Source organism: Ruegeria sp. SCP11 (genome assembly GCF_040329455.1).
GTDB classification, from domain to species: domain Bacteria; phylum Pseudomonadota; class Alphaproteobacteria; order Rhodobacterales; family Rhodobacteraceae; genus Ruegeria; species Ruegeria atlantica_E.
The window spans coordinates 1-54573 of sequence record NZ_JBDZYG010000019.1 but is presented as its reverse complement, the minus strand read 5'-3'; the positions used below and the strand labels follow the sequence as shown (position 1 = coordinate 54573).

Below are 54573 nucleotides of genomic sequence, written 5' to 3'. Positions count from 1 at the left end.
GCCGAAGGCGGCACCGCACGGGTGGTGCTGGACTTGACCGGCGTAGAATTCATCGACTCGAGCGGGCTGGGTGCCATCGTCGCCTCGATGAAGCAGCTTGGCAACGACCGCAGGCTGGATTTGGCCGGTTTGCATCCCTTTGTCGAAAAGGTGTTCCGTCTGACCCGTATGGACACGGTGTTCAAACTGTATCCGACTCTGGATGATGCCCTCGCAGCAACTGCAGATTGACCCTTCTGATCATCTGAATAGGCGCAACGCCCATGAGTAACGGCAAGTGTTTGGATCTGAGCTTCGCAGCTACCGAGTCAGAAGCCAGCTTTGGGATTGCGCAACTTAGCCTGGGGCTGGCAGAGCAAGGGCTTCCGGCACACAAGGCAGCGGATGTAAAAATCGCGCTGGCCGAGGCGATCAACAACGTCGTTGAACACGCCTATGCCGATATCACGTCAGCTCAGGTTCAGGTGCGATGCCGCCTGCATAAAAACTGGCTTGAGATACTGATTTCAGACACGGGCAACCCGCTGCCCGGTTTTCGTGTGCCTGATGGTATTCCGGCAGCACTGGGATCGACCCTTGATGAGTTACCCGAAGGAGGGTTTGGCTGGTTTCTTATCCATGAATTGACCAGCGACATCCACTATGAGCGCGAAAACGGATGCAACAGGCTGTCGCTGCGCTTTGACTTCCCTGACCTGCCTGACGGCAAGAAAACGTCACAATAAGGTCCAGATCGAAACATTGTCGCGCCGCAAACTAAGGGCAATGTGATTCCTGTAGCTCAGATAGCTTCCCTCGGCGCTGCATGTCACAGCCCCCACCCAGTGAACGGCGCCGAGGAACTTCCCATTGATTTGACTGGACAACACCGGGCCGCGCGATACCTTCGGCGCGTTCAAATGGGGAAAAACACCATGCGGGATTTTCATACGCCAGGCCGGTCCGAAGTTCTATCAACAGAAGGAATGTGCGCCACGTCGCACCCATTGGCTGCAAAAGTGGCGGTGGATATTCTTGCGCAAGGCGGCAACGCAATGGACGCAGCCATAGCCGGAGCGGTCCTGCTGGGTATATGCGAACCTCAAATGACAGGGCTGGGCGGTGACTGTTTTGTCTTGTTCAACCGCGCAGGTGAGGACGATATCCGCGCCCTTAACGGATCAGGCCGCGCCCCTGCAGCAGCGGATGCCGAAACGTTGCGGGCACAAGGCCTGACGGCTGTGCCTCTGAACACGGCGGACGCAGTGACCATTCCCGGAGCAGTCGACGCGTTTTGCCATTTGGCGAAAACCGAAGGCAAACTTGGGTTGGACACCATTCTACAGCCTGCCATTCACTATGCCGAAGCTGGTGTGCCAGTTGCCCCAAGAGTTGCGTTTGACTGGGAAACCGGAGCGTCGACCCTCCAAGGCGCGGCGCGGTCGCATTACCTGATAAACGACAGAGCGCCCGAGGTTGGACAAGTGTTTCGGTGTCCGGGTCAGGCAGAGGTGTTGCGCCAAATCGCCCGATACGGACGGGACGCCTTTTATTCTGGCGAAATAGCTGAAGATATGATCTCCGCACTTAGCCAAATGGGCGGTGTCCACATGGCCGAGGACTTTCTGGCCACCAGATGCACAGAAACGCTGCCCATCAGCGGCGAGTACAATGGGCTGGAATTGGTCGAGCATCCACCGAACGGCCAAGGCGCTACCGCCATCTTGCTGTTGAACATCCTCAAGAATTTTGACCTTGCCAAAATGGACCCGTTTGGCGCAGAGCGCCTGCACATCGAGGCCGAGGCCTCCAAACTCGCTTATGACGCCCGCAACCGGTTCATCGCCGATCCGGATCACACCACAAATGCGGATCGATTTCTGGATCAGGATGTGGCCGACAAACTGGCCGCTTTGATCGACCCGAACCGCGCGATGCCTGCAGCAGCTCCGCTGACCGAAGCCGTTCACAAAGATACTGTCTATATCACCGTGGTGGATCGGGACCGCATGGCCGTTTCGCTGATCTACTCGATCTTTCACAGCTTTGGATCCGGGACCGCATCCGAGAAGTATGGCATTCTGCTTCAAAACCGCGGCGCTGGTTTTACACTGCAGGCTGGCCATCCAAATGAACTTGGCGGTGGCAAACGTCCCATGCACACGATCATTCCTGGCGTTCTAAAACAAAACGGCAGCGTGCTGATGCCATTCGGGGTGATGGGAGGCGCATATCAACCCACTGGTCACGCCCGTTTCGTATCAAACCAAATCGACCACGGGCTAGGATTGCAGGCCAGCATCGATGCACCACGCGCCTTTGCCGACAAGGGTGTTTTGAAACTGGAACGCGGATTTTCGCCCACTACAATGCAACAATTGAAGGAACTTGGGCACAATGTTGAAGTCCCGGAAACGCCGTTAGGCGGTGCCCAGGCTATCCGAATCTCTGACGACGGCGTTCTGATCGGCGCAAGCGACCCACGAAAAGATGGCTGCGCACTGGGATATTAAAGACCGAGGCCTTGTTTCGCGCGTTCAGTTCAGATGAAAGTGAAGCGGGTATGCTCCGTTCTCAAACGGACCGAACATATCTGGGATATCGGGGTGCTCAACCGGCTCACCCGATTGGTCCTCGACCAGATTTTGTTCTGAAACATAAGCAACATAGAAGGATTGATCATTCTCAGCCAGCAGGTGATAAAACGGCTGATCCTTAATTGGGCGGCTGTCCTCGGGGATAGCCTGATACCATTCCTCTGTGTTCGAAAATTCGGGGTCCACGTCAAAAATCACCCCTCGAAAGGGATGTTTTTTGTGCCGAACCACTTGGCCCAGGCCGTACTTGGCATGTGTCTTTAGCATTGTTTCAGCCCCCAAAGCATTTACTACCTCTTTCCGGGCCAAAATGCCAATCATTGATCTGTAAATAAGGGAAACAGTCTGTGAACCTCTTGCTGACAGTGTTCGAAATTGTGGCGCCGGTCTTCATTTTGGCGGGGATCGGCTTTGCCTGGGTCAAGCTTGGATTCGAGTACCGGCTAGAGTTCGTAACGCGCCTTGGCGTGACCCTCGCAGTGCCCAGTCTGATCTTTGTGGCCCTGATGCAAACCGAGATTCCGCCCGGAGAGTTGACCCGGTTCACACTGGCGGCAATAGCCGGGCATGTCGGGCTTGCCGTCGTCTTTGAGGTATTTGTGCGCCTGCGGGGCTTGGATCGCAGAACCTACCTATCACCATTGATTTTCGGGAATACGGGCAATCTGGGATTGCCTTTGTGTATCTTTGCTTTTGGCCAGGCCGGTTTGGGTTATGCGGTCATCTTTCTGGCTGTCACTGCGCTTCTGTCTTTCACCTATGGCATCTATCTGGTTGCGGGGAAAGGCGGGTTTGGCAAAGCAGCCCGAGAACCCATGGTCTGGGCTACGCTCTTGGGCGCGCTGTTCCTGTGGCGCGGCTGGCAGACGCCGCTCTTTTTGACCAATACGTTGGAGCTTTTGGGCCAGATGGCCGTGCCGATGATGCTGATCACAGTCGGTGTTGCCATCGCTCGCCTGACAACACAGAAGATCGGCCAAGCCATCTGGTTGTCCCTGATCAAGCTCGTCGTGTGCTTTGTCCTTGGGTGGGGTCTGGCTGTTTTGTTCGGCCTGGATTCTATCGGGTTTGGCGTCATGGTCTTGCAGATGTGTACTCCGGTCGCCGTGACTTCTTACTTGTTGGCAGAACGTTTCAAGGCTGACTCAGACGCGGTGGCAGGAATGGTCATGATCTCAACGATCCTGTCCGTCGGCGCGTTGCCTCTAATTCTAGCTATTGTTCTGTAACGATTGTGATTTCCTAAATGCTCAATCTGCGCTAGAATAAAGAAAAAAAGGCACGAGGCACATGAGCAGAATTCTTATCGTACTCTTCGGGGTGCTGCTTTTGGCATCCTGTGGGGGTGGCTCCAAACAGCCGCCCAGCAAGCTGAATGACGCGTGCAGCATAGCGCGCGAACGGCCCGAATACATGAAGGCCTTCAAAAGCACCGAGCGTAAATGGGGCGTCCCCGTCCACGTCCAGATGGCGACGATCTATCAGGAAAGCCGCTATAAGCATGACGCGCGCACACCGCATCAATATGTTCTGGGTGTGATCCCGATGGGGCGCCAAAGCAGCGCCTATGGCTTCAGTCAGGCGTTGGACGGCACTTGGGAAGAATACCAGAAAGAAACTGGAAAACGCCGCGCCAAGCGGGATCGTATTCGCGATGCGTCAGATTTCATCGGCTGGTACATGAACAAAAGCTACCAGCGGAACGGCATTCATCCCAGCGACACGCGCAACCAGTACCTTGCCTATCACGAAGGACACACCGGGTATGCGCGCGGTAGCCACTACAGTAAGACCTGGTTGTTGAACGTGGCCAACGATGTGGACGCACGTGCCAAGCTGTATCAGGCGCAACTGTCCGGTTGCCGCTACTGAAGGGCTAGCGGGTCAGCGATTGCCTGACCCGCTTCTGTTCGATTTTGTAAACAGGTCCCGGCTCAGGTTTTTGCCCGTGTCCAGCTGCCCCAGCAGCACGGTGGTCTGGGTCCCTGCATTGTCGTGAATGACCCATTTGCGCAGTTCGATCGGGTTGTCAGTGAACATCAGCTCGATCCGACCTGATTCAGGATTCTTGGGGTCCTGAGCGGTGACAACCGTCGCGGTGCCGTCGAAATCATGCCCAACGACCATGTTCGCCTGCCCCAGATTCACATTGCGCGCCAGCACCAGTGACAGCGGCGTACGGTTCAGCGGGTATTGCTCGGGCGGCTGGTTCGACTTGGGGTCAAAGATCTGCACGGTGCCCGTGTTGGCCAGAACAACGGCGCTGCTGGGCGGATCATACTCGAACCGCATCTTGCCCGGCCGCTGCAACCACAGCTTACCGGTGCTCAGCGAGCCGTCATCATTGACCTGAGTGAATGTCGTCTGAACGGTTTTCAAACCGTTCAGATAGCTGGAAATCTGCGACAGCGGCAGTTTTTCGGCCGCCCAAGCAGCCGGAGCGGCCAGGGTCAGGGCAAGGGCAAAAGCAATCTGTTTCATGCGTCACAGATAGGCGCTCTGCCCTTGTTATTAAATATCCTACTGTTCGGGGACGAGGATTTCCCGCTTACCAACGTGATTTGCCGCCGAAACAACGCCTTCGTCCTCCATTTGCTCAACCAACCGCGCTGCCTTGTTGTAGCCGATGGCAAGTTTCCGCTGGATATACGAGGTCGAGCATTTGCGATCCTTGATCACAATCGCCACGGCCTGATCGTAGAGCGCATCTTCACCATTGGTGTTGCCACCGGTGTTCAGACCCAGAACCGCGTCGATATTGTCGGCCTTTTCTTCGGCCGGGCCATCGACCACACCGCTCATGTAATCCGGTGGGCCGAACTGTTTCAGATGGTTGACGATTTCCTCAACCTCTTCGTCCGAGACAAAGGGTCCGTGGCAACGGGTGATCTTGGCGCCACCCGCCATATACAGCATATCGCCCTGCCCCAGCAGTTGCTCGGCGCCCATCTCACCCAGAATGGTGCGGCTGTCGACTTTCGACGTCACCTGGAACGAAATCCGTGTCGGGAAGTTCGCTTTGATCGTGCCAGTGATGACGTCAACCGACGGGCGCTGCGTGGCCATGATCAGGTGAATGCCCGAGGCCCGCGCCATCTGCGCCAGACGCTGAATGCAGGCTTCGATCTCTTTGCCTGCGACCATCATCAGGTCGGCCATCTCGTCGACGATGACAACGATATAGGGCATCGCTTCGGGTGCGAATTCCTCGGTCTCGAACACGGGCTCGCCGGTTTCGTCGTCGAACCCGGTCTGCACCGTACGGCTGAACAGCTCGCCCTTGTCCAGCGCGTCCTTCACGCGGCCGTTGTAGCCTGCGATGTTGCGGACGCCCATTTTGGACATCTTGCGATAGCGGTCCTCCATCTCACCCACGACCCATTTCAGGGCCACAACCGCCTTTTTCGGATCGGTCACAACGGGGGACAGCAGGTGCGGGATGCCGTCATAGACCGACAGTTCCAGCATCTTGGGGTCGATCATGATCAGGCGGCATTCATCCGGCGTCAGCTTGTACAGCAGCGACAGGATCATCGTGTTGATCGCCACCGACTTACCGGACCCGGTGGTTCCCGCGATCAGCAGGTGAGGCATTTTCGCAAGGTTCGCCACAACGGACTCACCACCGATATCCTTGCCCAGCGCCAGCGGCAGTGCGTGGTTGCCATCGCCGAAATCGCGGCTGGCGAGGATCTCGCGCAGCACCACCATCTCACGGTTTTCGTTCGGTAGTTCGATCCCGATCACCGAGCGGCCCGGCAGGGTCGACACCCGCGCCGACAGGGCCGACATCGAGCGCGCGATATCGTCGGCCAGACCGATCACACGGCTGGCTTTCAGGCCCGGAGCAGGCTCCAATTCGTACATGGTGACAACGGGGCCGGGACGAACGCTAACGATCTCACCCTTCACACCATAGTCATCCAGCACGTTTTCGAGCATCCGCGCGTTTTCCTCCAGCGCCTCATCGCTGAGGTGATGGCGCTGAATGCTGGCCGGGTTGGAAAGCAGGCCCAGCGGCGGCAGTTCGAAATCGGAATGCCGTTCCTCAAAGGACAACGCCGGCTGCGCTTCGGCCTGGGCCCGGCGCGAGGGCGGCGGGGCTCGACGCACGGGTTGAGCCACCACCGGCTTGCGCGGCTCGGCCACCGGGATTTTCATCGCCGGGCGCGGCTGCGGTTCGGGTTCGGGCATCGGGGTATCCTCGAACACCGCTTCGTCTTCGAAATCCGGCTCGGGCGCGAAATCCTCATGCAGCGGCTCCTGCTGCCATTCCGGCGCGGGCTCTGCAGTCAACATCGGTTCCGGCGGCAAACCGGTCGAGGTCATCGGCGGTTCGGGCGGCAATTCTTCCCCTCCTCGGGGGTTCAGGATCAGCGGGTCCGGGCCACGGCCCCGCCCCTTGGTCAGCGGCAAGTTCGGGTCATGCACGGGCGCCATCTCGCCCGCGGCGACCTTGCGGTTGCGCACGGCGGCGGAAATCTTGGACCGGATACGGTCCTCGCCCGGCATCTCGTCAAATCCTGCAACCGGCTCGCGGTCGATCAATTCCGGTTCGGGCATAGGCTCGGGTCGACGGATCAGGCTGGGCATCCGCGCCAACAGACCCGGCTTGGCAGGCTCCGGTTCTTCAAAATCCGGCTCTTCGAACACCGGATCGGAATAAGCAAGATCATCTTCGAACACGGCGTCGGCTGCTTCAGCCCGCACGGCCCTACGCTCATCCCACCGCGCGCGACGATCACGAGCAGCCTGAGCGGTCGCCGAAGCACCACGGCCCAGCATGTTCATCAGCATGTCGTAGGACATGACCAGGCCCAAAAGGAAGGCTCGGAACCCCTTGCGCACGTCCTCTTTGGTGAAGCCCAGAACAAATACACCCAGCGCCAACATTCCAGCGGCCATCGCCAGCGACATCAGCTTGACCATGAAATGCGAGGAAATCGGCAGCAGCGTCAGCAACGCCCCCATAACGGTGTCACCGAACAACCCACCCAAACCAAAGCTGTGAGTCGTGCGCCAGGCCTCACCCGGCACCAACGTCGCGGCGTAGACCGACACAACAGCGATCCAAATGGGAGCAAAGATCAAGCGAGCAATGGCGCGGTCTTCACCGAAATGCCCGGCAAAGCGCACACCCCAGCCGATCAGCACCAACGCGATGCTCCAGCTGCCCCAACCGACGATCATGAACAGGGGCGCGGCGATCGAGGCACCAATCCGCCCCATCCAGTTCTGCACCGGCGCGTCGGTCGAAACCATCCAATTCGGATCATCCGGCGTGTAGGACCAGATCATCGCAGCAGCGGCCAGCCCCAGCAGGATCAGGGCGATCCCGATCAGTTCTTTGCTGCGCCGCTCAATCGCGGCCTGAGTCGTGCTGTCCAGCAATGGATCGCGGTTTCGCGCGTTATATGATGCCATTTTGCCCTCGTACCTCACGAATAGATGCAGTCACGAAGCTTGATCAGCCCTTGCTGCAACTCTTTTTTTGGAGCCACCAGAGCGGCCCGGATAAATTGCTCGCCCGGGTTTTGCCCCGGATCGCCTTGAGAAAGATATGCGCCTGGCAGGACCCGAACCCCGGTTTCCTGCCACAGCTTCAATGCGGTTTCTTCGCCGTTTTCGACCGGCAGCCACAGGAAAAACCCGGCCTCGGGCGGCATGTAGCCCTGAACGCCGGAGAACACCTTATCAGCAATCGCGTATTTCTCCTGATAGAGCGCGCGATTCTCTGTGACATGTTCTTCGTCCGCCCAAACGCGGGCCGCGGCAGCCTGCAGCGGCAAGGGCAGAGGCGCACCGGCGTAGCTGCGCAATAGTTTGACTTGTTTGATCGTCTCAGGCCCGCCCGCAATCAGGCCTGAACGCAGACCGGCCAAATTCGACCGCTTTGACAGTGAGTTGAACAAAGTGATCCGTTCGGGATCAGCACCCAGTTCCTGCGCTACAGTCAAAACGCCAATTGGTGCTTCACCGCGGTAAATCTCAGAATAACACTCGTCCGCGAAGATACGGAAATCGTACTTCTCGGCTAGTTTGATCAACTCGGCCCAATAATCACGAGAGGCGACAGCCCCCTGCGGGTTAGCTGGTGAACAGATATAGGCCACCGCGGTACGGTTCAGCACATCATCGGGCAACCCTGCATAGTTCGGCAGATGACCGGTAGCAGCGGTCGCGGGCACAAAGACCGGCTCGGCCCCGACCGAGATCGAGGCGACCATATAGACCTGATAGAACGGGTTTGGGCACAAAACGACCGGTTTCTGGCCGTTCTTCTGCTCTGGGCACAATGCCATGGCGGCATTGTACAGACCTTCGCGCGTACCGTTCAGGGCCATTACGTTGGCGTCGGGGTCCATCGCCACACCGTAGCGACGGCTGACCCAATCTGTGATCGCACTGCGCAACTCAGGCGAGCCTTCGTTGGGCGGATAGCCCTGAAAACCTGCGGCGTTTTCCATGATGACGTCTGTCACCCATGCGGGGAAGTCGTGCATCGGCGCACCGATGGTCATGTGAACTACATCTCCGCCCGGTTGGTGATGATCCAACAGGGTGCGCAGACGTGGGAATGCATATTCCGGTAGGTTCGAAAACCGCTCGGGGAAATTCATAACTACTGCCTCAATATCGGGATCATTTACGCCCCGTTTTTTTGGCAGATTACAGGTCGTACCTCGCTTCGTCCAGACAAAGAGGTGCCGAATCAGGGGATTGTGGCATTCAGGCCAATGCTGCCTCGGCCGCTGAACCCAGACGCAAAAGCACCTCTTCCGAGCCCGGAAAACCCATCATCATCAGCCCGCAACCAGGGGTTCCTGTGGGCAGAGTCAACGCGGCCAACCCCATCAGATTGCCGATCCTTGTGTTGCGCAGGGCCAGCAGATTTTCGGTGACATAGTAGTCGTGATCGCTCATCAACCGCTCCAGATTCGGGGGCAGAATGGGGGCTGTGGGAGCCAGAACTGCGTCGAACCCCGAGGTTGCCGCATCCCATGCGGCACGGCAAGCCTTCAGCTTGGACCATGCAGCAATGTAGTCGGGGCCAGAGTTGTTCTTTCCTGAACGGAACCGTTCCAGAATTTCGGGGTACATGGCGTCTGGGTTGGCCTCGATAACGTCCCGCCAAAGACCATAGGCTTCGGTGGTGTAGAGCATACCCGACAGGCCCATCGCCTCGTTCAGTTCCGGCACTTCCAGTGGTACGATTTCGGCTCCAGCTTCCCGCAGGCGATCCAACGCATCGTCGAAGGCCTTGCGTGGCGCATCGCGCAACTCGTCCTTGGCTACGTTCTGCAGATCGGCAAAGCGGCGACCTTTCAGGCTGGCCCCGCGCAGATCAGCAGGGCTGCCGCCTTCCATCAGCGCCAGCAAATGGGCTGCATCTTCCACCGAACGTGCCAGAGGGCCAGCGGTATCAAATCGCAAACACAAAGGCACAACCCCTTCCAGACTGACCCGGCCGGCGGTGGTCTTCAGCCCGACCAGATTGTTCCATGCCGCCGGGATTCGCACCGACCCGCCCGTGTCCGAGCCGATCCCCCCGGCTGCCAATCCCCAAGCCACCGATGCCCCGGCGCCCGAGGATGAGCCACCGGGCACGGCCTCTTCATCGTCGACGCAGGGCGGCGTTCCGGTGATCGGGTTGAGGCCAAGGCCTGAAAAGGCAAGCTCGCTCATATGGGTCTTGCCCAAGCACACGGCACCCAGCGCGGTGGCGTTGCGCACAACGACCGCGTCCGCACCCGGCACCCGGTCTTTCAATAGCGCCGATCCAGCCTCGGTCGCGGTTCCTGCTGTGTCAAACAAGTCCTTCCAACTGATCGGCACGCCATCCAGCAGCGACCGGCGTAGACCCAGTTTGGAGCGTGCTTGCGCGGCTTGGGCCTCAGCTCTTGCACGGTCTTGTGTGACGCGGGCATAGATTCGGTCGCTATGGGGATGGGCGTCGATGGCGGTCAGATAGGTCTCGGTCAGCTCAACCGGGTCGATCCGCCCCATGCCGATGCCTCGCCCCAGATCACACGCCGTCATGGTCAGCCAATCCTGCATCCCTGCCCCCTTCGAAAAACTGTGTTGTTCCGGACGGTAGCGACAGGACCGCACATGGACAATCCCGTATCGGCACGCATATTGCGGGGCATGGAACACAAGTCCGATATCCTAATCGTAGGCGGCGGCCTGAATGGCCCGGCTTTGGCATTGGCGTTGGCGCAGACGGGGCATTCTGTCACCGTAATCGACGCGCTGGCCGAGACGGTGCGCAAGAATGCCGCCTTTGACGGGCGTGCCTATGCGCTGGCGCTGGCCTCGCAGCGCTTGCTGGACGCGATTGGGGTGTGGGAGAAGGTTGCGGACAACGCCCAACCGATGCTGGAAATCAAGGTGACCGATGGGCATGCGGGTGCGGGACCATCCCCGTTTTTCATGCATTTCGACCATGCCGAGATCGAAGAAGGTCCGATGGGCTACATGGTCGAGGACCGCCACCTGCGCCGCGCCTTTCTTGACGCTATGGCTGAAGAAAAAGCCATTACCCAAATCAACGGTAAAACCGTTGTCGCACAGGAGGCCGACACGACCAGTGCAACCCTGACACTGGATGATGGCAGCACCATCACAGGTGGTCTGCTGGTCGGTTGCGACGGACGCCGCAGCGGCACCGCCGCACGGGCTGGTATAAAGCGCAGCGGATGGGATTACGGACAAACTGCTCTGGTCTGCGCTATCGAGCACGAACTGCCGCATCACGGGGTGGCGCATCAGTTCTTCATGCCGCCCGGCCCGCTGGCCATCCTGCCGCTGACCGGCAATCGCAGTTCGATTGTCTGGAGCGAACGGACCGAGACGGCCAAACACATCAACGCCCTGTCCGAGGCCGACTATCTGCAGGTGCTGCGCCCCCGGTTCGGAGATTTTCTGGGCGATATTCGCCTGCAGGGCGACCGGTTCACCTATCCTCTGAACCTGACCATCGCCAATTCCTTCATCGGCGAGCGCATGGCGCTGGTCGGAGACGCCGCCCACGGCATGCACCCCATCGCCGGGCAAGGACTGAACGCTGGTCTACGTGACGTTGGCGCGTTGGCCGAAGTGCTGACACTGGCCGGACGGCGCGGCGAGGATATTGGCTCGATTTTGGTGCTGGAGCGTTATCAGGAATGGCGTCGCTTCGACACCGCCGCGTTAGCGATGGCAACGGATGTGTTCAACAAACTGTTTTCCAACGACAATCCTCTGCTACGAATCGGTCGCGATATCGGGATGGGGGTCGTCGGCTCTCTCCCCGGCCTGCGTCGAGGTTTTGTGCGTGAGGCCGCCGGGTTGACCGGAGACCTACCAAAACTGCTGCAAGGCCGACCGATTTAGTCGAGCACCCGCGCCTCATCGACCAGCATCACCGGAATACCGTTGCGGATCGGGAAAGCCAGACCGGCCGCCTTCGAAACCAATTCCTGCTTTTCGGCGTCATAGTGCAGCGTGGTATGCGTCTGCGGGCAGATCAGCGCCTCAAGCATGTGGCGGTCGAAGGAATGTTCGGTTTCGGTCATTGGAGTTTTTCCTCGTTTGATCCGCCACGCATGGCGAATTCTATCAATGTCACCAACGTCTCGCGCCGGGTGCGCAGGCTGGGGGCCTCAAGCAGCGCCTGTTTCTCTTCAGGATCGAAATCCAGCAGCATCGACAATGAGTTTACCAGCAACTCATCATCCGCGTCTTTCAGAGTGTCCCAGTCGGTCGAGAGCTGGCGCGACGAAAAGAACCGCTCGAGCAGTCCAAGGAACGTGTTGCGGTCGAAACCATCGTCCACCTCGGCCTTGCCGAGATCACGATCAAACCCATCCCACGACACGGCGCAGCGGCGGTAAGGAGTAAATGCGTCCAGTTCCGACCGAACACGGAACCGCGAGATACCCGTCAGCGTGATCAGATAGCGGCCATCCTCGGTTTCCGAAAACTGCGTTACCCGCCCCGCGCAACCGATCTGGTGCAGCTTACTGTCGTTGCTCTGGCAGGGGTTGGGCTGCACCATTCCAATCAAACGTTCTTGTGTCTTCAGCGCGTCATCCAGCATCTGAAGATAACGCGGCTCGAAAATATGCAGCGGCAGGCGCGAGCGGGGCAGCAACAGCGCCCCGGGCAATGGAAAAACGGATACCGTTTCCGGCAGATCAGCGGGATGCATCATGTATCCGAGTGTAGCTCTGATCGGAAATTAGGCAAATATCATCGAGCTAAGCTTGCGCCGCCCGTTCAGAACAATCGGATCATTGGGCTTGAGCGCATCGAAGATGGTGAAAAGCTGAGTTTTGGCGGCACCGTCATTCCATTCACGGTCACGACGGAAAAGTTCCAGCAGTTGCGCCACGGCCTCTTCGACATCGCCATTGGCGTGCAGGGCCTGCGCCAGATCGAACCGGGCCTGATGGTTGTCGGGCTCAGCCTCAACAGCTGCGGTCAACTCGGCCACCGGGCCCGCATCTGCTGCCTGTTTTGCCAGTTCCAGCTGCGCATGGGCCGCTTCGACCTCGGCCGAGGTAGAAATCTCTGCCGGAGCACCGTTCAAGATCGCCTCGGCCTGCTCCAGATCACCAGCCGCGATATGGGCACGCACCAGACCACCATAGGCGGCGGCATGGTTCGGGTCTTCTCCCAAAATGGCAGCAAAAGTCTGCGCCGCATCTGTGGCGGCTCCTTCGGTCAGCATTTCTTCGGCGGCCTGAACCGCATCATCCAATTGGCCACCGGGGCTTTCGCCACCCGCAGCCTCGATCACGCGATCAACAAAGGCCTTGATCTCAGACCCCGGCAAAGCGCCCTGAAACCCGTCGACCGGTTGGCCTTTGAAAAAGGCATAAACGGTCGGGATCGACTGAATACGCATCTGCGAGGCGATCATTTGCGCCTCGTCCACGTTGATCTTGACCATCTTCACCGCGCCCTTGGCAGCGGTCACAGCCTCTTCCAGAGCGGGGCCCAGCGTTTTGCACGGACCACACCAAGGCGCCCAGAAATCCACAATGATCGGGGTTTCCTGAGAAGCTTCGACCACATCGGCCATAAACGTGGCCTCAGATCCGTCCTTGATCAGATCGGTGGCCTCGGGGCTGGCTGCGGCGTTCAGAAGGTCCATGGCATTCACTCTCCGGTTCGAACTTGCGCTCTATATGCAACCGCTTGGCTCAGAAACCAAGGGCAGAGTTGCGCGATTACAGGTCGAAACTGGCAAAAACTGGGGCGTGGTCGCTGGGTTTTTCCCACCCGCGCGCGTCGCGCAGGATGCGGCTGGAATGGCCCGCGTTCGAGATATCTGGCGTAGCCCAGACATGATCCAGACGCCGCCCTTTATCTGCCGCATCCCAATCACGCGCACGATAGGACCACCAGCTATAAATCTGCCCCTCGGGGATATCCTTGCGAGTGATATCGACCCAACCACCTGCATCCTGAGTTTCGGCCAGCGTTTCAACCTCGATCGGCGTGTGCGAGACCACCTTGAGCAGTTGCTTATGGGACCACACGTCATCCTCACGCGGCGCAATGTTCAAATCACCCACCAGAATGGATTTCTCGGGCTTTTCCGAGCGGAACCAATCGCGCATTTCAGTGAGGTAATCCAGTTTCTGGCCGAACTTCTCGTTCACCTCGCGATCCGGCACATCACCGCCCGCAGGAACATAGAAATTGTGGATCGTCACGCCGTTCTCCAGCCGCCCAGCGATGTGGCGGGCGTGGCCGAGACTGGCAAAATCCTTGTCGCCCACCTCTTCCATCGGCAGGCGCGACAGGATAGCGACACCGTTATAGCCCTTTTGCCCACGGGCAATCATGTGGGTGTAGCCCAGTTCGGCAAACCCTTCGGTCGGAATCTTTTCAACCGGGGACTTACACTCCTGCAAACACAGAACATCCGGCGCCTCTTCCCGCAGCAATTTCAGCACGATAGGCTCGCGCAAGCGAACTGAGTTGATGTTCCAGGTGGCAATGGTGAAGGGCATGGGGCGGATTTCCTCTGTCGCGGTTGGCGCAGGTTAGCGTGGTAGGGGATGGGGTACCATCGGAAAAACCTTGCTGCGCCACATATCGGGTTGAACTGACCGAGCGCGTTTTCGTTCAGGGAATCCTTTACAAAAAACATATATCCAATACTCTGAATTTGTGAATTTTCGATAGTAAAGGGGGGGGCCACCAGTGAAGCCATTTACATCGAAGTTAGTTATTTCTGCGTGGATTTGTCTGTGTTCAATGCCCGCGCACGCCCAAATTTTTGGCCACGAATACGAAGGTGCTCAAGCCCCGATCCGGGAAGGCGAACAGCCCGTGATCCCGCTTGATACGGAGGATCCATCCTATAACGCTTGGCGCACACCACTACCGAGCTTTGACACAGGCGAGCGCGCCGATGGCCCGATTGATCTGCAAAGATTCTACGGTCAGGGCTTCATGCAAATACCCACGTTTCTGCATCAACCTGTCGCTTTGACGCCTGCCGATCTGGCCGCCGGTGAGGTCGATGTGGCCATTTTCGGTGCCTTTACGGACATGGGTGGCGGCATGCGAGGGGCGTCTCATGGACCGAATGCAGTCAGAGCGTCATCAATGTATCTTGGTTATGGGGCCAGGCAGCCGCATATGCACGTGATGGTCGATCCGCTTCAGGATATGACGGTTGTAGACTATGGAAACGCACCAAACGACATGATGAGCACCGAACGAACGATCCACGCTGTTCGATCGTTTGTTCGTCAGGTCGCCGAGGTCCAGCATGAAGATGGCACCCGTGTCATTCCGTTCATCGTCGGTGGCGATCACTCACTGATGTACTCGGACGTGGCTGGGTTGGTCGATGTTTACGGCAAGGGGAACGTGGGCGTCGTTCATTTCGATGCCCATTACGATGCTGGAAAGTACGGGATGGGTCACCTGATCAATCACGGTATGCCTGTTTATCGTCTGATCGAAGAAGGATTGGTTCCCGGCAAGAACTTCATTCAGGTGGCGCTACGCGGCTATTATCCTGACGAACGTGCATTCGATTGGATGCGTATGAACGGCTTTCGGTACCACACAATGGCTGAGATCGAAGAACGCGGCTGGAACGCAGTGATGGAAGATGCCATTGCCGAGGCGAAGGATGGCCCGGAGTACATTTTTGTATCATTCGACATCGACACACTGGACCCTGCTTTTGTGCCCGGCACAGGAACGCCTGAACCCGGAGGACTGATGCCGCGTGAGGCATTTCACATCCTGCGCCGCCTATGTGCCGAAACCAACCTGGTTGGATTTGAACTCGTTGAGCTATCGCCGCACATGGACCCGACATATGTTTCAGCACTGAACGCCAACCGATTGCTGAGAGAGTGCCTGACCGGTGTGGCCATGAACAAGCTGGGTATCACCGAGCCCGACTACCGGAGCCCTTTGACAGTTACCCATGGGCAGAACGACAATTAAACTTCGGATTGTATCGGCTGTATCGGTTGCATTACTCGGCTCGGGTTCCTTGGCTGAACCTCTCCACGTGTCATGGGCTGACCTGCGGAAAGAGCGACCTCAGGAATGCTCTGAATTGCTCGCGAATTATCTCTCGAACGCGAATTGCACAGGTACAAATGTGTCGGACCGTATGCTCTCAATGCAACTTGCCGAATGTACGCCGGGCAACGCGAAACTGGATGGAAATGTGATCCGCATTGCAGGCTACGCACACCCTGTGGAGTTTGAGTTTAGGAACGTGAAGCGCTTCCTGCTTGTTCCACCGATGCGTAAGGAGTGCCGCCATCCACTTCCACCTCTGCCGGATCAGGTTATCGCGGTGGAATATCCTGAAGGCCTTGATATTGATGCTGATCCGGTCTGGATCACAGGCCGTCTGCAAATTCGGCCAAGTGGAAACGATATTGCGCCTTCAGCCTATCGGATCAATGCCACAAAAGTTGCAACCGCAACCATTCCAGATGTTTCAGCCCCAGAGTAATCCACTAGGCCTGGTCGGATTTGGATCAGCAGGTCAAGGCACCGTGCAAAAAAAGGCCGGGCCAAAGGCCCGGCAGTCCAACAGGGAGGTGCATGTCTTAACCCGGACATGCGCGGGTTGGGAGTAATCTAATTACACATCCAGAGTATCACTTTGATCCACGTCAATCCACAACGAGTTAAGAGACCAATCGATATCCGCCCGATTCTGTGACCAAAAGGCGCGCATTCGACGGGTCGGGCTCGATCTTCTGGCGCAGACGATAGATGTGAGTCTCAAGCGTGTGGGTGGTGACGCCAGCGTTATAGCCCCAGACCTCGTGCAGCAGGACATCGCGAGCAACTACACCATCAGTCGAACGGTACAGAAACTTGAGAATGTTGGTTTCTTTCTCGGTCAGCCGGATTTTGCGATCCTCTTCGGTGATCAGCATCTTCATCGCGGGCTTGAAGGTGTACGGCCCCAGAACAAAGACCGCATCCTCGGATTGTTCGTGCTGACGCAGCTGCGCGCGAATGCGGGCCAGAAGAACCGGAAACTTGAAAGGTTTGGAGACATAATCGTTGGCCCCAGCGTCCAAACCCAAGATCGTATCTGCATCGCTGTCATGGCCAGTCAGCATAAGAATCGGGCTTTTGACGCCTTGTTTGCGCATCAGGCGGCACAGCTCGCGCCCATCAGTATCCGGCAGGCCGACGTCCAGAATGACCAGATCGTAGATCGCTTCGCGCGCGCGCTCCATCGCTGACTGACCGTCATGAGCTTCGAACACGTCGAAATCCTCGGTCATCACAAGTTGTTCGCTGAGCGCCTCGCGCAGGTCTTCGTCGTCATCCACCAGCAGGATTTTCTTGAGCTGAGCCATGTCCGGTCCTCCTAAGCCTTTTCCACCACTTGCGGGCGGAAGATGCAATCAACAAGGTTTACTGCAGTCGTTTCACGCCCTCGTGTCTGAGGCGGAGGAAATGTTTCACATTTCCGTCTGATCAGGCTAGGAGAAGGGCCAAATCGTTACAGGTTAGTACAGATGAGTCTCGTCCCGGATGTATCAGAATTGCTTGCTCGGGCCCGTGCGGATTTGCGCATGGGGGTCCCGGTAGCCCTGACCGATGACAGCGGTTTCAGCGTCCTGGCCGTCGCGACAGAAACGCTTAGCGCGCAACGTCTTGCAGATTTGCGTGGGCTAGGCGGTGAGCCGGTCGTCACCATCACCGGACGTCGGGCTGAGACGCTGAAGGCGCGAGCCTATGATGGTGATCTGGCGCGGGTAATTATCCCTGCGGATGTGGATATCGCGTGGGTTCAGGCGGTGGCAGATCCATCGGACGACCTGAACGCACCGATGAAAGGCCCCCTGATGACTGAACGTCAGGGCAACGCCAACCTGCACCGTATTGCCATTGCCCTGACCAAGTCAGCACGCCTGCTGCCTGCAGCGGTTGTTGTGCCCATTGAGGACGGTCGCGATTTTGCAGTGACACATGGCCTGACATGCATCGATCACACCCGCGCGGCCCCGCATCTGGCTGATCGCAGTGAACTGCACGAAGTTGTTGCGGCCCGTTTGCCAATGGAAGTGTCCGAAGCCGGACGACTCCATGTGTTCCGACCCGAGGACGGTGGCGAAGAGCATTACGCCGTCGAAATCGGTCGTCCTGATCGGGAAAAGCCAGTCTTGGCGCGCCTGCACTCGGCCTGTTTCACAGGTGACCTAATGGGCAGTCTGAAATGCGACTGCGGCCCCCAATTGCGCGGCGCGCTGGCGCAGATGGGCTCGGAAGGGGCCGGAATTCTGCTGTACCTGAATCAAGAGGGGCGCGGAATCGGACTGGCCAACAAGATGCGGGCCTATTTTCTGCAGGATCAGGGCTTTGACACGGTCGAGGCCAATCACCGGCTGGGATTCGAGGATGACGAGCGCGATTTCCGGCTTGGCTCGGACATTCTGAAATCTCTGGGTTTCAGCTCGGTTCGGTTGCTCACCAACAACCCTGCGAAAATCGCGATGATGGAGAATACCGGAATCGCCGTCACCGAGCGCGTCCCTTTGAAAGTTGGCGAAACTGCTCATAACCAGGGGTATCTGGCAACCAAGGCGGCTAAATCAGGGCATCTGCTGTGACGCCTGATGATCTAGTGCTGACCCCGCGCGGAGTGCGGTTTGCCGGGCGGGTCTTTCCCTGTTCTATCGGTAAAGGCGGACTGAGCAACACCAAACGCGAAGGAGATGGGGCCACACCGACAGGCACGCATCACATCGTCGGGATGCTGTATCGGCCGGACCGAATTACAAAACCTGCCGAATGGGCGATTCCCATCGGCCCTCGCGATCTATGGTCAGATGATGACCAGGACAGCCGCTACAACACCCTCGTCAGCGCGCCTTACAGTTTCAGCCATGAAAAACTGCGCCGTGCCGATCCCTTATATGATCTGGTGCTGATCACCGACTGGAACTGGCCCAACTCGGTACCAGGTCACGGGTCGGCGATTTTCATCCATCAGTGGCGGCGCCCCGGCTATCCGACCGAGGGTTGCATCGCCTTCCGCCGCGATCACCTGCGATGGATCGCGGAAAAGGTCTCCTTGGGCACGCGTCTTATTATTCCTCAGGCTTAACGCGCGCACCAAATATGGCGGAACCCACGCGCACGTGGGTGGCCCCCAAGGCGATGGCTTGCTCAAAGTCCCCACTCATCCCCATAGAGAGACCAACCAGACCGTTGCGCTCTGCAATCTTCGCCAGCAGAGCGAAATGCAGTGAGGGCTCTTCTTCAACCGGCGGGATGCACATCAGGCCCTGAACCGGCAGGTCCAGACCCCGGCACTCTGCGATGAAGGCATCGGCCTCTGCGGGCAGGATACCAGCCTTCTGTTCTTCTTCCCCGGTATTGACCTGAATGAACAGGTCCGGACATGTGCCCATGTCCTGCGCCAGCCGCGCCAGTGTTTTAGCCAGTTTAGGCCGGTCGACCGAATGGATTGTGCTGAACAACTCGATCGCCTGTCTGGCCTTGTTCGTTTGCAGCGGGCCGATCAAATGAAGATCGATATCTGAGAACTGCTCCATAAAGATTGGCCATTTCCCGGCAGCTTCCTGAACCCGGTTTTCACCGAAACACCGATGGCCCTGCTCCAGAACGGCCTGAACGCGTTCATTCGGCTGCACCTTGGAAACGGCGATCAGTTTAACTGACCCAGCAGGCTGCCCAGCAGCGGTTTCAGCTTTGGTGATGCGGGCAGTGATATCTTGCAGCGACATAGGGTTCCTCAATCTGCTTTGACCGCAGAGAAACACCAAGTCGGCACAAAAGAAAAGGGCAGGTCCGAGGACCTGCCCTTAAACCTTGCGGTTTCAGATCAACTTAGAAGTTGAACTGCGCACCGAAGTCAGCTTGGATTTGCGAGTCGCAAACGCTGCAGTCGTTCTGGCCGATACCACCGCGCAGCGATGCACCGCCGCCCAGGTCGTAGATGGCACCAATAGCGAACTGCTGGGTGTCAGCGTCAGCCGAACCGTCACCGTAGGCGAACAGCAGGGTGGTTGCGGCGCCCAGGTTGTAGGCAGCCGACAGACCCCAAGCGGTGCCGTCGGTTTCGTAGAAGCGGTTACCGATCCGCTCAGGAGCGGTGTCGTCTTCGTCAGCAACAAACAGGGTACCCGAGAAGTCGCCGAATTCAGCACCCAGGGTCAGAACCAACAGGCTTGGGTCGTCGCCCAGGTCACCCGCGTCGGTTTGACCATAGGCCAGAGCTGCGGTGACGTTGTTGAAGGTGTAGGTTGCGCTGATGTCCCAACGGTCTGCGTCGGTGGTGTTACCGGTGCCGCCGCCTTCGAAGAAGGTGCGCTGGTCATACGAAGCGCCAAACGCAAAGTCGCCAACTGCGTACTGGAAGAACACAGCGTTCGAACCCGGGTTGTCGCCCGAAACATAGCTCAGGAAGCTGTAGTCAACGCCCGAGTACTGACCTGCGAACAGTTCCAGACCAACTTCGTTACCGTAGTAGTTTGCGAGGTTGTCGAACGAACCGGCAACGTTGCCGGCGTCAACACGCAGACCACCGTAGATAACCGAGAAGCGCGCGCCGTTCAGCTTAGCATTGTTTGCTTCGCCGTTGCCGTTGTCTTCGTCGGCTTGCAGACGTACACGGCCTTCAAAGCGAACGCCACCGTCAGTTTCAGTGAAACCGTCGATGTTCAGACGGAAGCGCGATACCAGGATGGTGCTGTCGGTGTCAGCGAAGGTACTAGCATCGGTGATTACTGTGGTACCGCCGTCGACAGTGGTCGCTGTGATAGTGGTCGTATCAGTTGCGTCAGCACGGTCTTCCAGGTAGCCCAGACCAAAACGGCCGTAACCGCTGAAGTTAACGCCCGACTCGGCCGCTGCAACACCTGCTGTTGCGATCAGAGCCGTCGTTGCGAAGAGAACTTTTTTCATCTTGTTTCCCTCGGTTTCAAAAAGTTTTTCTACTCGACATATGCCTCAGCACATGTCTCAGCACGGGAACCGTTTCGCTCTTTTTGCCCCCAACACGCAAGCTTGGCATAAATGATTTGACTGCATTGACCGAAAATTGGTGCAAGGATGCCACAGTCTGTTTTCGTGGCCTTACCAGCCCCACGCCCACCCTTACGTGACAATAAGAGGGTTGTTGCTGAACAGGTCCTTGTCTAGGAGTATCCCTGACAACGTAGACCAAAGTGAACAGGACCAGTCGATAATGCGCCTGCAAACGATTTTCGGTTTGATCATAATGACCGCTGCCGTGTCGGCCTGCGGACAGAATCGGGGTGCCGATCCGAACCCGAATGTTCTTGCTACCGGCGGCAATTCTGACGAACAAGAGTTCAACGATCCGGAACGCTCGACCATCTGGGATCTGTTTAGCGGCGCCAACTCAGAACAGGTCACAAGTGTGAATCGCTATCTGTGGGCCGCTTCTTTGGATGTTCTGAATTTCCTACCGGTCCAGGAAGTTGACCCATTTACTGGTGTAATCGTAACGGGATACGGCACACCTCCGGGTGGAGGGCGACAGTATCGTGCCACAGTTCACATCAGTGATCCGGCTCTGGCAGCGCGGTCTTTGTCGGTTGCACTGCAGACAAGCGGTGGTGCTCCGGTCAGCGCAGCCACCACTCGCGCGATCGAAGATGCAATCCTGTCTCGCGCCCGTCAGTTGCGCATTGCGGACAACAAGCTCTAGCAACTCGCCGAAAATCACAATATTACCACGCCGGGTTCACGCCCGGCGTTTTTATTCACGAAGGACCGCACGATGTCTCGCTACTCGGCCAACGAAATCGAAGCAAAATGGCAAGAGGCCTGGGACAAGGCCGGAATCTTCACCGCCAAACGTACGGCGGACAAGCCGAAATACTACGTGCTTGAGATGTTCCCCTACCCGTCGGGGCGAATCCATATGGGGCACGTGCGCAACTATACGATGGGTGACGTGATCGCGCGTCATAAGCTGGCAACCGGGCATAACGTACTTCACCCGATGGGCTGGGATGCGTTCGGGATGCCTGCGGAAAACGCCGCGATGGCCATTGGCGGTCACCCCAAGGACTGGACCTATAGCAACATTGCCGACATGCGCGGCCAAATGAAGCCTTTGGGCCTGTCGATCGACTGGTCGCGTGAATTTGCCACCTGTGACCCAGAATACTACGGCCAACAGCAGGCTCTGTTTCTGGATATGCTCGAAGCCGGGCTGGTCTACCGCAAGAACGCCGTGGTGAACTGGGACCCGGTCGATATGACCGTTCTGGCCAACGAGCAGGTGGAAAACGGGCGCGGCTGGCGCTCGGGTGCGCTGGTGGAACGGCGGGAACTGACGCAGTGGTTCTTCAAGATTTCGGACTATTCCGAGGAACTGCTGGACGCGCTGGACACACTGGAGAACTGGCCCGCCAAGGTCCGCTTGATGCAGGAGAACTGGATCGGCAAGTCTCGTGGTCTGCAATTCGGCTTTGAACGCACCGATGGCGGAGAGCCGATCACCGTCTATACGACTCGCCCCGACACGCTGTTGGGCGCCTCTTTCGTTGGTATCTCGCCGGATCACCCGATTGCCAAGGCTTTGGAGACCACAAACCCCGAAGTCGCTGAATTCGTGGCCGAATGCCGCAAGGGCGGCACCACCGAAGAGGCCATCGAGACCGCCGAGAAGCTGGGCTATGACACCGGCATCCGAGTCAAGCACCCGCTGGATCCGAACTGGGAGCTGCCGGTCTGGATCGCCAACTTCATCCTCATGGACTATGGCACCGGCGCGATCTTTGCCTGCCCGGCGCATGACCAGCGAGACCTCGACTTCTGCCGCAAATACGGCCTGCCCGTGGTCGATACCTTCTTTGCGCTGGATGATGACACACCGGTCGACAAGATCGCATTTGTCCCGCCGAAAACCGAAAAAGTCCGCTGGGTGAATCATTTCGCGGGCCTGACCGAGGCCACAGGCGACGAGGCCATCAACACCACCGTCGATTTCGCCGAAAAGGCGGGCTGGGGTGAAGGAGTTACAAAATTCCGCCTGCGTGACTGGGGTCTCAGCCGCCAACGCTACTGGGGCTGTCCGATTCCCGTGGTGCATTGTGAGAAATGCGGCACGGTGTCCGAGAAGAAAGAGAACCTGCCGATCGAACTGCCCTATGACGATGGCAACGGCAAACCCATCGACTTCTCGATCCCCGGCAACCCACTGGACCGCCACCCCAATTGGCGAGACACTCCTTGCCCGTCCTGCGGCGCGCCGGCCAAGCGCGAAACCGATACGATGGACACGTTTGTCGATTCGTCCTGGTACTACGCCCGCTTCACCGCCCCGCGCGCCGAGACGCCGACCGATCTGGCCGAGGCCGAATACTGGATGAACGTCGACCAGTATATCGGCGGCATTGAGCATGCGATTCTACACCTGCTCTATTCCCGCTTCTTTGCGCGGGCGATGCAGATTACCGGGCATCTGCCGAAAAAGGCCATCGAGCCCTTCGATGCGCTGTTCACTCAAGGCATGGTCACGCACGAAATCTACCAGACCCGCGATGCCAAAGGCCGACCGATCTATCACCTGCCCGAGGATGTGACCGACGGCAAATTGACGGACGGCACCGAGGTTGAGATCATCCCCTCGGCCAAAATGTCGAAATCCAAGAAGAACGTGGTCGATCCGGTCAGCATCATTTCGGCCTTTGGCGCAGATACCGCGCGTTGGTTCGTGCTGTCCGATTCACCGCCCGAGCGGGACGTGGAATGGACCGCATCTGGGGCCGAGGCCGCATTCAAGCACCTCAGCCGTGTGCATCGCATTGCTTCCGAGATCGCGGAATCGGACATCCCGGCCAATGCCGAGGACGAAACGCTGCTGCGCGAGATGCACAAGGCCATCCACGACGTCACCGGTGGTGTGGAGTCTTTTGGCTTTAACGCCTCAATCGCCAAGCTTTATGCCTTCACCAACACTCTGGCCAAATCCAAGGCAGGCACCTCAGCCAAACGCGAGGCGGCTAAAACGCTGGCTCAACTGATGTCGCCCATGACCCCGCATTTGTCCGAGGAACTCTGGCAGCTCTTGGGCGGTGAAGGAATGGTTGCAACAGCACCATGGCCCATCGCGGACGAAGCAATGTTGGTCGATGACACGATTACCCTACCGATCCAGATTAACGGCAAGCGCCGCGCGGAAATCAGCGTGGCCAAGGATATGGCCAAGGACGAGGTTGAAAAAATCGCGCTCAGCACCGAAGCTGTGCAAAAGGCGCTGGATGGCAATGCGCCGAAGAAGGTGATTGTTGTTCCGGGCCGAATCGTAAATGTCGTTGTTTGATCGCAGAACCCTGTTGATGATGCCGCTGGCGCTCGCCGCCTGCGGCTTTGAACCTGTCTACGCACCCGGAGGGTCGGGCGCTGCACTGAACGGCCAGGTCCAGGTATCAGCCCCAAACACAACCGATAGCTACCAGTTGGTCCAGAACCTCGAGCAACGGTTGGGCCGCAGCGCAAGCTCGGGTAGCGCCTACGATTTGGACGTGAGCGTTGCCACCGTGACACGGGCTGCCGCGATCACGACGACAAACGAAACCAATCGCTATTCCATTGATGGTGAGGCGACCTACACCCTCAGATCAAATGAAACCGGGCAGGTGATTGCCTCAGGCTCTGTCGAGGACTTTGTCGGGTATTCCGCGGCCGGATCGACAGTTTCGACGCTGGCAGACGAGCGTGACGCCAAGAAACGGTTGATGGTGATTCTATCGGATCAGATCGTGAACCAGCTATATGCAGCGCCGGGTCTTGGCACATGAAGCTCAGCCCGCGCGAGGCTGAAGGGTATTTCGCCCGTCCAGACGCCGACAAGGCCGGGCTGCTGATCTACGGCGCGGATGCGATGCGCGTGGCGCTGAAACGCCAGCAGGTTCTGGCCGCGCTTCTGGGTGCCAGTGCCGAAGAGGAAATGCGGCTGACCCGGATGCCCGGAGCAGATCTGCGCAGCGATCCCGCTCTCTTGCTGGATGCGGTCAAAGCGGTAGGGTTCTTCCCCGGCCCGCGCGCCGTTTTTGTCGAAGACACCACCGACGTTGCCGCCCCTGCGATCCTCGCGGCGTTCGAGGACTGGGCCCCCGGCGATGCCCAGATCATCGTCACTGCCGGGCAGTTGAAACCCAGTTCGAAAATCCGGAAGGCATTCGAGGCTCACCCAGCAACGTACGCAGTTGGTATCTATGACGATCCACCTTCACGCGGTGAAATCGAGCGGATCCTTTCTGAGGCCGGAGTACAAAACATCCCCCGCGACTCGATGTCGGCTATCACTGAGTTGGCCACCGGAATCAGTCCCGGTGACTTCGCACAAACAATTGAAAAGCTGTCTCTTTACAAGCGCGGAGACAGCTCCGAGTTGACCATAGAAGACATCGAAGCCTGTGCCCCTCGCTCGACCGAGGCCGCGCTGGATGACGTTCTGAACGTGGTCGCCGAAGGCCGCGCTGGCGAGATCGGTCCGCTGATCCGTCGATTGCAGTCACAAGGCACCAACGCGGTCAGCTTGTGCATCGGCGCGACACGACATTTCCGGACCCTCTACGCCTGCGCATCCGATCCCGGCGGGGCGGCTCAGGGGATCGGCAAGCTGCGCCCTCCGATCTACGGCAAACGTCGCGATCGAATTTTACGACAGGCGCAGGGATGGGGCGCACCGAAATTGCAGACGGCATTGACCGTTCTCACCGACACCGACTTGTCACTTCGGTCGGCGGGTCAAACAGCGCCTGCAATGGCTTTGGTCGAACGCGCGATGATCCGTTTGGCGATGCTGGCGCGGTCTCGTTAACCCGCTTTCAGCCAGTTCGCCGCCGAGCGTCCAGCCCACCGCCCCGTCGCCAAGCAGGCCGTCAGAAGATAGCCCCCTGTCGGAGCCTCCCAATCCAGCATCTCTCCGGCGCAGAACACGCCGGGCAGCTCGGTCAGCATCAACCCGTCATTCATTGCAGGGCGCTTAACACCGCCTGCCGTCGAAATGGCTTCGTCCATCGGGCGCAAACCAGCGTGCAGGATCGGCAGGTTTTTAAGGGCGCTCGACCATTGTGCTTGTGGAAACGCGTTGCTTTTGACCATCTCATGAAACAGCGCCACTTTCTGCGGTGACATGCGCAGCGACTTTTTCAGCCATTGTGACAGGGTGGTCTTGGATTTCTTCGCCTCCAACCGAGATTGCAGCGTTGCTGTGTCCAAATCAGGCGCCAGATCAACGTATAGTGATGCGCCTTCTCGCAAGGCCGGTGTCAGGGAATACAGCCCCCCGCCTTCCAGCCCGTTCGCCGAGATCGTGGCCTCACCGCGGCTTTGCAACTCTCCGGCTGTCCAGCGCACTGATTTTAATGCCGCGCCAAAATGGGACTGCATGTGAGGGCTCCAATCGACAGACAGCGCCGAGTTGGATGGTGCAAAGGGTGCAATCTCGGCACCCTTGTCCCGCAGGATTTGCGCCCATTGGCCGTCTGAACCCAGCCTGGCCCAACTGGCCCCGCCCAGCGCAAGCACTGTGGCATCCGGGGTGAGGCTCTGCCTGCCATCCAGCGTGTCAAACAGCAGCGTATGACCTTCCCACCCTATCCAGCGCCAACGGGTTTCGATCTGAACACCCGCCCCCTCCAGCCGACCCAACCAGGCCCGCAACAGCGGCGAGGCTTTCATTGCGGTGGGAAACACTCGTCCGGTCGAACCGGTAAACATCTCCTGCCCCAACCCCTGCGCCCAGCTTTGCACCTTGGTTGCATCAAATTCGGCGATTATCGGGCACAGCCAGTCCGACGCCCCACCATATGCGAGCATCAATGTCTCGAACGGTTCGTCCTTGGTCAGATTCAGGCCTGATTTCCCAGCCATCAGGAATTTGCGCGCGACCGAGGGCTTGGCCTCGGCCACCAGCACGCTATGACCTGCGACAGCCAACTCCTCTGCCGCCATCAGGCCCGCGGGACCAGCCCCGATTACCACTGCCTGCGCCATTTTCGTCCTCTTGCCTTCTTCGCCATCCGGCGCAAATTGGTGAATGCCATGTCAAACAGTGACCCGATCTGCCCGCTTTGTGATCGCCCCATACCGGATGGGGGCGGCAGCCTGCACCATCTGATCCCAAAACTCAAAGGGGGCAAGGGCGGACCCACGGTTTTGCTGCATGTGATTTGCCACAAGGAAGTCCACGCCACACTGACCGAGGGCGAGTTGGCGCGTGAGTTCAACACGGTCGAAGCTCTGCGCGCCCACCCCCGTCTGGAAAAATTCCTGAACTGGGTACGCAAACGCCCGCCCGGATTCCGATCAAAAGTACCGGGAAAACGACGCAAGCGCTGATCAACCTGGTCGCACAGGATCACCGAAAGCATCGCGGAGAGAACCCGTCAGGCCCTGAACTTCCAACCCCCGGTAATCTGGTGCGGGCGCAAACTGCGCCCCGGCAAGATGCTGGAATTCCAGCGTGGTATAGGGGCGTTTCCACAGCCATTCACGGTTTTCAACTGACCAGAGGTCCGCATTCGGTGGGACCTCATCGGTGAACGCATAGAAATGCAGATCGAATCCGTACTGGGCCACTTCCTGAACTGAAAGCAGCCGCATGCCCAGTGCGCGGCAGAACGCGTCTTCGGCGGCAATATCCCCTGTGCGCAGGGTAATCTGGCCGATGCAGGCATTGGCAAAAGGGTCGGAGGGATCAGCGGCATTCTCGGGGCGGTTGCCTTCGAAATCATGCTGCAGAAGCTCAATCACAAATCCTTCGGGGTCTTTCAGATGGCACATGTAACCGATGTCGAGAAATTGTTTCGGGTTCGAAACCTGAGCCCCTTTCTGACGCAGATACGCGGCCGCGAGATCGACATCCGGCACGGTGATCCCGATTTTCCAGTATCGTTGCCCGCCATCGTGCGTGTATCCGCCGCCGCCCGGCATCAGCAGCAGATCCGCATCCTGTCCAGCATACCCGGCGCGCTGGTTCGGCCCCTGCGCGCGCGTCTCCATGCCCAGAACCTCCGTGTAGAACCCGGCCAAGCGATCCGGATCGGCAACACGCAGCAGCACAGCGGACAATCTCATCGGCACATCCTTGCAATTCCGGCGGCAATTCGTGGGTCGGCGGACAGGCTGTCTGCCACTAGGTCATGCGCGACAGGCATCAGTTGGTCAGGCTCGACAACACGGTCGATCAGCCCGAATTGATAGGCCTCGTTCGCGGTAATCTTCTGCCCGGCCATCAAAATCATCTTGGTGCGCGCTGATCCGATCAGGGCGGCCATGCGCACAGGGTCTGAAGGCTGCGGCAGAAAACCCAGCTTCATCACTGGGTAAAAGATCTTGGCGTGCGGCACCGCGATGCGCAGATCGCAGGCCAGCACCATGCCATTTGCTCCACCAGCCAGCGTCCCGTTCAATGCCGCAATCGTCAGGCACGGCAAGGCGGCGATGGCACCCGACAACCTCTCCCACAGGTCCGAGGTTGCAAGCCCTGCACGCGCCTCGTCCAGATCGGCCCCGGCGCTGAACACTTTGCCCACGCCGGTCAGGATCAGAGCACGGGCTTCGGTCGCGGCCTCGGCAATATCGACCAGTTCCGCCAGCATCGCTCCGGTCAGCGCGTTGGCCTTTTGCGGGTTGTTGAGCGTAACCGTCCACAACCCATCCGCTTTGGTCAGTTCAATCACGTCAGGCCAACCCTTTTGCGAATGTCCTCGCGCCGAAGCGAGATTTCAGAACCCAGAAATTCATCTGCATCCTTCGAGCACATCCACAACAGCGCCCGTGCAGGCCAGTCGGCGGGGATGTGATCGCTCCAATCCAGCTGGCTGACGGCATTTATGCCGCTGGCCTTGATGACGCGTTGCATATCCGTGGCCACAGTTCCCGGTGACAGGCCCATGGCGCGGATGCCGTGTATGGACTCCTCTAGATGCAGGCATTCGGTCAGCATCTTGGCGCCTGCCTTGGATGCACAATAATGACTCCATGCCTCAATCGCGTTCGTGGCCGCGCCCGAGGAGATCGTGATCACCGTGCCTCCACCTGCGGCGCGCATAACGGGCAGAGCGGCCCGCATCCCGTAGAAGACACCCTTGAGATTGATGTCAATTGCGCTGCTCCAAGCCGCGACATCAGCGTTGGACAGATGAAAGATTGGATCAATTACCCCTGCATTGCCGATCAGCACGTCCAACCCACCGAACCGATCGACGCAATCGGCGACAGCCTGTTCGACTTGAGCGAAATCGCTGACATCGCACTGCAACGCGATAGCATTGTCGCCCAGCGCATCCGCAAGCGCCCCGATTTGATCGCGATTGCGCGCCACCAGGGCAACATTCGCCCCCGCTGCGGCAAATACGCGCCCCGCCTCGGCCCCTATGCCGCGACTGGCCCCTGTTATCAGTACGGTTTTCCCCTGCATTTGGACCCTGTACCTCCGTTGTTTTGAGATTGTGTGAATCTGTACCGCGCCAATGGGGAAAGCGTCCAGCCCTTGCCTCTTGACGCCCGCCGCCGCAAACACGACGATGCCGGCAAAATTGATCAAGAAGGGTTCTCAGATGTCCGTTTTCCTTCGCCGCAGCAGCGGCGCAGTTCTGGCCTATGCCATTGTCACACAAGGCGCGCTCGCCGATGTTACCGCACAACAGGTCTGGGACGACTGGCAGACTTATCTGACCCAGATGGGCTATACGGTAACGGCCGAACAATCCACGTCGGGCGATGTGACCACAATCACCAATATGACTGTCGTCGCTACCGTGCCGGACGCGGATGGGTCGTTCAAGATGACCATGCCGCAGATGACCCTGACGGAAACCGGCGATGGCACGGTCAGCATCGACTTGCCCGAAAGTTTCCCCATGACCGTATCCGGCGAGGAAGAGGGCGAGGTGTTCTCGGTCGATATCGAGTACTACCACACCGGACTGGAAATGGTTGTTTCGGGCGACCCCGACGACATGACGTATGACTATTCCGCCCCCACGCTTGGCCTGAAGCTGGGCGGGCTACAGGTCGATGACGAGACCGTGCCCGATGACATTGTGGCCATGGATCTAAAGATGACCGATCTGACCGGCAGTTCGCAGATGAAAACTGGCGAGACCCGTGCACTAGATCAGAAAATGACCGCCGCCGGGCTAACCTATGATCTGGCGTTCAACGATCCCGAAGGATCAGATGACGGCAAGATAAACGGAACCCTGAACCAACTGAACTTCGAAGGCACCAGCGTGATCCCCGAGGATTTTGACGGTTCCGATCCACAGACCTTCTTCAAGGGCGGTTTCTCGTTCTCGGGCCTCTTCACCTATGCCTCAGGCCAAACCTCGATCGCGGGCACCAGCGAAGGTCAGGCATTCTCGATGGGCAGCGAATCCGAAGGCGGACGGTTCGGCGTCAGCATCGACGAACAGCGGCTGGCCTATGATGTCGAGCAAAACAGCGCCAAAATGGCGGTGACCACGGCCGACCTGCCCTTCCCGATTGAGATAGCGATGGCCAATGCCGGGCTGAAATTCGAATTTCCTGTGCACCAGTCCGAAGAAGTTCAGCCTTTTGGCTTCGCAATCAATCTGACGGATTTCACCATGTCGGACGTTCTTTGGAGCATCTTCGACCCCGCTGGCACCCTTCCGCGTGATCCTGCAACGATCGCGTTGGATACCACCGGCACCGCCAAGGTCCTGACGAACATCTTCGACCCAGCCTCAGTTGAAGCTCTGGAAACATCGGGCGAAGCGCCAGGAGAGCTGCATTCGCTAAAGATCAATGAGCTTCTGGTGTCGCTCGTGGGCGCAAAACTCACCGGTGACGGAGATTTCACCTTCGACAATTCAAATGCCTCAGAGCTCGATGGCCTGCCGACGCCATCGGGTGTAGCGAACCTTCAGCTGGTCGGGGCCAATGCCCTAATCGACAAGCTGATCAGCATGGGTCTGGTGCAGGAAAACCAAGCCGTAGGCGCGCGCATGATGATGGGCATGATGGCGGTTCCCGGCGAAGAGCCCGACACGCTGAATTCGAAAATTGAGTTCACCGAAGACGGACAGATTCTGGCCAACGGTCAGCGCATCAAGTGATAGTGACCGGGCGAAGCTATTCTGAACCGAAGCTTCGCCCGACGCCTTTATTTGGATTACATCTCTAGCTCTTGGTTTAAGGCCCGGGCTATGCACTGTCCAACCTTTCGTTCATCAAAGTACGCACGCGTTGGAGGATCTTGTGACCAGGGGCTCTTTCCATCCCAACAGTATAAAGAACTTTGTGCTCCAAGGCCGCTAGCTCAGCTTCACATGCGCGCAACCAGTCGACTTTTTGGTACTGTAAGGTGAACAGCGCGTTGTCCTGCAACACAACGTAGCTTTCGGATCGCTTGTTGACCGAGCTTGGCTCTTTGCCCTCGGCGACGACATGAGGCGCGACGTTTCGACCTGTATTGATCGCAGACCCGCAAATCGCTCGCGTACCTCAACTCGTGGAAGTTTAAACGGAAATGTAAATCCTTTGCAGATCCGACCCAAATTTGGCCAATCTGTAACAGGAACCAACGTGGGATCTATCTGCCCTCAGGCCTTGCGGGTCGAGCGGTCCAAGGCTAGGTCCAATGTAATACAACCGGAGGCCGCATGACCCGTACACCTGAAGATATCAGCCAGTCCCTGCTGGACGTAGCCCGCAAGGCCGGGGCCGACGCGGCGGATGCCATTGTGATCGACGGGTCTTCGGTATCGGTCGAAGTGCGGGGCGGGGCGCTGGAACATGCCGAGCGGTCCGAGGGTACCGATCTTGGTCTGCGGGTGTTTCTGGGAAAGCGTCAAGCCATCGTCTCAAGCTCGGACAGCCGCCCCGAAACGCTGACAGCCATGGCCGAACGAGCTGTGGCCATGGCCCGCGAGGCGCCCGAAGACCCGTTCACCGGACTGGCTGACGCGGATCAGCTGGCCAAGGACTGGGATCTGCCTGCGCTGGAACTGTTCGACCCTGCCCCGGAACCCGCCGCCGAGGATTTGCTGCGCGATGCTTTGGCCGCCGAGGCCGCAGCGCTTGCCGTTCAAGGGGTTTCGCAAGTTTCCGATGCGGCGGCGGCTTATGGTACGCACCGTGTACATCTGGCTGCGACCAACGGCTTTTCCGGAGGGTACGCCCGCAGCAGCCGCTCAACCTCTTGCGTAGCTATTTCGGGCAAAGGCACGGGGATGGAGCGCGACTATGATGGCGACAGCCGTACCTTCCAAAGCGATCTGCGCAGCCCCGAAGAGATCGGCCGCACTGCAGGTGAACGCGCCGTCGCGCTGGTTGGAGCACAAAAACCCGCGACTGGAACATTTCCGGTTCTGTTTGACGAACGCATCTCATCCTCTCTCATCGGGCATCTGCTCGCGGCCAGCAACGGCGCGGCCATCGCGCGTGGCGCGTCCTGGCTTAAGGACTGTCTGGGCGAACAGGTGTTGCCGGAACATCTGTCACTGATCGAAGACCCGCACCGTCCGCGCATCTCGGGCTCGCGCCCATTCGATGCCGAGGGGCTGGCAACGCAACGGCGCGCCATTGTCGAAAATGGCATTCTGACGGGCTGGACGCTGGACTTGTCCAGCGCGCGCAAACTGGACATGACCTCGACCGGCAATGCCGCGCGCGGTGTGTCTGGTCCACCCTCGCCCAGCAACTGGAACCTCAGCCTGACTCCGGGCAAACACAGCCGCGAAGACTTGCTGCGCGATATGGGCACCGGACTGTTGGTGACGTCGATGATCGGATCGACCATCAATCCGAACACGGGCGAATATTCGCGCGGTGCCTCGGGCTTCTGGGTCGAGAACGGAGAGATCACCCACCCGATTAACGAATGTACTATCGCGGGCAACCTGCGCGATATGCTGAAACGGATCATCCCGGCGAATGACGCGCGCCCATATCTTTCGCGGGTGGTCCCATCGGTGCTGATCGAAGGAATGACACTTGCCGGCAGCTGACCTGCACCTTCTGATCGACGCCGCGCGCGAGGCTGGAAAGATCGCCACCCGTTACTCGGGTGACACGGCGCAGCGCTGGGATAAACCGGATGGCGCGGGACCGGTGACTGAAGCCGACCTGGCGGTCAACGAAATGCTGGAACAACGCCTACCAGCCGCCCGCCCGGGCTATGGCTGGCTGAGTGAAGAGACCGAGGATTCCGATGACCGCCTGGAAAAGGAGCGCGTGTTCATCATCGACCCGATCGACGGCACGCGCAGCTTTGCCGAAGGCTCACGCACCTGGGCGCATTCTCTGGCCGTCGCTGAACGGGGCGAAGTCACGGCGGCAGTGATTTACCTTCCGCGGCGCGATCTGCTTTATGCCGCTGCCAAGGGACGGGGCGCAACGCTGAACGGTGCCAAAATCCGGGTATCCGGGGTTTCGGATCTGGGTTCGTCCGAGATTTTGGCCGCGAAACCCAATTTGGACCCGCGCCATTGGCAGCAAGGCCAAGTGCCCGAGTTCAAGCGGGTCTACCGCCCTTCTCTGGCCTATCGCATGGCCCTCGTCGGGCAAGGACGCTTTGATGGAATGCTGACGCTGCGCCCCAGCTGGGAGTGGGATATTGCGGCCGGCGACCTGATTATTCGGGAGTCAGGTGGCATTTGTTCGAACCGGTTGGGCAATCCCTTGCGCTTCAACAACACGTATCCACGCCTGGACGGCGTGGTCGCGGCGGGCGCGCCTGTCCATCGCGCTTTGCGCACGTTACTTGACCCGAACAGCGCGGGTATTCACCCATGAGCAAGCCGCGTTCCCTTAGTTTGGCGGCATATCGGGTTTTGTCTTGGGGTGTACCCGGCTCGGCCAACCAACCAAAGATAGCCCGACCCGAAGGCGAACTTTTTTGGGTTCACATCAACGCACAGGATCGCCAGCGTGCGGTAGTCGATTTCTGCCGCAGGCTGCAACAGGCCCGTCCCACGTTAAACGTGTTGCTGACAGCCCCGCCTGATTCCGATCTGCAGCGTTGGGAACAGGGGGACTATCCACTGATCCATCTGCCTCAGGAGCAGAGTGTCGCAGCACGAGCGTTTCTGGAGTATTGGCAACCGGATATCGGCCTTTGGGTCGGCGGCGGCCTGATGCCCAACGTGATCACCCGCGCCGAGGAACACAACATCCCACTGATCCTGATTGAGGCCCAGATCGACATCAACGTCGCACGCGGAGCCAAGTGGCTGCCCGATATTACCCGCTTTACGCTCGACTGTTTCCGGTCGATTCTGGCCACGACGTCCCTAACCGCCCGAGCCATCCGCCGCCTTGGGATTGCCTCGAGCAAGGTTACCGAAGCTCCACCCTTGCAGATTAGCGCGAACCCAAACCCTTGGCCCGAGGATGAACTGATCGAAACCAACCACGCCTTGGCTGGCCGTCCGGTCTGGCTGGCGGCGTATGTGATGGACAAAGAGTTCATTTCGGTCCTGAGCGCCCACCGTCAAGCAATGCGGATGCTGCCACGGTTGACGCTGGTATTGCACGTGGCGGACTCGGCCGAAGCCGGGCCATTGCACAGGCGGCTGGAGTCGATGGACCTGCGCTGCACCAACTGGGATATTGTCGGGCAGGTTGAAGATACGACGCAGGTCATTCTGACATCTGAGCCAGAGGACCTTGGTCTGTGGCTCCGGGTGTCACCGGCTACATTCATGGGCAGCTCGCTGGAACGCGGAGCGGGAGGACACGACCCGCTTGTTGCCGTGGCGCTTGGCTCCGCATTGATCCACGGCCCGTTCGTACACCGGCACCAGCAGATTTACGATCAGCTGGACCGGGCCGGGGCTGCACGGTCTGTCCGGACAGCAACCGAACTGGGCGACACCGTGGTTGAACTGCTGTCACCTGACCGGGCCGCGGATATGGCGCTGGCCGGGTGGGAGATCGTGTCTGAGGGCGCACCACAGGCGGATCAACTGATCGACATGGTGCAAGACTGTCTGGATCGACGGAGTACGGATTGATGCGAGCACCTGATTTCTGGAACACCGCACCTGACAAATTGGATTTGCGCGCGCGCCTGCTGGCACCGCTGGGACGCGCTTATGCAGCCGCGACCGCACGGCGGGTTGCATCAGGCACAGGTGTCAAATCAGGCGTCCCGGTCATCTGCATAGGCAACCTGAACGCGGGCGGCACCGGCAAAACCCCAACGGTCATCTGGATAATCGAACAACTGCGTGACGCTTGGCACAAAACGCATGTGGTCACACGCGGCCATGGCGGCTCATTGAAAGGACCGGTGCAAGTTGATCCTGGCAAACACACTGCCGCGCAAGTCGGGGATGAACCGCTTTTGCTGGCCGCCTTTGCCGAGGTTTGGGTGGCCAAGGACCGCGCCGCCGGGGCCCGTGCCGCAGCCGAGGCCGGAGCGACAGTGATTGTCTTGGATGACGGGTTTCAAAACCCCTCGGTCGCCAAGGATTTCTCGGTAATCGTGGTCGATGCCGCGCGCGGGTTCGGCAATGGGCTGTGCCTGCCAGCCGGGCCGTTGCGAGAACCCGTAGACGTTGGACTGAAACGCGCTGATCTGGTGCTGTCACTGGGTGATGCTGAGGCACAAACCCAATTCGCGGACCTTTGGGGTCAGAGGCTAACCGTCCCACACGCGACAGGCGCGGTGGAACCGCTGCAAACCGGTATGGATTGGAGCGACACGCAGGTTTTGGCCTTTGCAGGCATCGGCCACCCTGAAAAGTTCTTTGCCACCCTGCGCCAACAGGGTGCAACCCTTCTGCGGGCCGAAGCTTTGGACGATCACCAACCTCTGACCCCGACCCTGATGACACGGCTGGAAAACGAAGCCCGCCTACTGGGCGCGCAGATGGTCACAACGGAAAAAGACGCCGTGCGCCTTCCTGCCGCGTTCCGAAGCAAGGTCATCACTTTGCCCGTACGTTTGAAAGTGGATGAGGCCGACAAGGTCCGGCAAATGCTGCTGCAGGTCGCTCCGTCGCCCTGAAAGGCGACCGGCCCGAAGCCGGTCGCATTAGACAGTTAGCTGCCCAGTTCGTCTTCGATCAGTTTCTTGAAATCGGCATAAGACTGGTTGTCGACCTTCTTGCCATTCACGATGAAGGACGGGGTTGCCTGAATGCCGTCACGCTCTGCGTTTTCCTGATACCAGGCCACCAGCGTCTGAGCGCGGGTGCCGTCTTGCAGGCAGGCCTCAAGCTGGTCATTGTCGATGCCGGCCAAACGCCCGATCTTGCGCAGCTCGTCCACGATCTCGGCCGGACCACCGGCTTTGGTCCATTCTGACTGACCTTCAAAGATCAGATCGGTAATGCCAAAGAACTTCTCGGGTCCACCGCAGCGCGCCACCATCGAGGCCCACAGGCCGTAGCGGTCGAAATACACCTCTCGGTAGATGAACTTGACCTTGCCGGTGTCGATGAAATCCTTCTTAAGCTGCTTATACGCACCTTGGTGGAAGGTGGCGCAATGCGGGCAGGTATAGGAGGCGTATTCGATGATCTCGACCGGCGCATCCTCGGCGCCCTGCACCATCTCGACAATGGTCGAGGTGTCGAGATCGGCCTCTTGTGCCTCCGCACCGCTGACAAGCGGGTAGGAGGGGGAGGAATTCGACAGCGACAGCCAATAGCCGCCTGCGGCGATGGCGACCGCCGCACAAATTCCGGTTGCAATACGGCTCATTTCTCAGCCCTTTCTCAGCGTTTTTGCTTGGATAAAACGTTACGGCCCAGACGTTCAAGGGCCGCGCGCAAATCACCGTCGTGAACGTCGCGTGCGGTCCGGTCGGCCTCGGCTGCAATTTCTGGGTCTAACTTGGGTTTCGCCGCTTTCGGTTTGTGGTCGAAACTGGCTTGCCCCTCGGCAAATCCGGTCGGAGCGGTCTGGGTGATACGCACCCGGCTGATGGCATTATAGCCATAGACAGCGTTCACCTTGTCGCGCAGCTGTTCCTTCTGCATTTCCAGCATCGGGGCCTGCGGGCCGGTGGTCAGTACGGTCAGCGTCGCACCGATTCCGCCTTTGCCATAACCCACATTCACTGGCCGCGCGATGGCGGCCATGTCCTGACCCACGATCTCGGCCCAATGAGTCAGCAGCCGCGATACGGCAAAACCCCGGCTTTCGCCGGCGCGCCTGATCTGGCCGTTCAGCAATGTCGCGGTGCGTTTGAACCCGCGGGTCGAAGAACGTCTGCGCTGCATCTGGTTTCCAACTCCTGCGCCGCTATTGTAGAGGGCATGACAACGGGCGCCAGCGAAACCCGACACGGAGATGGTTAAAAATTGCGTGACACCGGTGAATTTGACGTGAGCAGCGCGCTGCTGGATTGGTACGACCGCCACGCTCGCGAAATGCCCTGGCGCGTTAGTCCCGCGGACCGAGCGGCTGGCGTGTTGCCTGACCCCTATCGTGTCTGGCTGTCCGAGGTGATGCTGCAACAGACCACCGTGGCCGCCGTTCGCGACTATTTCACGCGGTTTACAACAAGGTGGCCGACGGTTCAGGCGCTGGCTGACGCGCCTGACGACCAAGTTATGGGCGAGTGGGCGGGGCTGGGGTATTACGCCCGCGCCCGCAACCTGCTGAAATGCGCACGAGTGGTGGCCGAGGATCACGATGGCGAATTCCCCGACACCTACGACGCCCTGCTGAAACTGCCGGGTATCGGTCCCTATACCGCTGCCGCGATCTCGGCCATTGCCTTCGACCGCCCCGAGACGGTGTTGGACGGCAATGTCGAACGGGTCATGGCCCGGCTTTATGACATTCACGACCCTTTGCCCGGCTCAAAACCACTGCTGAAAGAGAAAGCCGCCACGCTGACACCGGACGCACGACCCGGAGACTATGCGCAGGCGGTAATGGATCTTGGTGCCACCATCTGCACCCCGAAATCTCCGGCCTGTGGAATCTGCCCCCTGCGCGACCCCTGCCAGGCCCGTTTCGCCGGAACGCAGCCCGACCTGCCACGCAAGACGCCGAAAAAACCCAAACCCACGCGGTATGGCCATATCTACATCGCCCAACGCGTGGACGGAGCACTGCTGCTGGAGCGCCGCCCCGACAAAGGTCTGCTCGGCGGTATGCTGGGCTGGCCAGGCTCAGACTGGTCCGATGCCCCGGTTGAATCATCACCGTTTGAAGCGGAGTGGCAGGTGCTTGCGGGCGAGGTGCGCCACACCTTTACCCATTTCCACCTGATCCTGCACATCTGGACGGCCTCATTGCCAGACGACCTCCCTCTCAACGGTCTGATCGTTATCGAAAAACACGCCTTCCGCCCAAGCGACCTGCCGACCGTGATGCGCAAGGCCCACGACCTCTGGCGCAACCGGTAACTCATTGAACCTTTCGCCGAACTAGGGTTAGTCTGTGCGCAATTGCCCGGAGCTGCTTCATGACCACCTCACAGACCGTGTCCCGCTGGCAATCGGTCCTGCCCTTCTGGGTCTCGTTCCTGCTGATTCCGCTGTTCTGGTTCACCGCAAGTGCCGGCGGTTGGTGGGTCCTATTGGTGCCATTCTCGACTTGGTGGGTTTTTGCCTTACTAGACCGGTTGACCGGGTTGCAACTCGACAACGCCGACCCCGATACCCCTGAAACAGTGTTGCGCTGGTACATTCTTCTGACCAAGGCTTGGGTTCCGGTGCAATTCCTGACCCTCTACGGGCTAATTTGGTACGCCACGCATACGGACCATCTGTCGACACTGTCCAAATTCGGGCTGTTTTTTGGCATGGGTGTTATCTCGGGCACGATCGGCATCAACTACAGCCATGAACTGATGCATCAGAAGGAGCGGTTCGAACGCTGGCTGGGTGACATCCTGCTCGCGATGGTTCTGTACTCGCACTTTCGTTCGGAACATCTTCTGGTCCACCACCGCTATGTCGGCACGCCCCGAGATCCCGTCACAGCCCGCTACAACGAGGGATTTCACCGGTTTTATCCTCGTGTGTTGAAGCAATGCCTGCTCTCCGCCTTCCAGGCTGAGCGTGACAAACTCGCCCGCAAGGACCTCGCCTGGACCGACCTCTCTAACCCCTTCTGGCGGTATTGGTTGCTGCAAGGCGCGATGTTGTTACTGGCCTTTGCAATTGGTGGCTGGTCTGGTCTCGCCCTGTTCCTGGTCCAAGCGGGGGTCGCCATTTGGCAGCTTGAGTTGGTTAACTACGTCGAACATTACGGCCTAACCCGAAAACATCTGGGTGAAGGCAAATACGAACACGTTCAGCCCCGCCATTCGTGGAATGCCTCGCAAAAAGCATCGAATTGGCTGCTGATCAACCTACAGCGGCACTCGGACCACCACTACAAACCCAACCGTCGCTTTCCTCTGCTGCAACACCACTCCGAGGATACAGCCCCGCAGCTTCCCTACGGCTACCCGGTGATGACGATAGCCGCCATGATCCCGCCACTTTGGCGTCGCGTCATGAACCCCCGCGTCCGCGCCTGGCGGCGTCAATACTACCCCGAGGTCACAGACTGGCAGCCCTACAACAAATCACTCAATCCTGTGCCACGCGCTTGACCGCAGCGCGCGCCAGCGCGCTGCCCGGCCCAACGATCAGCGTTGCATCTGTGATGCAGGGGTGATCGGCGGGAGCCCTCACGCCGTCATCACCCAGACATCCATCGGTGTCTCCACCCCACGGACAGCGCGTTTCTCATACTTCTCAAATCCGGTCATCAGCTCAGATGCATTGTGGTCCTCGACCAGCAGCTGGCTCCGAACCACATCGCTTATGATAACTTTTGCCTGGAATTCTCGAGTCAGCGCCTCCAGCTTGGCTGCCACATTCACCGAGTCCCCGATCACCGCGAACTCCAGCCGATTGGCCCCGATATCACCCAAAACGACTGAGCCATAGTGAACCCCAATCCCAACGTGAATCTCAGGCTCGCCCGCCCGACGGCGTTCAACGTTCCAGCGATCAATCACGGCGACCATGCCCCGCGCGCAGGCCACCGCGTCGCTTGCATCCAGCGGTGTCGGCACCGGAGTGCCAAACGTGGCCATCAATCCATCGCCCAGATACTTGTCGAGCGTCCCGTGATGGCGAAACACCTCACCCTCCATCCGGGCGTGGAACCCGCGTAACACCTCGATCACTTCATATGGATCGCGTCCAGCCGCATATTTTGTGAATCCGACGATATCGATAAACAAAACGGCGATGTTCTCTTTGCGCACTTGTTTGAGCGGCTCGTCATTCTGGCTCAATTCCTCCACCACGTTCGGAGAAAAATACCGCGAAAGGTTCGCTCGTTCCCGCTCCAGCCCCGCATTGGTCATCAGCAACCGGTTTAGCCGCCGCATCGACACACCCAGCGTCACCGCCACCATCATGAACACGACAACCTGCTGGATGCGCTGAGAAGCCATATAACTGTTGGGGTCCAAAAACTCGGCCACATCGGGATACCCAGCCAAAGCCTCTACCACGCGCTTACTAAGGCCGGGCATCGGCGTTGCCACCCACCACGCGATGATCCACCCGGCGGTCCAGACCAAGGCTGTCCACGACCCAATGGCAATTACGGTTCGCCAAGAATACGCCAGCGTTCCGGCCGCCAGAATGATAAAGAAATACTGGAAGTTATCGAACCTGTACTGCATCGCCAGCGGTCGGACATCGTCGCTGAACGGGTTGGGAACGATCATGCCCAAGGTCATGATCAGCAGATCCACAAAGATCAGCAGCAATTCGGTCCGTGACTGCCCTACCCGGCCTGCTCGCCGAATAAACCAGCCGTTCGCGCAGATCAGCAGCAAGATGAAATGATACCAAAGCACATCCCATTGTGGGTTGAGGAAAATCAGCAGCACCGCGGTCAGCGCCATCGCGATCCAGCGAGCACGGACAGCGAGTTCCAGCCCTTCGCGTTTATGCCGTTCCAGCGCGGCTTCGGTGTATTGGTTCTCGAGATCGTATGTGTCCGGTCGGGTCACAAAAAACCGGCCAAAGCGGGATTCACTGGCTGAAACATCCGACATTGCACAAGCTCCTTCACTGCGCCGCAGGATACAGAAGGCGCGGATTGAAACCAGATGTTGAAAAAACAAAAGACCCCGCCGAGATCGGCGGGGCAAGGCGTAGTGCCTTGTGTCAGGCCACAGGCACCGGCGGTGTTCGTGTAATCAGTTCATTTCTGCCCGGATCTGCTGGCGCAGAACGTCAATCGGCACCGTCTTGCCGTCGCGTTTGAAGCACCAGTAGGTCCAGCCGTTACAAGACGGCGCGTTTTCCAGGTGTGCACCCACCTGATGGATCGAGCCTTTGACGTTTTGCCCAACCAGTGTGCCATCCGCGCGAACCTTGGCCTTGTGACGCTGGTTCATGGAATAGAGTTCCTCACCCGGACGCAGCATGCCACGTTCAACCAGCTGACCGAAGGGTACGCGCGGCTCGGCGCGTTTGCTGGCGCTGACCTCCAGCGCTTCGCGGTCGAATTTGCGGACCTTGGCGATGCGCTTTTCGGCGACCTTGCGATAGGCCTCTTCGCGTTCGATCCCGATGAACTCACGCCCCAACATCTTGGCGACGGCGCCGGTGGTCCCGGTACCAAAGAATGGGTCAAGAATCACATCACCCGGATTGGTCGAGCCAATCAACACGCGATGCAGCAGCGATTCCGGCTTCTGCGTCGGATGCGCCTTATCGCCGTTTTCATCTTTCAGACGTTCATGCCCGGTGCAGATCGGCAGCACCCAGTCGCTGCGCATCTGCACGCCTTCGTTCAGCGCTTTCAGGGCTTCGTAGTTGAACGTGTACTTGGCACCTTCGCGCTTGGACGCCCAGATCATTGTCTCATGCGCATTGGTGAAACGCTTACCCCGGAAATTCGGCATCGGGTTCGACTTGCGCCACACGACGTCGTTCAAAATCCAGTATCCCGCGTCCTGCAGGGCCGAGCCCACACGGAAAATATTGTGATAGGACCCGATCACCCAGATCGCGCCATTTGGCTTGAGCAGACGATGCGCCGCCTTCAGCCATTCGCGGGTAAATTGGTCATAGGCACCAAAGCTGGAAAACTGATCCCAGTGATCATCGACCGCGTCTACCTGGCTGTTATCAGGGCGGTGCAACTGGCCTTTCAGCTGCAAATTATAGGGTGGATCCGCAAAGATCAGGTCCACCGACGCCTCGGGCAGACTGTTCATCACATCGATGCAGTCCCCGGATAGAATCGTGTTTAAAGGGAGCGCTTTTGCGCCCTTTTTGGTGGTTGTTGTCATTTTACTGCCTCAAGTATCCACGGCGCTTTTGCGCTCATTTGGTTGAGACTAGGATGAGTCAAAGACGATTCGCCGTCAATTTCTTTTTTGAATCAGCAACTTACGATTTACTCTTGATACAAGATATTGTGTACCGGCTTGAACGAACGTCTATGGTGTGGGGTCACACCAAGATTTCGCAGCGCGTCCCTGTGTTGTTTCGACGGATAACCGGCGTTTGTCTCCCAGCCGTATCCCGGATGCTGTTGCGCCAAATCCACCATCAGTTGATCGCGCCAGTTTTTGGCTATGATCGACGCCGCCGCAATCGAGACCGAATGCGCGTCGCCTTTGACCACCGCCTCAGCCGGGATTGTCAGGCCGCGCGGGATCATGTTGCCGTCGATCAAAAGATAGTCCGGCGGCGGATTCAATGCGGCCACGGCACGCTCCATCGCCAGATGCGAGGCACGCAAGATGTTGTGTTCGTCGATCTCGGCTACTGAGGCCTCGGCAATCGCGATCTCCGCCCTCTCGCGTAGAGCGTCCTCCAGCGTGGCCCGACGTTTCGCAGTCAGTTTTTTCGAGTCGTTCAACCCTTCGGGGATATCCTCAGGGTTCAGAATCACGGCGGCTGCAACCACAGGCCCGGCCAGCGGCCCTCGACCCACCTCGTCCACGCCAGCAACCCTCAGATAGCCTTGCGTCGCGGCGGCTTTCTCAATTTCATAATCTGGAGTCGTCATGCCCCCGGAAAATCGCGTTTTGCCGCACATCGCAAGAAAAAAGAGAGGGCAGCTTGCGCCACCCTCTCCCGCGTGACGCTTCTGCGGCGCCACTCCTGCTCGAAACCTATCACTTTTTACTCACGCGGTATCCTTGCTGACGCAGGCAACCGGGGTGATATGCCCGCTTAACCTTTTCGCCGTCCCAGAACCTGACCTTGCACTGCTCCGGCAGGCTTTTGCTGTACTTGTAATGCTTGCTCAGGCAGGTCTTTCCCAACAACCGTTGTTTGGGCGAATACCCTTTGTGTTTGCGCAAGCATCGTTGCGGCAGGTTATAGCGCGCAACGCGTTCCGGCAGCGGGCGCACGTGATGCGGCCTTTGCTTTGGCTTCTTGTGCACGTGCTTTTGGGGCGCCTTATATATGTGATTGTAGTTATGCGTCACGGTGTTCTTTTTGCGCTCGTCGTCGAAATGTTTCACTGCAACGCCAAGCAACGCAATCGCCGCCAACCCACCAAGAATATCTTCAACATCCGCAGCCCGCGCCTGTGACGCCGAAATGCCGGTAATGGCAACCGCAGAAGCAACGATCAGGGCGATAAACTTCTTATGCATGGTGCTTGTCCTTCAATGGTCTTGAGGTGCCCGCTAACGGGCCGTGTGCTCGATACCCCGACACTGGTTGGCCATTATTCAGACAAGCAATAACGGGCCGGTGTTATCCGATATCAGCCCCGCGAAACCCCTTATGTTATTGAATATCCCACCAACCCATGCGCAGGATGCGGCCTATGAAACAGATCCTCTCTTCTCTGGTCCTGCTGGCCCTGATATCGCTTGGCACCGCCGCTTCGGCGGACGATTGCTATGCCGACTACAAGGCCAAGCAGGACAATCCGCTGCGCCTGCACTATGGCGTCATGCAGGTATCGTCCTGCGGTAAAGGGCAGGCAAAAAAAGAAGTCGCCCAGCGCCTGAAAGGTTCGGGTTGGACCCTACTGAACGTGATGTCCGTGTTCGGGCCGGAAGGGTTGGATAAAAGGAAGGCCAATGCCGGACAGTTCTATCTCCGTTACTGAGGCCCGCCGATCCGGTGTCAGACTGGTTGGCGCGGGCATCGCGGCGATCGTTGTGATTCTGGTGACGGCGGCGATCTTTCTTTTCTGGACCCTGCCCGACGCCAACGCGTTTAACGCGCGGGTTGAGCGGTTATTCATCGAGAGCGACCTGACCTCGCAGACCGAAATCCGCCTGCTTGAGATTCTGGCCCAATCCGGCACCGCCTTTGCCGATACTTTGTCCAGCTACCGAATGGTGATTTTCGTGCTGCTGGTCTTCGCCACTGCCATGCTGGTGACGGCCCTGGTGTTTCTGGTGATGCTTGTCACTCTGAACCGACGCATGGCCCAGATCGAGCGCACCGGCATTCAAGTGACCTCATTGCTGATCAGCCGCGAAGAGAACACCGTTTATCTGAACAATATGGACTTCAAACTGACCCCGGCCGCGATGGAGACCTTGTCGGTGCTGGCCGAATCCAGACTGGATGACGAAGTTCTCTCCGGCGTTCAGATCGAGGCAATGATTTCCGGCAAGGATGCGGCTGATTGTGATGAGGCTGCAGGGGCAACGCGCATCAAACGGCTGCGTGACGCGTTGGGAAATCAAATGGTCAGCGAGCTTCTGGTCAAGAACATCGCCAAAAAGGGCTATATGCTGTCGATCGAAAAAGACGTGATTCAGATGGTCTGATCCGTTCGCATCGTAAAGGGCCTATGTGGTAAAATGCCGGTGACACCCCTTGGAATGCTCGGGGCAAACGCCCATCCTATATAGACTCGCGTCAGGGAGTCTGAAGATGAATGTGCACACCACACCTTCGACCAAAGGCTATGGGATCTCGGTTGAGCCTCTGAAAGGTCGGATCGCGATATTCCGGGATGACATTCTGCTGGCCGAAAGCACCGACGCAAAGGTCATGTATGAAACACGGCTGCCCGCCACGATCTATGTCCCGCGTGCAGATGTTTGCGTCGAACTGGGGGGTGAGACCGAATTACAGACCTTTTGCCCGTTCAAAGGCACGGCCACCTACCACGACGTCATTCTGGATGGCCAGCGTCTGACCAATTCCGTCTGGGCCTATGAAGAAGCGCTACCAGAAAGCATTGCTATTCAAGGATGTGTCGGCTTTATGCCCAACGCCTACACACATGTCGATCTGGGGGACAACACCCTGAGGGAGCCTGAGGATGGCAATATCAGTGGCCCGCTGATCGACTGGCTGATGCGCGGTGCGTCCGAGAATGACACTCCTGAAGCCTTTACCAAAGCGCTTGCCGAAAAGATGTTAGAGCACGGTATCGCCATTCAACGTCTCAGTATTCTGGCCTGGTCATTGCATCCGCTGATCGCGGGCAAGCACTACATTTGGGAAAAGGATGCGGCCGAGATTTCAACAAACGTGCCCACCTACGAAATCCACGACCACCCAGCATATATCAACAGCCCGTTGCGCCACGTCTCAAACGGGCTGGGCGGCGTACGCCAGCGGCTGAACGATGAAAATCCCCACAATAGCTTTCCGATCATGGAAGACCTAAGGGCCAAAGGCGCCACCGATTACGTCGCCATGCCTTTGCCGTTCTCGGATGGTCGGACAAATGTGCTGACCCTGACCTGCGATCACCCGGATGGGTTCACCACGGAAAACCTTGGGCTTGTGTTCGAGTGCTCGGCAGTCATCGCGCGGTTCTACGAAGTTTTTATGCAGCGCGAAAACGCGCAGGTGTTGTTGGAAACCTATGTCGGCAAACGCTCTGGTGCACGCGTACTAGGCGGCGAGATTCGGCGTGGCGACGGCGATGAGATCGACGCTGCCATCATGTTTTGCGACCTGCGAAACTCAACCAGTTTGGAAGAACAGCTTGGCCGCACTGCCTATATCAACCTGCTGAACGATTTTTTTGAAACCGTATCCGGCATCGTGCACGAAAACGGCGGAGAGGTTCTGAAGTTTATCGGCGACGCTGTGCTGGCAGTCTTTCCCGAGGGTGAAGATTCAATCGTCGCACGTGGGAATGCGCAGAAGTCGGCCGTTGAAATCGTTGAAAAACTGGGTGAGCTCCGCCTTGCCGGTACTGACAGCCATTGCGATTGCTCGATCGGTGTTGCTTACGGACGTGTCACTTACGGCAATGTAGGGTCACGCGAGCGGCTGGACTTTACTGTGATTGGGCAGGCCGCGAATGTTGCCGCCCGACTGGGGGAATACGGGAAAACAGTGGGGCACCGGATTGTCGTCTCAGCCGATATTCAACCCGCATGCGCCAATGCCCTGCCATTGGGCGATGTCAAGTTGCACAACGTGTCTCAACCTGTAACGTCTTATGCGCTCAGAACATCCGCAGACACTGTGTTGAATGCCTGAACTTCCGACTTGGACAACTTACCAGCCCTGTTGCGCAGCTACCCTCCAAGCAAGATCAACGCGGTTTGAGCCGGGGAGATCGTGCTTTGTAACTGAGCGATTTGGCTGCGCGCAAGAAATTGGTCCGTCAGCGTGGCGACAGCTGCCTCATCGGTAAATTGCGCCAGATCATCTGACCCGGTCAGACCCGTCAACCTGTCCTTGAAGACCTCAAGCTGCCTGTCGATGTCCAACTGAGCAAAGCTCGACCGCAGACCCAGCGCTGTCTCCATCATGCTGCGCAAGGGCGACTGGCCCATCAGGTCGAACCATTTGGTGTCCCCGCTGCTGTCCTGCGCAGCCAGCTCCGTCAGCGTATGCCGGGTATAGAGCGAAATGCGCATCGTCTCATCGGTTTCCCCAACCGCAATCTCGAACCGGGACACCACGTTGTCCTGCGCAATCGCTTCCATATCGGTGATCAGACCCGTTCTGCGTACCTCACCCGGACCCAGACCGAAGGCCTCAGAAAACTCCCGATAGCGACTGTCGGCCAACCGGTTGGACAGCGCGTCATCAGCGCTGGTGCCATCGGACAGAATCCTCTGAATAAAATAGCGGTTGTTGATGTCATCCTCCAACCCGAAGGCCCCTAACGCCACCTGCAACAGACGCCGGTCTGAGACCAGATCCTCGGCCGTTCGCACATTACCGATGTTCTCCAGAAAGTACTGCCTTTCCCTTTCATTGACGGCCGAGGACGAAAAGCTTTCAAGCTGTGCATCATAGGTGCGCTGCAGGAAACGCCAGCCAACGATACCTCCGGAAGGGATGACCGGCTGGAACGTCATTGCTGATACGCCATCAGGCGTTCTTCGCGCGGCAGCAGTGCCCGCAGCGACTTCAGGCATTTGTAATACTGCTCGGCCAGCAAGGCCTCAGTTGCCTCGGACAGGACCCGGCGGCTGTCCGCATCGGTGAAGACCTGGCTCAGCTCTTCGACCCGCCGCAACAGCTGTTGCCGTGCGCGTTCCGGCTCCATATCGCCTGACAGAACAAGCTGAGCGGCATAGCAAACCCGCCGCACGGGTGTGTTCACTTCATCTGGATGAATAGCATCACGCAGGCGCAATACGTTCGCATCCGGCGTCATTATCGAGAACCGGCTACGGCGATCCCCATTCTCAACTACGACGCCGTTGATCAGCACCCTCTCTTTCGGCGCCAGTTTCAGAACCAGCCCCCCCATCAGGTTGCACCCATTTGTCGTAAGCCACGCAGCACCGCCATGTTGATCTCAAGCAGCGGCTCAACGGTTGCCTTGTTGCCCAGAACCTGACTGCTGTGCTGTTCGGTGAACTCTGCCAAATAGAAAATCCGCGCGCGCAATTCGTTGGGCAAGGCATTGTCGGAATCCGAAACACCGGTTGCCAGAACGCTCCACAAGCGACGGTTTTCGTGCAGGGCCTGAACGAACCCGCCAAAATCGGTTTTACGCCGGGCGGCCGCGGCTTTGAGCCGATGCGTAATCTTTGAAATCGCCTCGTATTCTGTATCACGCGGAGTACGTGTCGGGGCGGCGGTTCGTGCATAGGCACGCTGTGCAAGAGTTTGCGGTGTCACTTGAAATCCTTCCAATAGGCCGTCTTTTGGCGATCAGGGCCGGGGCGCGTTTCCACGCCCCGACCAGGTTCCGAAGATTAACGGAACAGTGACAGGATCGACTGCGGTGCCTGGTTGGCAATCGACAGCGACTGGGTGGCCAGCTGTTGCTGTACTTGCAGGGCCTGCAGACGGGCCGAGGTCTCCTCCATATCCGCATCGACCATCGAACCGATGCCAGACTTGAACGAGTCCGTTAGTTTGGAAACGAAATCCTGCTGCGTTTCGATACGACCCTGTGCCGAGCCAAAGGCCGCCGCTGCATCAATCGACGTGTCGATCAGCGTTTCGATAGTGCCCAGCGCGGCGGACGCACCGCCACTTGTGGAGACGTCAATCGAAGACAAGGCACCCAGACCGCCCGAACCTGCGTTTGTGAACTGACCGCTGACGGTAAGGTCATCCGTGCCGCCATTGGTGAAGTTTAGCGTACCGGGCGTACCGCTGTCGTAGTCTACGGTTAGCCCTGCAACACCCAGCTCATCAACTTTGGACTTAAGCGCAACTGCAACGATATCGGCCGTGGTGGTGGATGCGGCATCATCCGCCGTCACCGTGTAAGACACGGTCTGATCACCCACGGTCAGGCTGACGCTATCACCGGCGGCGAAGGCTGCACCATTCTCGGCGATTTCGATCTGTTCGTTGCCACCACTATTGTCGAGCGAAATGGCCACAGTATCCCCGTTGACAGATGCACCGGCCGAACTGCCGGAGAAAATGTCGTTGGCAGTATAACCGCCGATAGACAAGTCCTGACCCGCGACGTTGATAGATGATGCCGTCACGCTGCCTGTGTTATCGCGGTCCAGCGACGCCAGGATCGAGGCCGAACCTGCCGAGCCGTCAACAAGATTCAACCCGTTGAACTGCGCCGCACCAACGACAGAAGCAATCTGATCGCGCAGCGCGGTTACATCGTCATTGATCTTGACCCGGTCAACGTTGTCCTCCTGAGCGGCGACGATCTTTTCCTTCATTTGGGTCAGCAAATCGGTCACGGTTTCCGATGCGTTCCGCGCCACGGCAACGGTCGATTCACCCAAAGCCAGACTGTCCTTGATCGCGTTGAAGCCCTTGACGTCGGATTCCATGACTTTGGAGATCGCCCAGACGGCCGAGTTGTCCTTGGCGGTCGCGACATCCTTACCGGTCGAGATCGCGTTCTGGGTCATTTCCAGATTCTTGTTGACCGATTTCAGAGTTTGCAGCGCCACCATTGCGCCATTGTTTGTCAGAATGCTGGACATAGCTTTCTTCCTTTTCCGTTCGGGCTCTTTGCGCCCATGCTTACCCCGCACCACAGGCGGGCTTTGACGTCTTTCTGATCATTGCGATCTGCCGTCGGGCTGTTCGCGCCACCTGCTGTTTCAGGTGCCCGGCCACCTTTGCCCCTGATCTCCTAACGGAGTGCTAAAGCTTTCCAGCCAGAAATTTCGGATTTGAATCAAACCCTTTGCTATGCCCGCTTTTCCAGTTTTGCATTGCGGCGCACGGTAAACCCGTTGCGCTGCCCGTCCGCACCATAGGTGCTGAACTCCTGCCGAACGCGGCGCAATTCGGCCATACGGGTTGCAACAGACCGAATTCCCTCGGCAGCGCTGTTGAGCAAGGCCTGGTTCCGTTCGACTTTTTTCTGGAGGTGAATCAATTGCGCGGTGTCAATGACCTGCAACTCATTGATCGCGCCGATCAGCTTCTCCTTCTCCGGCGCTATAAGGTTCAACCGCTCCAGATCACCATCGACAAGTGCAGTGCGTTCAAGGTCCAACACTTCTTCGAGGGATTGGATCAGGTCGGGATCAGGATTTGTCGCCATGGGTTTTCTCCATCATGGATTGGAACAGGATTTCGGACAGGCCGACGCCGCCGGATTCGGCCAGCGCGCGAGCCTGATACTTTACGAGAAAAGACGAAAACTGGTCTTCGCCTGCACCACCACCAAAGGATTTACTTGTTTCGCCCAGCCCTGAAGATTTGAGCATTTCCGCCAGAAACGCCGCCTCAAGCTCGACGGCAGCTGCTTTGAGCTTCTCAGCAGTCGAGGGTGGCAGCGAGGTGGGAAGGGTCGCAGAAATCTTCATCGCTTTCTCCGAAATTTGCATCGAACTTTCTCGATCAAAGAGGAAAGCGGTTAAAATAAACGTAACTTCCTGCGGGCAGGTTTCCGATCACAAAAACGGAGCCGGAGCAAAATGCCCACCCCTCTTTCAATGATGATGTCCGCGCCCATCGCCACCGCGAAAACCGATGTAACCCGGCAGGAGGCGAGCGAGTCCAAAGTCGCAGCGTCCTTTCAAATGGTCATGGACCAGGAAACCAGTTCGCCATCCAGCGAGCCAGAGGTGGTTGATCTTTTGATTCAGGATCCCGATGCTGAAGGCGAGTTGGAAGTGGCCATGGCGGATGGCGAGGCAGCAGACATCTCTGCTGCAACGGAGGATCAGCCGCCTGTCGAAATACGCGCTTCGATGCCGGAAGCCGATCCGAAAACAATTGCTGAGGCGCAGATCGTTAAACCTGCTTCCGAGTCAGCGGTCATTGCCGCAGACGCCGAAGCAGCCCAGGACGCGGCTCAGAATAACCGGCCAATTGAGGCGCTACAAGATCCGGAAATAGAGGTCCAGCAAGCCATTCCTCCGGCTTTTCAAAGCCTTGTCTTTGAGGCTGCACAAACGAACAGGGCAGCCGAAGCCATCAGAAAACCGCAAAATGTGATGCCGGGCCTGACACCATACACGAAGGAGATTCCCGTTCGCTCGATCGATGTTGGCGGGGGCCATGACGTGGCTCAGGAACCACCCGCACCAAGTCCGGCAGCAAGGCAACCAATGCCGCCCGATCAAACGCCATCAGTCACGCAGATGCAGCTTATTGCCATCACAAAACCCACTGACGAGGCGAATGCACACCCGGGCCCTGAAACGGAAGACGTGCAGGTAGCAAAAGAAATTCTGGCGTCGTCCACCACTCGCGACTCAGGACTATCTGTGCAGGCAATGACTGCCGCAACCCGTGCAGAAACAACGCGTGCCATAGCAAGTCAGATGGCAAATGCAATCAATGTGCGGTCGCATTCCGGAACTATAGAGGTCGCTTTGAATCCCGAGGAATTGGGGCGCGTTTCAATCGTTTTGAATGGCCGCGACGATGGCCTTTACATGACGATCACTGCAGAACGCCCGGAAACGTTGGACATGATGCGGCGTCACCTCTCGGTTCTCGAGATGGAGTTCCAGAACTTTGGGTTGGGAGGTTTGTCCATTGATCTGGGCACCTCCGCAGACGCGCGGGGCGATGAACCCGACGGCAACGAGGACACTCAGTTTTTGGCCCCGCAATCCGAGCACACTCCTGAGGCTGGCCCAACTCCTTCAAGAGCGAGCCCAGATGGGCGAATCGATATGAGGCTTTGACCATGATTACCCCAACGCAATCCACGACTCCGACCACTACGCAATCTCAAACTGCACCCCAGTCGATGGCAGCCTCTGTGGCGTCGGATTTTGACACCTTCATGTTGCTGATGACCACCCAAGCGCAGAATCAGGATCCTCTGGAGCCAATGGACTCGACCGAATACGCATCGCAACTGGCTCAGTTCTCGATGGTCGAACAGCAGGTACAAACCAACGACTTGTTGTCCGAACTGGCAATGTCCCTGGGCAGCGTCAATCTGGAAGAACTGGCCAGTTGGGTGGGCATGGATGTCCGTACGACCGCAGCCTTTCGCTTCGACGGCGAACCCGTGACCCTGTCGGCGCATGCCGTACCTGCGGCAGATAGCGCGATCATGATAATCCGGGACAGCGATGGCGCGGTGATCGACAAGGTTTCGGTCCCACCGACCGAGGCCGGGTTCGTCTGGGCTGGCACAGCAAGTGACGGCACCCCGCTTCCGGCGGGCACATACTCGGCCACTCTGGAAAGCTATGACGGCGAGGAGCTTTTGTCGGCGCAACCCGTCGCTTCCTACAATAAGGTTGTCGAGGCGCAGGTTGGCGACGATACGGTTTTGCTGACACTGGAAAGCGGCGAGGTTGTTCCAGCTGGGATGGTGACAGCTGTCCGCACCGGAGGTTGATCTGCAGGGCTGGACAGGCCACACCTGTGCAATCTGCGACTCGCTCTATACACCGGTGACCCCACTGCCTGATCCGACCGCCCCCCCACGTGATCTAATTGACGACCTGCGCGGCCGGAATCTGATTGTGCCCAACGCGCAGTTCCAGAACTTGTACGGCGGGCGCACCAATCAGGTTTGGAAAGTCCGCGAGGAAAACGGCGGCAAGGTTCTGAAACTGTATCGCACCGGGTTGCGCAATCCGCTGTTCAGAAATGATGCCGCACTTGAGGCGCAATGTCTGAGGGCCTTGGAACATACGGGGTTTGCCCCCCGCCTGCGCGCGACCGGTCAGCATGAAAATGGTCGGTGGGTGTTCTACGACCACGCACCAGGGTCGCCCTGGCGTGAAGGGTCGCCACAGGTGGCAAGATTGCTACGCAAACTCCATAAGCTTGATCTGCCCATCCAAGCACCCGAAGGATGCAACGGCAGCGCGGATCTGGCCAGACATGGGCAGAACATCCTTGAAGGCTGCACATCCGTTGCGCGGCAAAGGTTGGAAAGCCTGCGGCCGGACGAACAGATCCTGCCAAGCGCTCGCATATGTTTGATTCATGGCGATCCTGTGGCTGGAAACATTCTGGTTGCTGGTTCGGAGTTGACCCTCATCGATTGGCAATGCCCCGCACTGGGTGACCCATGTGAAGATCTCGCGCTGTTCCTGTCACCCGCCATGCAGCACCTGTACCGAGGGAAGTCATTGACCCACGAGGAACAGGATGAGTTTCTGTCCGCCTATGACGACCCGGAAACGGTGGAGCGGTATCATTCCCTGCGCCGATGGTATGCGTGGCGTATGGCAGCCTATTGCCTGTGGCGCGTCGAAAACGGGTCTCCAGATTACGAGGCGGGGTTCGAATTGGAAACCGCAACCTTGTAGCCATCAAATGTCCGCAAGAGCCATCACTGCGTAAGCAGGTGGCATCAGTACGCGTCGCCAGCGTCCAAATGGGATACGCCCCGGGGGATGCGCAATCGGGCCTGGAAGCCCGGCCTCCTGCCCCAGCGCCATCCGGGCCAGCGCCCGTCCGCAATAAGTGCCCATTGCCACACCGTTTCCGTGATAGGCAAACCCGGCGAACAGGCCCGGCTGACCCGCGATTGGTCCGACGTAAGGCGTCAGGTTGCGTGACAAGCAGACCATTCCAGACCACATGTTGGTAACTTCGACACCGGCCCAATGCGGAAACATCTGCCTGAAATCCTGCACGGCCTTTCGCCGAATTGCGGCCTCGGCCCGCGGCGACGACCAAAGCCCACCGCGCATACCGAACAGGAATCGCCGGTCGGGCATCAGTCGAAAATAATGCAGCAGATTGCGGGTATCATAAGACATCTGATCGGTTGTCCACCCTTGTGCCTGCAACTCGGAATCGGACAAGGGACGAGTCACCAGAACCGTGGACTGAGCCGGCATGTATCTCCCGGACATCCAGCGCGGCACATCCTCGCTGGAATAGCCATTGGTACAGATCAGTACCTTCGCCGCCTTGACGCGACCCAACCGCGTCTGAACGTCAAATCCGGACTTGGTGTGCCCAATCGTTTCAACGGCGCTGCTCTGGAACAGTTTTGCACCTCGTGATCGAGCCGCCTCTGCCAATCCGAACAGGTACTTACGGGGGTTCACGGCAAACCCGAGCGGGTTGGTATAGCCGCCGTGAAAGCCGCCACCAAACCCTAGCCCTGGCAGGTCACCGGGTTCGTGCAACGTGCCCGAAGCGTCCGCCGCTCGGCGCAGTTTTTCCATGGCACGGGCCGTGTGGGCCAGTTGGGTCTCACCTTTGGAATGCACATCTGCGTCGATGTTATGAGCGCCTAGCAGATCAGAAACCAGATGAACTGCGTCCTCTTCAGCCTGCGCATAATCCTGTGCAGCGGCTTTACCAAACTGGCGCACCATCGCGCCGGGGCTCAGCTTTGATCCGCCCAGACAACAAAACCCGCCATTACGACCCGAGGCGCCCCAACCCGGGGTCCCAGCCTCTAGTACAGCGACTGCGACTCCAGCCTCGGACAGATGCAGGGCAGCAGAAACTCCGGTGAAGCCGCCGCCGACAATGGCGACGTCGACGCTCAGATCACCTTGCGCAACCGGCCAGTCCGGGCTGGCGATCGTCTCATCCCACCAGCAGTTGGTCCGGGGGCCGGGACCGTAAGTATAGTCCGGGAACAGCCGTTTCATTCGGTTCGCGCGGCAGCCATTTCATCTTGCTTTTGCCGCACCATGGCTCGTTTTGTGACAAGTGATGCGGTGATGACGCCCACTGTCACAATGGCGATCATGATCGTGGAAAGCGCGTTGATTTCGGGGCTGACGCCCAGACGCACGGCC

The 54573-nt window shown here is 58.4% G+C and carries 57 protein-coding genes and 1 pseudogene (1 of these 58 only partly in view); 28 read left to right on the top strand and 30 right to left on the bottom strand.

All coding sequences use genetic code 11. The annotated features are described in order from the left end of the window. From ABLN94_RS22060 to ABLN94_RS22050, 3 genes are all read left to right on the top strand, one after another. Nucleotides 1-231 carry the 3' portion of an STAS domain-containing protein gene (locus ABLN94_RS22060; protein WP_352996488.1) on the top strand. The gene continues 108 nt to the left of window position 1, outside the view, so 231 of the gene's 339 nt are visible here — the last part of the coding sequence; its start codon lies off the left edge, out of view; its stop codon occupies nt 229-231. A gap of 32 nt (nt 232-263) precedes the next feature. Beyond that, nucleotides 264-725 (top strand): ATP-binding protein, encoded by a 462-nt coding sequence (locus ABLN94_RS22055; protein WP_352996486.1) that lies wholly within the window; start codon nt 264-266, stop codon nt 723-725. 189 nt (nt 726-914) lie between these two features. Further along, nucleotides 915-2492, top strand: coding sequence for a gamma-glutamyltransferase family protein (locus ABLN94_RS22050; RefSeq protein ID WP_352996484.1), 1578 nt, complete (start codon nt 915-917; stop codon nt 2490-2492). A gap of 24 nt (nt 2493-2516) precedes the next feature. Here the strand turns inward: ABLN94_RS22050 and hspQ are convergent, their stop codons facing one another. After that, nucleotides 2517-2843 (bottom strand): heat shock protein HspQ, encoded by a 327-nt coding sequence (hspQ, locus tag ABLN94_RS22045; RefSeq protein ID WP_170494884.1) that lies wholly within the window; start codon nt 2841-2843, stop codon nt 2517-2519. An 80-nt stretch (nt 2844-2923) separates the two neighbouring features. Between hspQ and ABLN94_RS22040 the strand changes: the two genes are divergently transcribed. Both ABLN94_RS22040 and ABLN94_RS22035 read left to right on the top strand, forming a co-directional pair. Further along, on the top strand, nt 2924-3805 hold the full coding sequence (locus ABLN94_RS22040) for an AEC family transporter (RefSeq protein ID WP_352996482.1): 882 nt from the start codon (nt 2924-2926) through the stop codon (nt 3803-3805). Nucleotides 3806-3866: 61 nt separating this feature from the next. Continuing rightward, nucleotides 3867-4448: a transglycosylase SLT domain-containing protein gene (locus ABLN94_RS22035; protein WP_170494891.1), complete on the top strand. Its 582-nt coding sequence runs from the start codon at nt 3867-3869 to the stop codon at nt 4446-4448. A gap of 12 nt (nt 4449-4460) precedes the next feature. Here ABLN94_RS22035 and ABLN94_RS22030 read toward each other — a convergent pair whose 3' ends face one another. The 4 genes from ABLN94_RS22030 to ABLN94_RS22015 all read right to left on the bottom strand — a co-directional run bounded on the left by ABLN94_RS22030 (nt 4461) and on the right by ABLN94_RS22015 (nt 10634). Beyond that, nucleotides 4461-5057, bottom strand: a complete 597-nt coding sequence (locus tag ABLN94_RS22030) for a LolA family protein (RefSeq protein WP_352996479.1) — start codon at nt 5055-5057, stop codon at nt 4461-4463. A 39-nt stretch (nt 5058-5096) separates the two neighbouring features. Further along, nucleotides 5097-8000, bottom strand: a complete 2904-nt coding sequence (locus ABLN94_RS22025; protein WP_352996477.1) for a DNA translocase FtsK 4TM domain-containing protein — start codon at nt 7998-8000, stop codon at nt 5097-5099. Between the two features lie 14 nt (nt 8001-8014). After that, nucleotides 8015-9196, bottom strand: coding sequence for an aminotransferase class I/II-fold pyridoxal phosphate-dependent enzyme (locus tag ABLN94_RS22020; RefSeq protein WP_352996475.1), 1182 nt, complete (start codon nt 9194-9196; stop codon nt 8015-8017). Between the two features lie 109 nt (nt 9197-9305). Continuing rightward, entirely contained in the window at nt 9306-10634 is a 1329-nt protein-coding gene (locus tag ABLN94_RS22015) for an amidase (RefSeq protein ID WP_352996473.1), read from the bottom strand. A 54-nt stretch (nt 10635-10688) separates the two neighbouring features. Between ABLN94_RS22015 and ABLN94_RS22010 the strand changes: the two genes are divergently transcribed. Then, nucleotides 10689-11951, top strand: coding sequence for an FAD-dependent monooxygenase (locus ABLN94_RS22010; RefSeq protein WP_352996471.1), 1263 nt, complete (start codon nt 10689-10691; stop codon nt 11949-11951). On the opposite strand, the gene ABLN94_RS22005 is transcribed toward ABLN94_RS22010, so the two are convergent. From ABLN94_RS22005 to ABLN94_RS21990, 4 genes are all read right to left on the bottom strand, one after another. After that, a complete protein-coding gene (locus ABLN94_RS22005) occupies nt 11948-12133 on the bottom strand; it encodes a Trm112 family protein (protein WP_352996469.1) in 186 nt (61 codons plus the stop codon). The two genes, ABLN94_RS22010 and ABLN94_RS22005, sit on opposite strands and share 4 nt — an antisense overlap. Further along, nucleotides 12130-12771 carry an LON peptidase substrate-binding domain-containing protein gene (locus tag ABLN94_RS22000; RefSeq protein WP_352996467.1) on the bottom strand — a complete coding sequence of 214 codons (642 nt, stop codon included), beginning with the start codon at nt 12769-12771 and terminating at the stop codon, nt 12130-12132. Before ABLN94_RS22000 ends, ABLN94_RS22005 begins: the two co-directional genes overlap by 4 nt. A gap of 27 nt (nt 12772-12798) precedes the next feature. Then, nucleotides 12799-13716, bottom strand: coding sequence for a thioredoxin (gene trxA / locus ABLN94_RS21995; protein WP_352996465.1), 918 nt, complete (start codon nt 13714-13716; stop codon nt 12799-12801). Between the two features lie 76 nt (nt 13717-13792). Further along, complete coding sequence (locus ABLN94_RS21990; RefSeq protein WP_352996463.1) at nt 13793-14581, bottom strand: exodeoxyribonuclease III; 789 nt, start codon at nt 14579-14581, stop codon at nt 13793-13795. Nucleotides 14582-14828: 247 nt separating this feature from the next. On the opposite strand from ABLN94_RS21990, the gene ABLN94_RS21985 reads away from it, so the two are divergent. Then, on the top strand, nt 14829-16040 hold the full coding sequence (locus ABLN94_RS21985; RefSeq protein WP_352996461.1) for an agmatinase family protein: 1212 nt from the start codon (nt 14829-14831) through the stop codon (nt 16038-16040). After that, on the top strand, nt 16021-16563 hold the full coding sequence (locus ABLN94_RS21980) for a DUF3299 domain-containing protein (protein WP_352996459.1): 543 nt from the start codon (nt 16021-16023) through the stop codon (nt 16561-16563). The genes ABLN94_RS21985 and ABLN94_RS21980 overlap by 20 nt, the downstream gene beginning before the upstream one ends. Before the next feature lie 178 nt (nt 16564-16741). On the opposite strand, the gene ABLN94_RS21975 is transcribed toward ABLN94_RS21980, so the two are convergent. Then, nucleotides 16742-17428, bottom strand: a complete 687-nt coding sequence (locus ABLN94_RS21975; protein ID WP_058283107.1) for a response regulator transcription factor — start codon at nt 17426-17428, stop codon at nt 16742-16744. Between the two features lie 162 nt (nt 17429-17590). Between ABLN94_RS21975 and ribA the strand changes: the two genes are divergently transcribed. Beyond that, complete coding sequence (gene ribA / locus ABLN94_RS21970) at nt 17591-18685, top strand: GTP cyclohydrolase II (RefSeq protein WP_352996457.1); 1095 nt, start codon at nt 17591-17593, stop codon at nt 18683-18685. After that, entirely contained in the window at nt 18682-19182 is a 501-nt protein-coding gene (locus ABLN94_RS21965; protein ID WP_352996455.1) for a L,D-transpeptidase family protein, read from the top strand. The genes ribA and ABLN94_RS21965 overlap by 4 nt, the downstream gene beginning before the upstream one ends. Here ABLN94_RS21965 and ABLN94_RS21960 read toward each other — a convergent pair. Continuing rightward, nucleotides 19166-19825 carry a YggS family pyridoxal phosphate-dependent enzyme gene (locus ABLN94_RS21960; RefSeq protein ID WP_352996453.1) on the bottom strand — a complete coding sequence of 220 codons (660 nt, stop codon included), beginning with the start codon at nt 19823-19825 and terminating at the stop codon, nt 19166-19168. The two genes, ABLN94_RS21965 and ABLN94_RS21960, sit on opposite strands and share 17 nt — an antisense overlap. A gap of 103 nt (nt 19826-19928) precedes the next feature. After that, the gene (locus ABLN94_RS21955; protein WP_352996451.1) at nt 19929-21005 is read right to left on the bottom strand and encodes a porin; all 1077 of its coding nucleotides are present in this window, start codon (nt 21003-21005) and stop codon (nt 19929-19931) included. A 283-nt stretch (nt 21006-21288) separates the two neighbouring features. Between ABLN94_RS21955 and ABLN94_RS21950 the strand changes: the two genes are divergently transcribed. From ABLN94_RS21950 to holA, 4 genes are all read left to right on the top strand, one after another. Then, a complete protein-coding gene (locus ABLN94_RS21950; protein ID WP_352996449.1) occupies nt 21289-21774 on the top strand; it encodes a DUF3576 domain-containing protein in 486 nt (161 codons plus the stop codon). Nucleotides 21775-21846: 72 nt separating this feature from the next. Beyond that, nucleotides 21847-24399 carry a leucine--tRNA ligase gene (gene leuS, locus ABLN94_RS21945; RefSeq protein ID WP_352996447.1) on the top strand — a complete coding sequence of 851 codons (2553 nt, stop codon included), beginning with the start codon at nt 21847-21849 and terminating at the stop codon, nt 24397-24399. Further along, entirely contained in the window at nt 24386-24877 is a 492-nt protein-coding gene (lptE, locus tag ABLN94_RS21940; RefSeq protein WP_170494939.1) for an LPS assembly lipoprotein LptE, read from the top strand. The genes leuS and lptE overlap by 14 nt, the downstream gene beginning before the upstream one ends. Beyond that, entirely contained in the window at nt 24874-25902 is a 1029-nt protein-coding gene (holA, locus tag ABLN94_RS21935) for a DNA polymerase III subunit delta (protein ID WP_352996444.1), read from the top strand. The genes lptE and holA overlap by 4 nt, the downstream gene beginning before the upstream one ends. On the opposite strand, the gene ABLN94_RS21930 is transcribed toward holA, so the two are convergent. After that, the gene (locus tag ABLN94_RS21930) at nt 25899-27080 is read right to left on the bottom strand and encodes a TIGR03862 family flavoprotein (protein ID WP_352996442.1); all 1182 of its coding nucleotides are present in this window, start codon (nt 27078-27080) and stop codon (nt 25899-25901) included. The two genes, holA and ABLN94_RS21930, sit on opposite strands and share 4 nt — an antisense overlap. 48 nt (nt 27081-27128) lie before the next feature. On the opposite strand from ABLN94_RS21930, the gene ABLN94_RS21925 reads away from it, so the two are divergent. Further along, nucleotides 27129-27425 carry an HNH endonuclease gene (locus ABLN94_RS21925; protein ID WP_352996440.1) on the top strand — a complete coding sequence of 99 codons (297 nt, stop codon included), beginning with the start codon at nt 27129-27131 and terminating at the stop codon, nt 27423-27425. On the opposite strand, the gene ABLN94_RS21920 is transcribed toward ABLN94_RS21925, so the two are convergent. The 3 genes from ABLN94_RS21920 to ABLN94_RS21910 are packed head-to-tail and all read right to left on the bottom strand — an operon-like array spanning nt 27426 to nt 29508. Beyond that, complete coding sequence (locus ABLN94_RS21920; protein WP_352996438.1) at nt 27426-28163, bottom strand: VOC family protein; 738 nt, start codon at nt 28161-28163, stop codon at nt 27426-27428. After that, nucleotides 28160-28768: an enoyl-CoA hydratase/isomerase family protein gene (locus tag ABLN94_RS21915; RefSeq protein ID WP_352996436.1), complete on the bottom strand. Its 609-nt coding sequence runs from the start codon at nt 28766-28768 to the stop codon at nt 28160-28162. Before ABLN94_RS21915 ends, ABLN94_RS21920 begins: the two co-directional genes overlap by 4 nt. Continuing rightward, complete coding sequence (locus tag ABLN94_RS21910; RefSeq protein WP_170495038.1) at nt 28765-29508, bottom strand: SDR family oxidoreductase; 744 nt, start codon at nt 29506-29508, stop codon at nt 28765-28767. The genes ABLN94_RS21915 and ABLN94_RS21910 overlap by 4 nt, the downstream gene beginning before the upstream one ends. A 139-nt stretch (nt 29509-29647) precedes the next feature. Here ABLN94_RS21910 and ABLN94_RS21905 point away from each other — a divergent pair, with 139 nt between their 5' ends. The 5 genes from ABLN94_RS21905 to lpxK all read left to right on the top strand — a co-directional run bounded on the left by ABLN94_RS21905 (nt 29648) and on the right by lpxK (nt 36069). Continuing rightward, complete coding sequence (locus ABLN94_RS21905) at nt 29648-31171, top strand: DUF2125 domain-containing protein (protein WP_352996434.1); 1524 nt, start codon at nt 29648-29650, stop codon at nt 31169-31171. 546 nt (nt 31172-31717) lie between these two features. Beyond that, entirely contained in the window at nt 31718-33064 is a 1347-nt protein-coding gene (locus tag ABLN94_RS21900; RefSeq protein ID WP_352996432.1) for a TldD/PmbA family protein, read from the top strand. Continuing rightward, the gene (locus ABLN94_RS21895; protein WP_352996430.1) at nt 33051-33851 is read left to right on the top strand and encodes an inositol monophosphatase family protein; all 801 of its coding nucleotides are present in this window, start codon (nt 33051-33053) and stop codon (nt 33849-33851) included. Before ABLN94_RS21900 ends, ABLN94_RS21895 begins: the two co-directional genes overlap by 14 nt. Beyond that, nucleotides 33848-35071 carry a 3-deoxy-D-manno-octulosonic acid transferase gene (locus tag ABLN94_RS21890; protein WP_352996428.1) on the top strand — a complete coding sequence of 408 codons (1224 nt, stop codon included), beginning with the start codon at nt 33848-33850 and terminating at the stop codon, nt 35069-35071. The genes ABLN94_RS21895 and ABLN94_RS21890 overlap by 4 nt, the downstream gene beginning before the upstream one ends. Beyond that, a complete protein-coding gene (lpxK, locus tag ABLN94_RS21885; RefSeq protein WP_352996426.1) occupies nt 35071-36069 on the top strand; it encodes a tetraacyldisaccharide 4'-kinase in 999 nt (332 codons plus the stop codon). Before ABLN94_RS21890 ends, lpxK begins: the two co-directional genes overlap by 1 nt. A gap of 35 nt (nt 36070-36104) precedes the next feature. Here lpxK and ABLN94_RS21880 read toward each other — a convergent pair whose 3' ends face one another. Both ABLN94_RS21880 and ABLN94_RS21875 read right to left on the bottom strand, forming a co-directional pair. Beyond that, nucleotides 36105-36767: a DsbA family protein gene (locus ABLN94_RS21880; protein ID WP_352996424.1), complete on the bottom strand. Its 663-nt coding sequence runs from the start codon at nt 36765-36767 to the stop codon at nt 36105-36107. 14 nt (nt 36768-36781) lie between these two features. Then, entirely contained in the window at nt 36782-37288 is a 507-nt protein-coding gene (locus tag ABLN94_RS21875; RefSeq protein WP_352996422.1) for a DUF721 domain-containing protein, read from the bottom strand. Nucleotides 37289-37369: 81 nt separating this feature from the next. Here ABLN94_RS21875 and mutY point away from each other — a divergent pair, with 81 nt between their 5' ends. After that, nucleotides 37370-38425 (top strand): A/G-specific adenine glycosylase, encoded by a 1056-nt coding sequence (gene mutY, locus ABLN94_RS21870; RefSeq protein WP_352996420.1) that lies wholly within the window; start codon nt 37370-37372, stop codon nt 38423-38425. Between the two features lie 59 nt (nt 38426-38484). Continuing rightward, nucleotides 38485-39621 (top strand): alkane 1-monooxygenase, encoded by a 1137-nt coding sequence (locus tag ABLN94_RS21865; RefSeq protein ID WP_352996418.1) that lies wholly within the window; start codon nt 38485-38487, stop codon nt 39619-39621. Nucleotides 39622-39699: 78 nt separating this feature from the next. On the opposite strand, the gene ABLN94_RS21860 is transcribed toward ABLN94_RS21865, so the two are convergent. The 4 genes from ABLN94_RS21860 to ABLN94_RS21845 form a co-directional block, all read right to left on the bottom strand. Further along, complete coding sequence (locus ABLN94_RS21860) at nt 39700-41088, bottom strand: adenylate/guanylate cyclase domain-containing protein (RefSeq protein ID WP_352996416.1); 1389 nt, start codon at nt 41086-41088, stop codon at nt 39700-39702. 144 nt (nt 41089-41232) lie between these two features. After that, nucleotides 41233-42333: a site-specific DNA-methyltransferase gene (locus ABLN94_RS21855; protein ID WP_352996414.1), complete on the bottom strand. Its 1101-nt coding sequence runs from the start codon at nt 42331-42333 to the stop codon at nt 41233-41235. A gap of 107 nt (nt 42334-42440) precedes the next feature. Further along, nucleotides 42441-43058 carry a ribonuclease HII gene (locus tag ABLN94_RS21850; protein ID WP_352996412.1) on the bottom strand — a complete coding sequence of 206 codons (618 nt, stop codon included), beginning with the start codon at nt 43056-43058 and terminating at the stop codon, nt 42441-42443. Nucleotides 43059-43167: 109 nt separating this feature from the next. Beyond that, nucleotides 43168-43656, bottom strand: a complete 489-nt coding sequence (locus tag ABLN94_RS21845; protein ID WP_352996410.1) for a hypothetical protein — start codon at nt 43654-43656, stop codon at nt 43168-43170. A gap of 176 nt (nt 43657-43832) precedes the next feature. On the opposite strand from ABLN94_RS21845, the gene ABLN94_RS21840 reads away from it, so the two are divergent. From ABLN94_RS21840 to ABLN94_RS21830, 3 genes are all read left to right on the top strand, one after another. Then, complete coding sequence (locus tag ABLN94_RS21840; protein ID WP_170494990.1) at nt 43833-44120, top strand: hypothetical protein; 288 nt, start codon at nt 43833-43835, stop codon at nt 44118-44120. Beyond that, nucleotides 44092-44793, top strand: coding sequence for a winged helix-turn-helix domain-containing protein (locus tag ABLN94_RS21835; RefSeq protein WP_352996408.1), 702 nt, complete (start codon nt 44092-44094; stop codon nt 44791-44793). Before ABLN94_RS21840 ends, ABLN94_RS21835 begins: the two co-directional genes overlap by 29 nt. Before the next feature lie 106 nt (nt 44794-44899). Then, entirely contained in the window at nt 44900-46471 is a 1572-nt protein-coding gene (locus ABLN94_RS21830; RefSeq protein ID WP_352996406.1) for a DUF427 domain-containing protein, read from the top strand. A gap of 38 nt (nt 46472-46509) precedes the next feature. Here the strand turns inward: ABLN94_RS21830 and ABLN94_RS21825 are convergent, their stop codons facing one another. The 6 genes from ABLN94_RS21825 to ABLN94_RS21800 form a co-directional block, all read right to left on the bottom strand. Then, complete coding sequence (locus tag ABLN94_RS21825; RefSeq protein WP_352996404.1) at nt 46510-47361, bottom strand: DUF1217 domain-containing protein; 852 nt, start codon at nt 47359-47361, stop codon at nt 46510-46512. Continuing rightward, nucleotides 47298-47699, bottom strand: a complete 402-nt coding sequence (gene flbT, locus ABLN94_RS21820; protein WP_352996402.1) for a flagellar biosynthesis repressor FlbT — start codon at nt 47697-47699, stop codon at nt 47298-47300. Before flbT ends, ABLN94_RS21825 begins: the two co-directional genes overlap by 64 nt. Then, on the bottom strand, nt 47699-48073 hold the full coding sequence (gene flaF, locus ABLN94_RS21815) for a flagellar biosynthesis regulator FlaF (RefSeq protein ID WP_352996400.1): 375 nt from the start codon (nt 48071-48073) through the stop codon (nt 47699-47701). The genes flbT and flaF overlap by 1 nt, the downstream gene beginning before the upstream one ends. A gap of 77 nt (nt 48074-48150) precedes the next feature. Further along, nucleotides 48151-49362: a flagellin gene (locus ABLN94_RS21810; RefSeq protein WP_352996398.1), complete on the bottom strand. Its 1212-nt coding sequence runs from the start codon at nt 49360-49362 to the stop codon at nt 48151-48153. 209 nt (nt 49363-49571) lie between these two features. Further along, nucleotides 49572-49931, bottom strand: a complete 360-nt coding sequence (locus ABLN94_RS21805) for a flagellar biosynthesis protein FlgN (RefSeq protein WP_352996396.1) — start codon at nt 49929-49931, stop codon at nt 49572-49574. Then, a complete protein-coding gene (locus ABLN94_RS21800; RefSeq protein WP_352996394.1) occupies nt 49915-50196 on the bottom strand; it encodes a rod-binding protein in 282 nt (93 codons plus the stop codon). The genes ABLN94_RS21805 and ABLN94_RS21800 overlap by 17 nt, the downstream gene beginning before the upstream one ends. 111 nt (nt 50197-50307) lie before the next feature. On the opposite strand from ABLN94_RS21800, the gene ABLN94_RS21795 reads away from it, so the two are divergent. The 3 genes from ABLN94_RS21795 to ABLN94_RS21785 all read left to right on the top strand — a co-directional run bounded on the left by ABLN94_RS21795 (nt 50308) and on the right by ABLN94_RS21785 (nt 53118). After that, nucleotides 50308-51528 (top strand): flagellar hook-length control protein FliK, encoded by a 1221-nt coding sequence (locus ABLN94_RS21795; protein WP_352996392.1) that lies wholly within the window; start codon nt 50308-50310, stop codon nt 51526-51528. Nucleotides 51529-51530: 2 nt separating this feature from the next. Continuing rightward, nucleotides 51531-52196, top strand: a complete 666-nt coding sequence (locus tag ABLN94_RS21790; protein WP_352996390.1) for a flagellar hook capping FlgD N-terminal domain-containing protein — start codon at nt 51531-51533, stop codon at nt 52194-52196. A gap of 127 nt (nt 52197-52323) precedes the next feature. Then, nucleotides 52324-53118 carry a phosphotransferase family protein gene (locus tag ABLN94_RS21785; RefSeq protein WP_352996388.1) on the top strand — a complete coding sequence of 265 codons (795 nt, stop codon included), beginning with the start codon at nt 52324-52326 and terminating at the stop codon, nt 53116-53118. A 3-nt stretch (nt 53119-53121) separates the two neighbouring features. On the opposite strand, the gene ABLN94_RS21780 is transcribed toward ABLN94_RS21785, so the two are convergent. Together ABLN94_RS21780 and ABLN94_RS21775 are read right to left on the bottom strand one after the other, a co-directional pair. After that, nucleotides 53122-54423, bottom strand: coding sequence for an NAD(P)/FAD-dependent oxidoreductase (locus tag ABLN94_RS21780; RefSeq protein WP_352996386.1), 1302 nt, complete (start codon nt 54421-54423; stop codon nt 53122-53124). Continuing rightward, nucleotides 54420-54573 (bottom strand): annotated as a pseudogene (locus ABLN94_RS21775) (putrescine ABC transporter permease PotI); the annotation flags it as partial. The gene ABLN94_RS21780 and the pseudogene ABLN94_RS21775, both read right to left, overlap by 4 nt.

What these genes read in the sequence shown, in the direction of transcription:
- ABLN94_RS22055 (WP_352996486.1), top strand. Translation starts at nt 264, where the DNA reads ATGAGTAACGGCAAGTGTTTGGATCTGAGCTTCGCAGCTACCGAGTCA.
- ABLN94_RS22050 (WP_352996484.1), top strand. Translation starts at nt 915, where the DNA reads ATGCGGGATTTTCATACGCCAGGCCGGTCCGAAGTTCTATCAACAGAA.
- hspQ (WP_170494884.1), bottom strand. Translation starts at nt 2,843, where the DNA reads ATGCTAAAGACACATGCCAAGTACGGCCTGGGCCAAGTGGTTCGGCAC.
- ABLN94_RS22035 (WP_170494891.1), top strand. Translation starts at nt 3,867, where the DNA reads ATGAGCAGAATTCTTATCGTACTCTTCGGGGTGCTGCTTTTGGCATCC.
- ABLN94_RS22030 (WP_352996479.1), bottom strand. Translation starts at nt 5,057, where the DNA reads ATGAAACAGATTGCTTTTGCCCTTGCCCTGACCCTGGCCGCTCCGGCT.
- ABLN94_RS22025 (WP_352996477.1), bottom strand. Translation starts at nt 8,000, where the DNA reads ATGGCATCATATAACGCGCGAAACCGCGATCCATTGCTGGACAGCACG.
- ABLN94_RS22020 (WP_352996475.1), bottom strand. Translation starts at nt 9,196, where the DNA reads ATGAATTTCCCCGAGCGGTTTTCGAACCTACCGGAATATGCATTCCCA.
- ABLN94_RS22015 (WP_352996473.1), bottom strand. Translation starts at nt 10,634, where the DNA reads ATGCAGGATTGGCTGACCATGACGGCGTGTGATCTGGGGCGAGGCATC.
- ABLN94_RS22010 (WP_352996471.1), top strand. Translation starts at nt 10,689, where the DNA reads ATGGACAATCCCGTATCGGCACGCATATTGCGGGGCATGGAACACAAG.
- ABLN94_RS22005 (WP_352996469.1), bottom strand. Translation starts at nt 12,133, where the DNA reads ATGACCGAAACCGAACATTCCTTCGACCGCCACATGCTTGAGGCGCTG.
- ABLN94_RS22000 (WP_352996467.1), bottom strand. Translation starts at nt 12,771, where the DNA reads ATGATGCATCCCGCTGATCTGCCGGAAACGGTATCCGTTTTTCCATTG.
- trxA (WP_352996465.1), bottom strand. Translation starts at nt 13,716, where the DNA reads ATGGACCTTCTGAACGCCGCAGCCAGCCCCGAGGCCACCGATCTGATC.
- ABLN94_RS21990 (WP_352996463.1), bottom strand. Translation starts at nt 14,581, where the DNA reads ATGCCCTTCACCATTGCCACCTGGAACATCAACTCAGTTCGCTTGCGC.
- ABLN94_RS21985 (WP_352996461.1), top strand. Translation starts at nt 14,829, where the DNA reads ATGCCCGCGCACGCCCAAATTTTTGGCCACGAATACGAAGGTGCTCAA.
- ABLN94_RS21980 (WP_352996459.1), top strand. Translation starts at nt 16,021, where the DNA reads ATGGGCAGAACGACAATTAAACTTCGGATTGTATCGGCTGTATCGGTT.
- ABLN94_RS21975 (WP_058283107.1), bottom strand. Translation starts at nt 17,428, where the DNA reads ATGGCTCAGCTCAAGAAAATCCTGCTGGTGGATGACGACGAAGACCTG.
- ribA (WP_352996457.1), top strand. Translation starts at nt 17,591, where the DNA reads ATGAGTCTCGTCCCGGATGTATCAGAATTGCTTGCTCGGGCCCGTGCG.
- ABLN94_RS21960 (WP_352996453.1), bottom strand. Translation starts at nt 19,825, where the DNA reads ATGTCGCTGCAAGATATCACTGCCCGCATCACCAAAGCTGAAACCGCT.
- ABLN94_RS21955 (WP_352996451.1), bottom strand. Translation starts at nt 21,005, where the DNA reads ATGAAAAAAGTTCTCTTCGCAACGACGGCTCTGATCGCAACAGCAGGT.
- ABLN94_RS21950 (WP_352996449.1), top strand. Translation starts at nt 21,289, where the DNA reads ATGCGCCTGCAAACGATTTTCGGTTTGATCATAATGACCGCTGCCGTG.
- leuS (WP_352996447.1), top strand. Translation starts at nt 21,847, where the DNA reads ATGTCTCGCTACTCGGCCAACGAAATCGAAGCAAAATGGCAAGAGGCC.
- lptE (WP_170494939.1), top strand. Translation starts at nt 24,386, where the DNA reads ATGTCGTTGTTTGATCGCAGAACCCTGTTGATGATGCCGCTGGCGCTC.
- holA (WP_352996444.1), top strand. Translation starts at nt 24,874, where the DNA reads ATGAAGCTCAGCCCGCGCGAGGCTGAAGGGTATTTCGCCCGTCCAGAC.
- ABLN94_RS21930 (WP_352996442.1), bottom strand. Translation starts at nt 27,080, where the DNA reads ATGGCGCAGGCAGTGGTAATCGGGGCTGGTCCCGCGGGCCTGATGGCG.
- ABLN94_RS21925 (WP_352996440.1), top strand. Translation starts at nt 27,129, where the DNA reads ATGTCAAACAGTGACCCGATCTGCCCGCTTTGTGATCGCCCCATACCG.
- ABLN94_RS21920 (WP_352996438.1), bottom strand. Translation starts at nt 28,163, where the DNA reads ATGAGATTGTCCGCTGTGCTGCTGCGTGTTGCCGATCCGGATCGCTTG.
- ABLN94_RS21910 (WP_170495038.1), bottom strand. Translation starts at nt 29,508, where the DNA reads ATGCAGGGGAAAACCGTACTGATAACAGGGGCCAGTCGCGGCATAGGG.
- ABLN94_RS21905 (WP_352996434.1), top strand. Translation starts at nt 29,648, where the DNA reads ATGTCCGTTTTCCTTCGCCGCAGCAGCGGCGCAGTTCTGGCCTATGCC.
- ABLN94_RS21900 (WP_352996432.1), top strand. Translation starts at nt 31,718, where the DNA reads ATGACCCGTACACCTGAAGATATCAGCCAGTCCCTGCTGGACGTAGCC.
- ABLN94_RS21890 (WP_352996428.1), top strand. Translation starts at nt 33,848, where the DNA reads ATGAGCAAGCCGCGTTCCCTTAGTTTGGCGGCATATCGGGTTTTGTCT.
- lpxK (WP_352996426.1), top strand. Translation starts at nt 35,071, where the DNA reads ATGCGAGCACCTGATTTCTGGAACACCGCACCTGACAAATTGGATTTG.
- ABLN94_RS21880 (WP_352996424.1), bottom strand. Translation starts at nt 36,767, where the DNA reads ATGAGCCGTATTGCAACCGGAATTTGTGCGGCGGTCGCCATCGCCGCA.
- ABLN94_RS21875 (WP_352996422.1), bottom strand. Translation starts at nt 37,288, where the DNA reads ATGCAGCGCAGACGTTCTTCGACCCGCGGGTTCAAACGCACCGCGACA.
- ABLN94_RS21865 (WP_352996418.1), top strand. Translation starts at nt 38,485, where the DNA reads ATGACCACCTCACAGACCGTGTCCCGCTGGCAATCGGTCCTGCCCTTC.
- ABLN94_RS21860 (WP_352996416.1), bottom strand. Translation starts at nt 41,088, where the DNA reads ATGTCGGATGTTTCAGCCAGTGAATCCCGCTTTGGCCGGTTTTTTGTG.
- ABLN94_RS21855 (WP_352996414.1), bottom strand. Translation starts at nt 42,333, where the DNA reads ATGACAACAACCACCAAAAAGGGCGCAAAAGCGCTCCCTTTAAACACG.
- ABLN94_RS21850 (WP_352996412.1), bottom strand. Translation starts at nt 43,058, where the DNA reads ATGACGACTCCAGATTATGAAATTGAGAAAGCCGCCGCGACGCAAGGC.
- ABLN94_RS21845 (WP_352996410.1), bottom strand. Translation starts at nt 43,656, where the DNA reads ATGCATAAGAAGTTTATCGCCCTGATCGTTGCTTCTGCGGTTGCCATT.
- ABLN94_RS21840 (WP_170494990.1), top strand. Translation starts at nt 43,833, where the DNA reads ATGAAACAGATCCTCTCTTCTCTGGTCCTGCTGGCCCTGATATCGCTT.
- ABLN94_RS21835 (WP_352996408.1), top strand. Translation starts at nt 44,092, where the DNA reads ATGCCGGACAGTTCTATCTCCGTTACTGAGGCCCGCCGATCCGGTGTC.
- ABLN94_RS21830 (WP_352996406.1), top strand. Translation starts at nt 44,900, where the DNA reads ATGAATGTGCACACCACACCTTCGACCAAAGGCTATGGGATCTCGGTT.
- ABLN94_RS21825 (WP_352996404.1), bottom strand. Translation starts at nt 47,361, where the DNA reads ATGCCTGAAGTCGCTGCGGGCACTGCTGCCGCGCGAAGAACGCCTGAT.
- flbT (WP_352996402.1), bottom strand. Translation starts at nt 47,699, where the DNA reads ATGGGGGGGCTGGTTCTGAAACTGGCGCCGAAAGAGAGGGTGCTGATC.
- ABLN94_RS21810 (WP_352996398.1), bottom strand. Translation starts at nt 49,362, where the DNA reads ATGTCCAGCATTCTGACAAACAATGGCGCAATGGTGGCGCTGCAAACT.
- ABLN94_RS21805 (WP_352996396.1), bottom strand. Translation starts at nt 49,931, where the DNA reads ATGGCGACAAATCCTGATCCCGACCTGATCCAATCCCTCGAAGAAGTG.
- ABLN94_RS21800 (WP_352996394.1), bottom strand. Translation starts at nt 50,196, where the DNA reads ATGAAGATTTCTGCGACCCTTCCCACCTCGCTGCCACCCTCGACTGCT.
- ABLN94_RS21795 (WP_352996392.1), top strand. Translation starts at nt 50,308, where the DNA reads ATGCCCACCCCTCTTTCAATGATGATGTCCGCGCCCATCGCCACCGCG.
- ABLN94_RS21790 (WP_352996390.1), top strand. Translation starts at nt 51,531, where the DNA reads ATGATTACCCCAACGCAATCCACGACTCCGACCACTACGCAATCTCAA.
- ABLN94_RS21780 (WP_352996386.1), bottom strand. Translation starts at nt 54,423, where the DNA reads ATGAAACGGCTGTTCCCGGACTATACTTACGGTCCCGGCCCCCGGACC.